The following is a 57,671-nucleotide window of genomic DNA, read 5'->3' as shown; positions in this document are numbered from 1 at the left end:
GCACGCGACCCGAGTAGCCGATCGCCCTGTCCGAGAACGTCTTTCCACATGTCCAGCTCGGCCGAGCGCCGGGCCGGCGCCTGCTCGACCAGACCGTGCACCCATCGGCGGAACGATGTGGTGGCCGGGCCGAGATGCGATTCGTCGTCGTCGGCCTGCGACCAGGCCTGCGCGAGGTCGGCCAGCAGAATGCGCCAGGACACCGCGTCGACCGCGAGGTGATGGATCACCAGCCACATCAGGTCGGGCCGGGAATCGTCGTCCTGCATCCAGACCGCCTGCACGAGAACACCATCGGCCGGATTCAGGCGATCGGCCGCCCGTTGCAGATGCCGGTCGATCTCGGCGTCGTCGCGGTGTTCGAGCCGGACCTGCGTGAGCGCGCCGTCCGCGTCGACCGCACCCCGGTCGAGTACCCGGACGAACCCGTCGACCGACTGCGCGCCGCGCAGCACCGCGCGCAGCATGTCGTGGCGATCCAGCAGAACCCGCAGTGCGCGCACGAGTCCCGAGCGATCGACCCCGTCGGGCAGTTGCACGAGTGCGGCCTGCGCGAACCGGTCGTAATGTCCGCGCGCGACCATGGCGCGCATGATCGGGGACAGCGGTATCGCCCCCACGCCGCGGCCGGGAAACTCCGCCAGTTCGGGGGTATCGGATGCCTCGGTCGCGATGGCCGCCAGGCCCGCAACGGTCTTGTGCGCGAACACGTCCTGAGTGGAGAAGGCCACGCCCAGGGACTTGGCCCGCGCCACCAGCCGGATCGACAGAATGCTGTCACCGCCCAGCGCGAAGAAGCTGTCGTCCGCCCCGACTCGCGGCACGCCGAGCACCTCGGCGAACAGCTCCGCCAGCAGCTTCTCCCGGACAGTGGCCGGTGCGCGCCCGACCGGCGCGGCCCCGAATTCGGGTGCGGGCAGGGCCCTGCGATCCAGTTTGCCGAATGCGTTCGTCGGCAGGCTCGCCAACGGGCAGATCACCGCCGGAACCATATGCGGCGGAAGGGATTCGCGCGCGAAGCGCTGCAGGTCGAGCGGATCGAGCCGGCGGCCGTCGACCGGGACCACATACGATGCCAGCACGGTCGCGCCGACGTTGTTGCGCACCGGCACCGTGACGGACAGATCCACATCCTCGTGAGTGGTGAGGGTGTCGTCGATCTCCCCCGGCTCGATCCGGTACCCCCGGATCTTGACCTGAAAGTCGCTGCGCCCCATCAGTTCCAGCGCGATCTCCGAGCCTTCCCCGCTCCAGCGCGCGATATCGCCGGTGCGATACATCCGCTCGCCGACGCGGCCGTACGGATCGGCGACGAACCGGGCGGCGGTCTCCCCGAACAGATGACTGTATCCCCGGGCCAGCCCCGGCCCGGCCAGATACAGCTCGCCCGAGGTGCCCTTGGGCACCGGTTGCAGCGTCCGGTCCAGGACCATCGCCGAGACGCCCCGGATGGGACCGCCGACGGTGTGGGACCGATCGGCCCGCAGCAGGGCGCCGATGGCGGTCACGGTCGTCTCGGTCGGCCCGTACTCGTTGTACATCGACAGCGACCGGGTCCACCGCTCGATGACATGCGGTGCGCACACATCACCACCGACCACGACGACCTTCAGGTCGGCGGCCTGACTCGGGTCCACGGTCGCCAACATCGTGGGCGTCAGCGTCAGGTGGGTCACGTGCTCGTCGGCCAGCAACTGCGTGAGCGGCTCGCCGCCGGTCACGTCGGGCGGCACGACCACCAGGGTGGAGCCGTTGGCGAAACAGGTCAGGAACTGCTCCAGCGAGGCGTCGAAGCTGGGCGAGAGCGCATAGGACACCCGGGAGGTGGTGTCGACGCCGTAGGTTGCGGCGCGGTCCGCGATGAGATTCGCCAGACCGGCATGGGTGACCTGCACGCCCTTCGGCAGGCCGGTGGAGCCGGAGGTGTAGGTCAGATAGGCGATATTGGACAGCCGCAGCGGCCGAATCCGGTCAGCGTCGGAGATCGGGCCGTCGGCGGCCTGGTCGCAGTCGAAGACGGTCGCGGGGTCGTCGAGTTTCACCAGTCGAGTCGTCTCCGGGAGCCGCTCGGCGAGCGCGTCGATGGTGATCGCCACGTTCGCACCGCTGTCGGCGACCATGTGCGCGATCCGCTTCGCCGGATAGTCCGGCGAGAGCTGCACGAACGCCGCTCCACATTTCGTGACGGCCCAGGTCGCCATGACCGATTCGACCGAGCGGCGCAGCAGGATCGCCACGACGGTGTCCGGCCCGCATCCCCGAGCGATCAGATGCCTGGCCAATTGGGAGGATTTCGCATCCAATTCGCCGTACGTCATCGATCGACCGGTCGAGGTGATCGCGGGCGCACGGTTATTTCGGCGTGCACTCTCGGTCAGAATGTCCGGCAGCAACCGGGTAGCGACCCCGCCGGGTCCCCGCACGGGCAGCAGTTCGGACCTTTCCGCGCCTTCCAGCAGCGGGAGCTTGTCGACCGGATATTCACCGCCCCCGGCGAGGAACTCCTGCAGAAACATGAGAAACCGCTTGTGGTGACCGGCGAGTTCAGCCGGAGTATACGCGCTCGGATTGCCCTGGAAATCGATATGCGTACTGTCCCGTCCCGCACCCGGATAGATATTGATGAAAAGATCGGCGGTAGGGCCGGAGGTGAGGACATTGAGACGGCCGGTGGTATTGCCCAGAACAACCTCGTTCTCGACCATCATGATATTCACGGCCGGTCCGAAGGATGCCGCTTCGTCACGCGCAATACCCATATCGTGGAAAATGTCTTCCTGCCGGTAGCGCTGCCGCCGGAGGGCACTGGTCAATTCACTTTGTGTGCCGTTGATCACATCGCCGACGGTGCGTCCGGCGACGCGAACGCGCAGCGGGACCACATTTGCCACCATCCCGCCGGAACGGCGCAGTACCGCGGAATGCCGCCCCGAAACGGGCAGGCTCAGCAACACCTCGTCGCTTCCGGTCATCCGGGCGAGGTAGGACGCGAAGGCCGCGACGATGACCGGAGTCACGCTCGTGCCCCGCTCGACCACGACCTCGTCCAGCGCACGCGCGGTGCGATCCGGCAGCGGCATGCTGATCAGGGCCGGATGGATGGTGGGCTTGTCCACGCGATCGGCCAGGCTCACCACCGGCGGCGCGGCGGCCAGATGTTCGGTCCAATAGTCGCGGTCGTTCTCGAAACGCGTCGAATCCCGGTATGCGAGATCCTGTTCGACGACTTCGCCCAGATCTCGCGCGGCCGACGGCGGGGCCTGCTCGCCGGCGATCCACGCGTTGTACAGCTCGGTGATCCGGTGCAGCATGGTCACCGCGGCGAATCCGTCGAGCGCAATGTGGTGCGCGCGTTGATACCAGAGGAAATGGTCCTCACCTACGTGATAGATCACGCTGACCATGAGGTCGTCGTGCAGCAAGTCCAGTGGCGCGGAATACTCTTCGACCATCATCCGGCGTGCCGTGGTGACCGGGTCGGCGTGCCCGCGCAGGTCCATGACCGTGACCGGCGCGCCGTGCTCCTCGTCGACGAACTGGCGTGGCTCACCGTCGACCTCGACCAGATGCAGGTGGCCGGACCCGAATTCACGGCTGGCGGTCCGGCACGCCTCGGCGAGCAGGTCGGCATCCAGCGCGCCGACGATCTCGACGTACTGGGCCACGGATATCGGTGACGACTCGGCGAGGTGCTGGGCGAACCAGATCCCCCGCTGCGCCGCGGTCAGCGGACGCACTTCAGGGGACAGCCGTCCCCCGGCGATGCCATTGTTCGATTGGGGCATATCGATCTCCACTGATCTTCCATTTTCGCAACCGACGAGAGGGTTATGTTTCCGCAACAATTCCCGTGCCGACGCGATAGATGTTTGCAATTTGATAACTGCGATACATCTCCCCGCTCATGTACTACGGCTCATCGCAGTCGACGCCCGTTCCATCGACTCACGCCGACAGCCCCGAAACCCGGACGGTTCAGTCATGCCTCCATCGTCGGACCATTCATGACCAGAACCCCAGGGACCAAGGTCACAAACGCAGGGTGTCGTTCGCCCTTCCCTTTCGGATGTGGCCAAAGAATTGCTATGTAGCCGAGACGCTCGTTGCATGATGTCGCATGGCTATATGAACGCCCATACTGCGCCCAGAACGGCAAAACCAGCTATGATGCAGCTAAATGCGCTCTGAGAATCGCGGGCACGAAAACCCGCGTGAAACCATTCAGGTCTGAACCTCACCGTGACGTAGAGAGTTTCGTCGAATGCCGGCAGCCACCGGGCCGCCGAGACCCGCGAATCCTGGGCGATCAGAACGCCTGTCCCCCGTCCGGGGCATGATGAAGGTTCCGATTCGAACCATCGAGGAGAATCACCCTATGCCCCGTATCGCTACCGCCGACCGTGTCGAACTGACCGCGCTGCTGGAGTTCCTGCGGCCTCGGCACCGTGGCGTACTGATCACCTCCCGCGCCGACGGCAGCCCGCAGATGTCACCGGTGACCTGCGGCGTCGACTCCGAGGGACGCATCGTGGTGTCGACCTATCCGGGCCGTGCCAAGACCGCCAACGCGCGGCGGGATTCCCGGGTATCGATCTGCGTACTGTCCGATGAGTGGAACGACGCGTACGTCCAGGTCGACGGACGCGCCGAGGTGCTGGACATGCCGGAGGCGCTGGACGGGCTGGTCGACTACTTCCGCTGCATCTCCGGCGAGCACCCGGACTGGGACGAGTACCGCGAGGCGATGGCCAAGCAGAACAAATCGCTGATCCGCATCCACATCGAACGCTGGGGCCCCGTCGCCACCGGCGGATTCCCGCCGTCGAAGGACGCCTGAGGCGTCAGGCCGGACCCTCGATCCGGTACTCGACGATCGGCGTGCTCAGCGAGACGCCGTTGAGATCCAGATAGAGCACCCGCTCGGTGACCGATACGCCGAGGGTGTTGCGGCGGTCGAGCGCGGCCACGGCCGAATCGATCACGGCCCGCTCGACGCCGTACACCGGAATCTGCGCCGCACGGTGAATCCGCTTGCCGGACAACGCTGTCAACAGCTTGGCCGGATCGCGATGGGTGTACACCGCCACCCGATCGGCCGCTTTGCTGCCACGATGCAGCCGATCCGCGTCGGGCGCGCCGACCTCGACCCACGCGATCGACCGGCCGCTGAGATCACGCACCAGCACCGCGGGCTCATCGCTGGAGGACACTCCGCCGTCACTGAACGCGATGCCCTCCTCGTACTCGAGGCAGTACGCCAGCACCCGCGTCACCATGAATTCCGCCGTCTCCGACGGATGCCGCGCGACCCGCAACTCGAAGTCGTCGTAGATCCCGCGGTCCACATCGGCCAGTTGGACCGTGAACGTGTACAGAGTTGCGCCGAGTGCCACAAGTCCCCGAGCCTAGCCCCCACCGTCGCGGGCGCTGCCCGACCGGGTCGCAGATGTCGCCACCGTCCTGCGTGCGCGATCCTCCGGCGGGATTGACGAACGAGCCTCTCGAAGCGAATCTCGCCGACGACCCCGTGCATAGGATTCTCGTGTGGCAGCGATCGGGTCGTCGTGCCCTGAGCGTCCGAGTACGGGGCGCATACAGCGGATTACTGCCCTCCAGGCCCCTCGGAGGGGTTACGCGCGGCTATCAGTGCGCGCCCGCAGTTGCTGGTTCCTTCGGACGAGTTGTGGGGGTGGCGGTTTCCTTCGGCGTGGTCGTCACGCTTCGGGTTTCGGTGGGAGATGCGGCAGCGGTGGTCGGTGCCGGGGTTGCCGAGGTTCGGGCGACTTCGGTTGCCTCGGGCTCGACGGTTGTCTTGGGCTCGGCGGTTGCCTTGCGCTCGGTAGTTGTCGTGGTGGGCGCGGTTGTCGTCGTGGCCGGGGTCGTTGTCGTCGTCGGGACGGCCGAAGTTGTCGTTGTCGCGGGGGTTGTCGTCGTCGCGGGGGTTGCCGTGGTCGTCGAAGCGGCCTGGGTTTCGGCGGCGGCCTTGTAGGCGGCGGCGACGTCGGTGGAGGTGGGCTTGGACGTGGTGTCGATCTGCTTTCCGGCCTGGGCCTGCTGGGCCAGGTGGGTGAGCCAGGCGGCGGCGTATTCGGCGGAGGTCAGCGGCTTGCCGTCGGCGGTGCTCGAATCACGCCAGTAGTCGAAGTGGTGTCCGGTGCCGTTCGGGCCGAGGGTGAGCTGGTACGGATCGCTCAGGATCACCGGAATCGTGTTCTGATTTGTCACGATCAGCCCGACGACCTCGTTGAGCACCTTCTGCGGCAGATAGGCCAGCGGCGCGAGCTGATCGGTCGAGATCGACTGTGCCGGAGCGGGATCCGCCTGCTGCTGGCCGGGCTTGTACGTCGGGTCGGACACCTTCAACAGCACCTGGAGCAGAGTTTCCTTACTGGCCATCCAGTTCGGCTGGGACTCGATGTACTGGAAGGCGTTGTAGCCGATACGGGCCAGCACCGTCGCGACGTCCTGTCCGGTCGCGGGGGTGAGCCCGTCGGACTGCAAGGCGTCCACGTTCAACTGCCGCCCGACGTTGGCCGCCAATTGCAGCAGCGAGATGTTCTGCGGCGCCGCGCAGGTCAGATCGCCCTCCGAGCAGAACGAGGCGACCTTGCCGTCGAGCGAACCGAAATCACCGCTGTTGCCCGGCATCGCGCCCTGACCGGAGATCGGCGTGGTGCCGTTCTGATACTTCTGATCGAAGCCGTCGGGGTTGCTGTAGGGATTCTGCGCACCGGGGAACGGACCGTCGCCCGCGGATCGACCCGAATCGGCGAGGATCACCACACCGGTCACGTTGGCCGGATCCACGATGGCGTACGAGCCGTCCTTCGCGGGCTCCTGATGTCCCACCTGCGTGGCCACCCGGCGCACCACGTCCGCCCCCTCGCTGTAGCCGACAATCGCGAATTTCGTTGCGGGACAGGCCTGTTTGATCTGCTCCATCACCTTCTCGGTATTCGCCACGCCCGCGTCCACCGCGTCCTCGTAACTGTTCATGTTCGCGGGATAGGCGATGTACACCGCGGCGTACGAGCCCGGATCGACCTTGCCGTTCGGCGCGTTGACCACCGGGTCGACCCACTGGCTGTGATAGTCGTCCGACAGCGCGGCGGGCAGTTCCTTGCCGTCCGCTCCGACCAGCAGTTTCGTCGTGCTCGCCGACGGGCTGTCGTTGCGCCCGGCGACCGAGATGGTCACCATGTCGTGACAGTCGGTGACCGACGCGATCAGCCGCGGCGCGGTCGTGCGCGGACCGGCGTCCGGCAGTACCGCGACCGCGACGGCGACCGCGGTGCCCAATATCGCGGGCGCGGCGACCGCCGCCGTAATACGATGGCGCACAACGAATTTACGTTTGCGTGCCCAGAATTCACGAGACGACATGCCCGATCCCCATTCCGAAGTGACGAGTGGAGGAACAGGCCTCCCCGAGGACCATGTGCCATACGGAACGTCGTCACGGAAGCGCCGGGCGTTACGAGGATTGGACAATCGACCGAAATCCGGATGCCCGCGGGATGCCACGATTCCTGTCGTACCCCTGTGGCATCGTGTGGTCCGCACGCACACCCCCGACCCGGTGCCGGATCGACAGCCGAGCCGGATGTCGGGCAGGATGTACGGCGCGGGACAGGCAACTGGAGGGAGCTCGAGCACATGCTGCGGTTGATCATCGGTGTTGCAGCCGGGTACATACTCGGCGCGAAGGCCGGACGGGTCCGCTACGAGCAGATCAGCAAGACCACGCGCGCCATCACCGAGAGCCCGGTCACCCGCAAGCTCGTCCAGGTCGGCCGTCAGAAGCTGTCCGACAAGCTCAGCACGCAGCCCAAGCTCGAGCCGATGGAACCGATCGACGAGCGCACCACGGTCCTGGTGCCGCACGATCAGCTGCGCGGCTGAGCGAAACCTCTCGGCCGCGCGTCAGTTGACGGCGAAGTCGCCCGAATTCCCCATGGCCTGAGCCTGCAGACTCCTGCGGTACTGCTCGAGCGCGACCAGATCGCCGAACAGGGCCATGTACGCCTCGGACTGCTCGGTCGAGGAGATCCGCTGCAGCTTCGACTTCAGCTCCGCGACCTGACGGCCCACCCACGCCTCCTGGGTGCGCGCGAGCACGCCGGTGATGAAGCGCTGGATGTCATCGATCGATTTGATCGGCAGCGGCAGTGCGGCCAGTTCGGAGACCAGCGCGCGCAACGTGAGATCGTCGGTGTGATCGGCGACCCGGGCCACCCATTCGGCGCCGCCGATTCCCGCGGCGGTTCCCCCGGCCTCGGTGATCGCGGACCGCACCGCGAGGTAGGTGGGGTGCGTGAACGCCTCGGGCTCGATCGCGTCGAACGCCGGACCGGCCAGCGCCGGATACTGCAATGCCGCGGCCAGCGCCTGACGTTGCGGCAGCAGCGTGGGATCGTTCGGATTCAGCGGCGCCGCCGGACGTTCGGCGGCGGGCTGCGCCGCCGGAGCCTCGCCACCGGACTTTCGGCCGGTAGCCGCAGACCCGTTGCCCTGGGCGCGATTGCGCCGCGCCTCGTCGCCGACCCGGCGCACCACCATCTGGATGTCGTCCCAGCCGATCCAGCCCGCCAGGCGCGTCGCATAGGCCTTGCGGGTGGCGTTGTCGGTGATCTGCGCGACCACGGGCACCGTGCGCCGCAGCGCCTCGACCTGTCCCTCCGCGGAATCCAGATCGTATTGCGCGAGATAGCCCTTCACGATGAACTCGAACAGCGGGATCCGGCGCGCGACCAGATCCTTCAACGCCGCATCGCCCGAATGCTGCCGCAGCTCGCACGGATCCTGGCCGTCGGGCGCGATGGCGATATAGGTCTGCATGGCGATCTTCTGATCGCCCGCGAACGCCTTCTGCGCGGCGGCCAGACCGGCCTCGTCACCGTCGAAGGTGTAGATGAACTCACCGCTCATCCAGGTGTCGTCCATCAGCAGGCGGCGCAGCAGCGACAGATGTTCGCCGCCGAAGGCGGTGCCGCAGGATGCCACAGCCGTCTTCACCCCGGCCATATGCATCGCCATCACATCGGTGTAGCCCTCCACGACCACCACCTGACGCCCCTTGGCGATCTCCCGCTTGGCGTGGTCGAGTCCGAACAGCACCTGAGACTTCTTGTACAGCAACGTTTCCGAGGTGTTGATGTACTTGGCGGTCATCTGGTCGTCGTCGAACAACCGCCGCGCGCCGAAACCGATCACCTCTCCGCCGAGGTTGCGGATCGGCCACAGCAGCCGCCGGTGGAACCGGTCGATCGGCCCGCGCCGCCCCGGCTTGGACAGGCCCGCCGCCTCGAGTTCCTTGACAGTGAATCCCTTGCGCAGCAGGTGTTTCGTCAGCGTGTCCCAGCCGCCGGGCGCATAGCCGCAGCCGAACTGCTGCCAGGAGGCGGCGTCGAAATGCCGATCGGTGAAGTACTTCCGCGCGGTCTCGGCCTCGGGCTCGCGCAACTGCGCGATATAGAACTCGTGCGCGGCGGCATTGGCCGCGACCAGCCGCGACCGGGTGCCGCGGTCGCGCTGCACCGAGGTCCCGCCGCCCTCGTAGTTGATCTTGTAGCCGATCCGGTCCGCCATCTGCTCGACGGCCTCGACGAATCCGACGTGCTCCATCTTCTGCAGGAAGGCGAACACATCGCCGCCCTCACCGCACCCGAAGCAGTGGAACAGCCCGTGATTGGGCCGCACATGGAACGACGGCGACTTCTCGTCGTGGAACGGGCACAACCCCTTGAGCGAATCGGCCCCCGCCCGCTTGAGCGCGACGTACTCCCCCACGACATCCTCGATCCGCACCCGCTCACGAATTGCCGCGATATCGCGATCAGGAAGTCTACCGGCCACGAGGTCCGAGTCTAGCTGGCCCGCCACCCCGGAACTTCAGCGTGCCGTTGGGGGCTGGGGTAGTCGGGCTTCGGGGCGGAGGGACTCGGCGGCACAAGCCGTCGGCAAACACCGCGAGGATGCGCTGTGTTGCCGCCTTACGTGTTGGTGTGTGCTCGATGATTGCGCGATAGGCTTCAGAGGTGGGGTGAGGGTGGACGGCACCGAGGCTGTGTCGGTTGTTCGGGTGTGGCTGTCGAACGTCAGGTGGGGCCACACCTCGGGGATTCATGTTTCGGGGTACCGATGTGGTGAATGAGTCCGAGGATTACCACAGCACGATGATCGCTCGCCCGAGTGCCCGGGTTGCCCTCGAGGCCATCAATCCGGGTGACCGGGTCGGCGATTTCGACCTGCTGACGATGATCGGGGAGGGCGCGTTCGCCCGCGTCTATCTCGCGCGGCAGCGCTCCATGCAGCGGCTGGTCGCGGTCAAGATCTCGTACAACCACGGCACCGAGCCGGAGACCCTCGCCCAATTGGACCACGAATACATCGTGCGGATATTCGACCAGCGACTGATCGCCGAGGACGAGCTCAAGCTGCTCTACATGCAGTACCTGCCGGGCGGCACGCTGCTCGATGTGCTGAACCGGCTGCGATCGACCCCGGCGCATGCCCGCAGCGGGCAGGTGCTGCTCGACGCCATCGACGGGGTACTCGAGGACAAGGGCGAGATTCGTCCCGCCGATAGCGCGGTGCGGACCCGCATCGCCGCGATGACGTGGCCGGAAACTATCGCCTGGCTCGGCCGCCGACTCGCCGACGCTCTCGGGCACGCCGCCGGGCGCGGGGTCCTGCATCGCGACATCAAGCCAGCGAACGTGCTGCTGAGCGCCGACGGTATACCCAAGCTCGCCGATTTCAATGTCAGCTTCAGTCGACAGATCCGGGGCACCAGCCCGCTGGCGTACTTCGGCGGATCGCTGGCCTACATGTCACCCGAACAGCTCGAAGCGTGCCATCCGGGGCTACCGGGGACGGCCGGCGATCTCGACACGCGAAGCGACATCTACGCGCTGGCCGTCATGCTGTGGGCGCTGCTCACCGGACGCGTCCCGTTCGCCGACGAGGAATGCGCCGGCATGTCGGAGACGTCGCTGGGCCGCATGCTCGAACTGCGACGTCGGCCCATCGATCCGCTGTACCTGTCCGACGTTCCCTCCGATTGCCCTGCGGCGCTGCGGCAGGTTCTGCTGACCTGCCTGTCACCGGACCGCGAGTCCCGCTACGGCAGCGGATCGGAATTGGCCCTGCAACTCGATCTGTGCCTCGACGCGCGGGCCCGTGACCTGGTGTATCCACCGGAGAACAGTTGGCGGGCACGGCTTTCGCGCCATCCCGTCCCGATCCTGTGGCTCATCGCATTGGCCGGCGCCGGACCGGCATTGGCCTACCTGTACGGGCAGACGTGGCAGTTCGGCAGAGGGCACCTGTCCGGGGCGACGGTCCACTCGGAGCTCATCGAAGCCTCGAACACTTTCCATCTGATCGCCTGGCCCCTGGCCATCGTGAGCTGGGCCTACCTGTGCCGGCATCTGATCGCGGTGCCACGCGGCCTGCGCGCGGGCAGACGCTACGACGAGGCGACGCTGGCCCGGGTCCGCTCGCGCACCCTTTTCTGGGCCGACTTCAACGTGATGTTCACCTTGATGTTCTGGATGATCGGCGCTGGGGTGTGGGTGACCATGCTCGGCGCGATAGGCGGTCGTCCGCCGCGGCTGTTGGCCCATGCGGCGATGCTGGTACTGGTGTGCGGCGCGATCGCGGTCTCCTACATGTTTTTCCTGCAGGCGTTCTACATCGTCCGCTGCGTCTACCCGATCTACCTGCGCTGTGGGCACACGATCAGTGGCGATGCCGTCCACCTGCGGGCACTGCGCCGGCGAAGCACCGTCTACCTCGGCATCGCCGCATCGGTGCCCCTGGTCGCCGTGCTGACCGGATTCCTCTACCTCGAGCCGGACGAGCGCGTCCGCATCACGAATTCGGTGCTGTGGTTGTGCGGGATCACCGCACTGGCGTTCGGTGCCACCTATTGGCTGTTCCGAAAACTCGACGCGGACCTGCGAGCCCTCGAATGGGTCGTCGAGAAGAGATCGGGTGTCGAGGTCGCATAGCTCGCGCACGAGGCTGTGGTGCTGTGGTTCCGCAGACGCCGGAGCCGGTCGTCGGCGGGGGCGCGGAAGGGGCGCTGGCTGGCTGACGACCGGCTCGGTCGAGTTCATGGGGGGTTGGTCAGCGGCGCCAGCCCTGGAACCAGCCCTGGTTGAAGTTGCTGAAATTGTTGACGAAGGGGTGGAAGAAGTCGGTGAAGGGCTGCCAGATGCTGTGGAACATGGTGTTTACCTCTCTGTCGGGATCATGAATCACCGTTCGGGGTGATTCATACTGCCGGGATCCAGATTCGGTGGTTCGAATTGGAGGATCGTTGGTGTGAACTGTCAGATTTCTGAGTGCCGCAGCTCATATTTTCCGGAAATACAGCCCGCGCACAGCGCAATCAAGCACCGGACCCATTTTTCGCCGCGAATATGACTGCTATCGACCTGAACATGGAGAAAGGTTTCGCGATGGGGCTCTTGATTCTGCTCGCTCTCGCGGTGGGAGCCGGATTTCTGATCGCCTCGATGACCCGGCGGTCACGGGCGGCGGGGCCGCAGCCCATGCCGTATGTGGATGCGGTTCCGGCACAGAACCGCGTGGTCATCGACGGTAACGAGTACGTCGGCTCGAACCGGCAAGGCACATCGACGCCGTACTACTACGGTGGCGGCATGGTCGGCGGACGTGCCGTGTCCCCCGGCTGGTACAGCACGCCGTGGTGGAAGACAGCCCTGGTCGCCGGTGCGGCCGGCGTGGGCGGCGCGCTGCTCGCCGATACCCTGCTGGACGGATTCGGCCACCATCACCACATGGGCGGCCCGGGATTCGGCGGCAATATGGGCGGCCCCGGATTCGGCGGATTCGGCGGCGATATGGGCGGCGGCGGATTCTTCTGAGCCCGCGCGGTTCGATTTCGAGAAATCGCCGATGAGCGACCGGGAACATCCGCGTCGCTCATCACATCGATATCGTCCCGGAAACAGCATGAGAATTGGCGGCAGAATTCACTATCCGATCGCGGTGGCGACTCGTTCGAGGCGGCTCTCGGTGTAGGAGGCGATCTGGTCGACGATGACACGGGTGCGGGACGCGTCATCGTCCGCCGCGTTCCACCAGGGCAGCAGGACCGGATCCAGGATGCGCGGGGCGTCGGCCAGCAGGTGGTCGGCGACCAGGTGGATGCGCTCGCGCTGGGCGGCCTGCCGTTTGTTGTGTTCCGGGTCGGACATCACATAGCGCAGCGCAACCGTTTTGAGCATGGCGACCTCGGCGGCCACGATGGGCGGCACCTCCAGATCCGCGGCGTAGCGGGACAGCCGACGGCCGCCCCAGGCATCCCGGGTGGCCGCCACCGCGGCGGTGGCGAAGCGGCCGACCAGATCGCTGGTGAGCCGCTTCAACGCCACCGAGGCACGCAGGGTGCCGTCGTATCCGGCCGCCTCGGCGATCACCGGCAGTTCGGACAGGCGTTGCGCCGCGGCGATCAGATCATGGATGGACAGGTCGCGATGCTGGGCGTGACCGAGTTCGGCCAGGGCGCGCTGCTCGGCCGGATCCGCCAGCGCACGCAGATCGATGCGGCCCGCGATCACCCCGTCCTCGACGTCGTGCACCGAATAGGCGACGTCGTCGGACCAGTCCATCACCTGCGATTCCAGGCTCTGCCGCCGCGGCGGCGCATCGCGGCGGACCCAGTCCAGCCGGTCCGCGTCGGCCGGGTAGACGCCGAACTTGCGGACCGAATCCGTTCTGCCCCAAGGGTATTTGATCGTCGCATCCAGCGCGGCGCGGGTCAGGTTCAGCCCGAAGCTCTCCCCGTCGGTGCCGAACACCTTCGGTTCGAGCCGGGTCAGGATGCGCAGGTTCTGCGCGTTGCCCTCGAAACCGCCGAAGGCCGAGGCGAATTCGTCCAGTGCGCGCTCACCGTTGTGACCGTAGGGCGGATGCCCGATGTCGTGTGCCAGCCCGGCCAGGTCCACCACATCCGGATCACAGCCGAGTTCCTCGGCGATACTGCGGCCGATCTGGGCGACCTCCAGCGAGTGCGTGAGCCGGGTACGCGGGGTGTCGCCGTCGCGCGGGCCCATGACCTGTGTCTTGTCCGCGAGACGGCGCAGCGCGGCCGAGTGCAGCACCCGGGCGCGGTCACGGGCGAAATCGCTGCGCCGCTCGGCGATCGGCGACCAGCTCAGTCCCGCACTCTTGGCGGACTCGGTCACCATGCGTTCATGATCCTGCGCGGTGTACGCCTGCGCGACGCCGCGCTCGGCCGATCCGCCGGGGAGGCCGCCGGTCATCACATCTCCTCGGAAATCACTGCTCCGCAGTGTATTTGAAGTCTGCGGGGAAGTGGGTCAGCTTGTACCAGAGCAAGGCCACGGTCTCGCGGGCAATGCCGTGGAACTGCGATTCGCGGGTGTAGACCGACGGACCGGTGCGGGTGGGCGCGGTCCACGCATCCAGCCCCGCATCGCGTGCCATGGTCCGGGTGCGCATCGAATGCCACGGGTCGCTGACCAGCACCACCGACGACAGATCCCGCGACCGCATGGCCCCGGCGACCGCATCGATACTCTCCAGGGTGTCCGAACCGGCCTGGACCGCCAGCACGTGATCGGCCGGAACCCCGTGATCGGTCAGATACATCTTGCCCGCCGCGGCCTCGGTGTATTCGTCCCCCGGACGTTTGCCGCCGACCGTGATCACCAGTGGCGCAATACCTTTCCCGAACAACCGGTAGGCCTGGCCCAGCCGTGCCTGGAATACCGAGGACGGCGTCCCGTCGTACTGCGCGGCGCCCAGCACCAGGATCGCATCGGCATGCGAGTAGTCGTCGATCCGCGCCACCTGCCACACCCGAATCGCCGTCCCGCCGATCAGCACCAGCGCAGCCAGCACGCTGCCCGCGATCACACGACGCAGCCAGCGCCCCGCCGAGGAGGATCGGCGCGGACGAGCAGCCGCCCGGACAGCGGGCGACGGTGCGGGACGAGTCGGGGCCCAGGACATTCCCCGAGTGTGCCAGGGTTCGATCACGCCAAGATTGCGGCTCTATTTTTTGGCCTCCGCTTCGCTCCGGCGGGTTTTCGGCGCTGTAAGACTCGCCGTTGCACGCACGAGACTCGGCCTTCGGCCATGCGCTTCGAGCGCGCAACGGCGAGCCCGCGCCGAAAACCTTTGGGGTTGGCGTTTCTTGCCTGACTGTTCCGGCGTACGGAGACGCTTTGCCGCTGGGCGCGTTGTGAGAAAGGTGCCTGGCGCTCATGTGCGGTCGGGTATTCGGTCGAGTTCGTTCTCTACCAGCCGCGTTCGCGCCATTCGGGGAGGTGCGGACGCTCCGCACCCAGGGTGGTGTCATCGCCGTGGCCGGGGTAGACGATCGTCTCGTCGGGGAAACGGTCGAACAGCTTGGTGGTGACGTCGCCGTAGAGCGAATCGAAGTCCTCTGGGGATTTGGTGCGGCCCACGCCGCCCGGAAACAGCGAATCGCCGGTGAACAGGTGCACCTGCCCGGCCCCGTCGGTCAGGACCAGCGCTACCGAACCCGGTGTGTGGCCGCGCAGATGGATCGCCTCGAGGGTGAGCTCACCGACCCGCACGGTATCGCCCTCGGCGAGCAACCGGTCGGGGGTGACCGGCAGCGGTGCGGCGTCGAGTTCGTGCGCGGCGGTGGGCGCGGACGTCCCGCCGACCACCTTCTCCAGGCCCAGCCAGTGATCGGGATGCTGATGTGTGGTGATGATCAGCTCCAGCCGGCCTGCGGCCTCCTGGCCGATCAGCTCCAGCAGGCGCTCGGGCTCGTTCGCCGCGTCGATCAGCAGACTCGCCCCGGTCGCGGTGTCCTGCACCAGATAGGCGTTGTTGTCCATCTGGCCGACGGACATCTTGACGATGCGCGCACCGGGTACCGCGCGCTGCTGCGGGTTCGACCCCTGCGAGACATGGCCGGTGTATGCGTCCAGGGTAATCACGGTTCGATCGTAACCACCGGCACCGACAGCGCGCGGATCAGCTCGCGGGCGGGACGGGCTCGCCCGAGCGCGTCGTCAGCCACTGCTGGATCTCGACCAGATTGCCCTCCGGATCGCGCAGATACGCGCACCGGATCCGATCTCCGAAAACCACCGGCCCCGCGGCGATCTCGGCTCCCCGGGCGGTGATCTCGTCGAGATATCCGGTCAGATCGTCGACGCGCAGCGACACCATCGCGGTGTCGCCCCGACCCGGCCGGAGCAGCTCGCCCAGCATCGCGTCCAGATCGCCGCGCTCGTGCAGGCACAGACTGCTGCCCAGCGCCGGTTTGAAGGCGATGTACGGCGGCGCGGGATCGGCCACCTGCGGTTCGAGTCCGACGACGGTGCGATAGAACTCCGCGGTACCCGCGAGATCGTCCACGATCAGCCGGATCTGAGTCAGATGCACGTCACGAACCTACGCCGGTCGCCCGCGCTACAACCAGCCCTGGCATTACAACCAGCCCTGCCGTTCGGCGGCCCGGATCGCCTCGGCGCGAGTGCGGGTGCCGGTCTTGCCGATGGCCGCGGACAGGTGATTGCGGACCGTGCCTTCGGACAGGTGCAGTCGGGCGGCGATCGCGCCAGCGGTGGACCCGTCGACCGCGGCGGCCAGCACCTCGCGTTCGCGAGCGGTCAGGGGTGAGGTGCCCGAGGTGAGGGTTTCGGTGGCCAGTGCGGGATCCACCACTCGCAGACCGAGATGGACCCGGCGCACCGCATCCGCCAATTCTCTTGCGGGCGTGTCCTTCACGACGAATCCGCTCGCACCCGCATCGATCGCGCGGCGCAGATATCCGGGGCGGCCGAAAGTCGTGACCATCAGGATCCGCACCTCCGGACGGCTCGCGTGCAGCTGCGCGGCCACCGAAATCCCGTCCGCCCCGGGCATTTCCACATCCAGCAGCACCACGTCGGGCGAGCTGCGCTCGACCGCTTCGAGCACCTCGTCACCACGGCCGACCTCGGCGACCACCTCGAGATCGGATTCCAGCCCGAGCAGCGCCGCGAGCGCACCTCGCACCAGGGCCTGATCGTCGGCCAGCAGCAGACGGATCACCGCGGCCACCTCCGTTCACCGCGCATCGGCAGATCTCCTTCCGGTCCTGTGGGGTGCGTACCGTGATCCGTTCGCACGGTGCTCATTCCGGGAAGTCGGCGGACACCCGCAGCCCGCCGCCGGGGGCCGCGGCGAGGGTGAGCGCACCGCCCTCCGCACGGACCCGTTCGCGCAATCCCGCCAGACCCGAACCGAATTCGGCGTTCCGACGCAGTCCGGTGCCGTCGTCGATCACCTCGATGCGCGACGGGCTCACCCGCACCGTGCAGCGCGAGGCGGCGCTGTGCCGCACGACGTTGGTCACCGCCTCGCGCAACACCCAGCCGAAGATCGGCCGGTAGTCACCGAAGTCGCCGTCGGGCAGTTCCGCCTCGATTCCAGCCGCCCCCAGGGCCGTTCGGACGTTGGCGAGCTCACCGGCCAACGAGACCTCGCGCAGTCCGCCGACCGTATCGCGCACACCGGCCAGCGCCTCGCGCGCGAGCCGTTCCACATCGGACATCTCGGCCCTCGCGCGTTCCGGATCGAGATCGATCATGCGAAGTGCCAGTTCGGTTTTCACCGTGATCACCGTCAGCGAATGCCCGAGGATGTCGTGCACGTCGCGGGCCACCCGGTTGCGGTCCTCCATGATGGCCATCTCGGCGCGCTGGCGCCGCTCCAGTTCGACCGTGCGCCGACGGCGAATTCCGATCTCTCGCCCGCCCCAGATCAGGACCGGGATGGCGGCGAGATAGAACGGAACGCCGCCGAAACGCCAGGAGGGCACCATCATCGGCACGACCAGCATGAGGATCGCGTAGGTGAAGACGAAGCGCGCGGATTCGCGCGAGGGCAGCAGGAATATGGACATCGTCGCCAGGTAGGTCAGGGTGGCGATGCCGGGACCGCCCAGCAGGAGCAACGTCGCGGCGCTCAGCACACCCAGCACACCGAGGATCAGCCAGGCCCGCCGATCCACGGTGCGGATCAGCAGCCCGCCGTCCCACCCCGGCTGCGGGAACAGCATGAACGACAACGCGACCACCGCACCGAACACGATCACGCAGACCCCCGCGATACCCGCCCGCAGGTGCTGTCCCTCACCCCAGCGCTGCGTGATCGGCGCGAACAGCCCGAACAACCACACCGTCGCCATCACCGCGCCGAACCAGCCACGGCGAACCGGGGACACATCGGGCGTGCCGACGCCCGCCAGACGATCCAGGACGCCGGATATCGGCCGCAGCACCGCGGCGAACCACGCCCTCACCGGCATCGGCAACCCTGTCCCACCCCCGCGCATCGGATCATCCATGGACGCTAACCCATCCTCGCCACACTCGGGCGAACCGCGGCCCCGGGCGTGACGGATGCGCCGGTGGTTCCCGGCCGGACCATGCTCATCGGGCGGTGTCGCGGCGGAACAGGATCGTCGAGCCGACGGTGAACGCCACCGCCCAGAACAGGACGTTCAACACGGCCAGGGCGATGTCCAGGCCGGTCGAGCCGCCGAACGGGATGCGGGCGAGGGTGGCCACGCCGTTGGTCGGGAACACCCGCGAGACGTCGCCGATCCAGCCGTGCAGCGGGAAGAACAGTCCGCCCGCGAAACCCAGGACGGCCAGCAGCAGGCCCAGGATCTGCATGATGCTGCTCGCGGGCAGCAGATAGCCCAGGAACAGTCCGAGCGCGGCGAAGATGAGCGATCCGGCCCAGACGATCAGGAAGCAGCTCACCCAGGCCAGCACCGGCAGACGTGCGCCGAGCACCGCGCCGAGGATGAACACCACTGCGGCGGAACAGAATCCGAGCAACATGGCGAGCATGATCTTGGTCGCGATGTAGAGAACCGGACGCAGCGGGGTCAGGCGCAACTGGCGGCTCCAGCCCGACGCGCGCTCCACCGCGACCGTCGCACCGCCGCTGGTGGTGCACAACATCGCGCCGTAGAGCGCCATCGACACCATCGCGTAGGCGGTCATGTTCCCGGAACCGTATACCTGACTGCGGAATCCGGATTGGGTCCCGTACGACAGGAACACCAGCGGCGGCACGATCAGCGCGATCATCATCGTGCGCCGATTGCGCAGCATGCGACGCAACTCCAGGACGAAGAATCCCCGGCTGAAGCCGCCACCGCGGCGAATTCGACCGGCGGGCAGGCCATTTCCGAGGGCGAGGGTGCTCATATCAGTGGTCTCCGGTGAGAGCGAGGAAGGCGTCCTCGAGGTTGTGGCCGGTGATCTCCAGATCGACGGCCGTGGTGGCGGTGATCAGATAACGCGCGACGGCATCGGAGTCCTTGGCGTGCACCAGGATTCGATCACCGCGCTGTTCCACCTGCTCGACGCCGGAAATGGCCAGCAGCCTGGCCTGATCGGCGTCGGGCAGGGTGGCGGACACGACGCGCCCGGCGGCGAGGTTCTTGATCGCCGACGCGCTGCCGTCGGCGACGACGGTTCCGTTGCGCACCAACACGATCCGATCGGCGTAGGCGTCGGCCTCGTCGAGATAGTGGGTGGCGAACACGACCGTGCGGCCGCCGCGGGCATCGGCGCGGATGGCGTTCCAGAACTGGCGACGCCCCTCCACGTCCATACCCGCGGTCGGCTCGTCGAGGACCAGCAGATCCGGATCCGGCAGCAGCGCCAACGCGAATCGCAGGCGCTGCTGCTGGCCGCCGGAGCATTTGCCCACCATCCGACCGGCGATGCCGTCGATGCCCGCGCGCACCAGGACCTCGGTGACCGGACGTGGATGGCTGTGCAGACTCGCGACCAGTCGCACGGTGTCCGCGACGGTCAGGTCCGGCAGCAGCCCGCCGGTCTGCAGGACCGCGGAGATCCGGCCCGCCGCGATGGCCTGATCGGGTGTGCCGCCGAAGACGCCGATCCGTCCCTCGTCGGGGCGCAGCAGGCCCAGCAGCATATCGATGGTGGTGGACTTGCCCGCGCCGTTCGGCCCGAGGAAGGCCACGACCTCACCCGGTGCGACGACCAGATCGAGCCCGTCGACCGCGCGGACCGGTCCGGCGGAGGTGCGAAATGTCTTGCGCAGTCCGCGAATCTCGATCGCCGGGACGGCGGCGGTCCGGTGCGCCGAACCGGAGGTGAGTGCCGTTGTCATGGTTCGAGTCTGCGGCGCGCGAGACCGCGGCGCCTCCGCCGTCCGTCACGACTCCCCCATGACACCTGTCATGGTTCGACCGTTCAGGGATGCAGGACGATCTTCCCGTGGGTGTGCCCGCGCTCGAGCTCGGTGTAGGCGGCGCGCACATCGGCGAGCGGATAGACCGCCGCGACGGACACCCGCAGAGTCCCCGCGACGACGAGATCGGCGAGTTCGGACAGCACGTCGATGGTGTCGGCCGCACCGTTGCCCTCGGCCTTGACCCCGTACTTGGCCACGGCGGCGAAATCGGCGATCGTGTCGATGCGATCCGGCCGCACGCCCAGTTCGATCGCCAGCTCGACGTAGTCCGGCCCGTAGAGATCGATGAACGCATCCACACCGTCGGGCGCGGCGGCCCGGATCCGGTCCGCCAGCCCTTCGCCGTAGGCCACCGGGATCACGCCCAGCGACCGCAACCACTCGTGGTTACCGACCCCGGCGATCCCGATCACCGTGACGTCCCGAGCCCGAAGCAGTTGCACCGCAAGCGAACCCACGCCACCTGCCGCACCGGACACGACTACGGTGTCACCGGTCTCCGGACTCACCGAACGTACCGCAGCGAAGGCGGTCGTCCCGGCCACGAACAGCGATCCGGCCACGTCCCACGACAATTCGGCGGGTTTGGGCCCGATCTGCTCCACCGGCACGACCACCCGCGTCGCCTGGCTCGCACGCTCGTTGGTGAAGCCGAGCACCTCGTCGCCGACCGCGACCGCGCTCACGCCCTCGCCGACCGCGACCACCCGTCCGGCGAGGTCACTGCCCTGCCCGGACGGGAACTTCGCGGGCCAGAATTCGTGCAGCGAGCCGTTGCGAATCTTGCTCTCGCCGGGGTTGATTCCCGCTGCGACCACCTGAACGACGACCTGGCCCGGACCCGCCACCGGATCCGGCACCTCGACCACGTTCAGTACGTCGGCATCCCCGTAACGATCGAACCTGACTGCCTGCGCCATGGTGCATCTCCTGTCTGCGACGTCTACGACGTAACCGAACAGCACCTCCCGGCCCGAATATTTCCGGGCCGCCGGCTCGGGTCCGATCGGACGCTCAGGCTCCGATCAGACGCTGAGCCAGATAACCCTCGACCTTGTCCAGGGCGACACGCTCCTGCGCCATCGAATCACGCTCACGCACGGTGACCGCCTGATCCTCGAGCGTGTCGAAGTCGACGGTGATACAGAACGGCGTGCCGATCTCGTCCTGCCGACGGTAACGGCGGCCGATCGCCCCGGCATCGTCGAAATCGATGTTCCAGTTCTTACGCAGTTGTGCGGCAAGGTCTTTCGCCTTCGGCGACAGATCCGCGTTGCGCGAGAGCGGAAGTACGGCCACCTTCACCGGGGCCAGACGACGATCCAGCCGCAGGACGGTGCGCTTCTCCATGACGCCCTTGGCATTGGGCGCCTCGTCCTCGGTGTAGGCATCGATCAGGAAGGCCATCAGCGAGCGGGTCAGACCGGCCGCGGGCTCGATCACGTACGGGATGTAGCGCTCGCCCGAATTCTGGTCGTAGAAGCTCAGATCGGTGCCCGAGTGCTCCGAATGCGTCTTGAGGTCGAAGTCGGTGCGGTTGGCCACGCCCTCGAGCTCACCCCACTCGCTGCCCTGGAAGTGGAAGCGGTACTCGATGTCGACCGTGCGGGTCGAGTAGTGCGAGAGCTTGTCCTTCGGGTGTTCGAACAGCCGCAGATTCTCCGGGTCGATGCCCAGGTCGGTGTACCAGGCCAGGCGCGTGTCGATCCAGTACTGGTGCCACTGCTCGTCCTCGCCGGGCTTGACGAAGAACTCCATCTCCATCTGCTCGAACTCGCGGGTGCGGAAGATGAAGTTACCCGGGGTGATCTCGTTGCGGAAGCTCTTGCCGATCTGCGCGATGCCGAACGGTGGCTTCTTGCGCGCGGTGGTCTCGATGTTCTTGTAGTTGACGAAGATGCCCTGCGCGGTCTCGGGCCGCAGGTAGTGCAGGCCCTCTTCGGACTCGATCGGGCCGAGGTAGGTCTTGAGCATCATGTTGAAGTCGCGCGGCTCGGTCCACTTGCCGACGGTGCCGCAGTCCGGGCACCCGACGAGCTCCATCGACACGCTGTCCGGGTCGTCGATCTTGTGCTTCTCGGCGTACGCCTCCTGCAGGTGGTCCTGCCGGTGCCGCTTGTGGCAGTTCAGGCATTCCACCAGCGGATCGTTGAACACGGTGACGTGGCCCGAGGCGACCCACACCTGACGCGGCAGGATGATCGAGGAGTCCAGGCCGACCACGTCGTCGCGGCCGGTGACCATGGCCCGCCACCACTGCTTCTTGATGTTCTCCTTGAGCTCCACGCCCAGCGGCCCGTAGTCCCACGCCGAGCGGGTACCTCCGTAGATCTCACCGCTCGGGTAGACCAGGCCCCGCCGCTTGGCGAGATTGGCGACGGTGTCGACCTTCGACTTGGGTGCCACGACTGGAGCTCTCCCTCTGCACTGGTGATGGGACTGATTCGCCCCAGAGTATCGGGCGCACCCGACAACGGTCCAAGCAGTATGTGTGCTCCGACGCAACGACTGATCTCGCTCACACATGGGTAACTCCCCGGGAACGCCCGAAAAGGAACTGGCTACTCGGCCCCCGCCCCGACACGCAAGCCTCCCCGCACCCAACGACACGCTGAAGTTCCGGAGAGGCGGCATTGACATGCGCACGTGTGCATACTAATAATGGCATCGGTTTCCGATAAGGAGTTGGATTCGATGACCGCCGACAGTGGTGCCCCATCGCGCGAGGGTGGTGTCCCCGCACGTCGCAGCCGCGTTGCGGTGGAAGCGCCCACCCCGATCCCGCACGACCCGTTTCCGTATCGCGCGCCGCTCGCGCCCGCAGTGCCCACGCGGCCGGTGCTGGACAGTGCCGGTGAGCTGCTGCGCGCGCTGGCCGCGCCGGTACGGATCGCCATCGTGCTGCAACTGCGTGAGTCCCCCCGCTGCGTGCACGAGCTGGTCGATACCCTGGGGGTGACGCAGCCGCTGGTGAGCCAGCATCTGCGCATTCTCAAGTCGGCGGGGGTGGTGCGCGGCGAGCGCACCGGCCGTGAAGTGATCTACGAACTGGTGGACGACCATCTCGCCCGCATCGTCGTCGATGCGGTCGCACATGCCGAGGAAGGGTGATCCGTGCCGGACAAGACGGGCACAGCAGACAAGATCGTCGGAGTTCGCAGTACCCGCCAGCGCAGCGCCATCGCGGCGCTGCTGAGTGATACCGAAGAGTTCCGGTCCGCACAGGACCTGCACGACGAATTACGGCGCCGCGGTGAGGGCATCGGCCTGACCACCGTCTACCGCACCCTGCAGTCGCTGGCCGACGCGGGCGTGGTCGACGTATTACGCACGGACACAGGCGAATCGGTGTACCGGCAGTGCTCCCAGGGGCACCACCACCACCTGGTGTGCCGACACTGCGGCCGCACCGTGGAGGTCGAGGGCCCGACCGTGGAAACCTGGGCCCAGACGGTCGCCCGCCAGCACGGCTTCACCGATATCAGCCACACCATGGAGGTCTTCGGCACCTGCTGCGAATGCGCGGCGGCCGGACGCTGATGCTGCGCGTCGGCCGGTCAGGGCACCAGCCCCTGCCTGGCCCGGCTCGCGCCGGACAGGACCAGTAGCAACATCGTCGCCAGAGCCTCGTCACCCAGGCCCGCGGCCGGGAAGGTGTAACGCAGGATGACGTCGGCCAACTTCTCGTGGCCGATCACCGTCAGCGAGCCGAATTGCAGGGCGTTGTTGCGTTCGGCGACGCGCTTGTGCAGTTGAGGCTTGAACGGTCGATCCCAGGCCAGCACCGCGGTGAGGGTGAGTACGTCCAGGCCGGGAGCCAGATTCACCGCACGCAGCGAGCACAGCGCGCCCTCGTATTCGAAACCCAGGGCCTTCTCCTCGACGCGAACGTCGACGCTGCCGTAGTGCGCCAGGCAGGCCCCGGCTCGCGCTTCGAGGTCCGAGGTGGTGTCGGTGGTGTCCTCGCTCATTTGACGCCACCGAACCGGCGGTCGCGCTTGGCGTAGTCCAGGCAGGCTGCCCACAGGTCGCGGCGGTCGAAATCCGGGAAAAGCGTGTTCTGATAGACGAATTCGGCGTAGGCCGACTGCCAGATCAGGAAATTCGAACTGCGCAGCTCACCCGAGGGCCGCAGGAACAGGTCCACGTCCGGCATATCGGGTTCGTCCAGGTACTTGCCGAAACTCGCCTCGCTGATCCGCTCCGGATCCAGTTCACCCGCGGCCGCGCGACGCGCGATCTCCCTTGCCGCATCGACGATTTCGGCGCGCCCCCCGTAGTTGACGCACATCGTCAGGGTCATCACCGTGTTGTCCTTCGTGAGCTCCTGCGCGACCTCGAGTTCCTTGATCACGCTGCGCCACAACCGCGGCCGCCGCCCGGCCCAGCGCACCCGCACACCCATCTCGTGCATCTCGTCACGACGACGGCGGATCACGTCGCGGTTGAACCCCATCAGGAAGCGCACCTCCTCGGGGCTGCGCCGCCAGTTCTCGGTCGAGAAGGCGTAGGCCGACAGCCATTTCACGCCGATCTCGATACAACCCTCGACGGTGTCCATCAGCACCGCCTCGCCGCGCTCGTGGCCCGCGGTGCGCGGCAGGCCGCGATCCTGCGCCCAGCGGCCATTGCCGTCCATCACCAGCGCCACGTGGCGGGGCACGAATTCGGCCGGGATCTCCGGTGGCCGGGCCCCCGAGGGATGCGGCGACGGCGGACGAATCGTGCGGGTGGACGGTGCGTCAGCGTTCTGGGTGCGATTACCGATCACGCCCCCATCCTGCCCGATAGCTCCCGAGGGTTCCGAACGCCTGGGGAATTTCCAGATCTCCCGCTGCGCTCGGTGCGCCGGATCGCCGCGCTCACCAGGTCCGGCTGGGGCGGCCGTTCTCCAGATGGCCGGTGAACCGGCGGGACCAGGCGGCGGGCCCGGCGCCGGTCAGGGTGAGGTCGTACCAACCGTCCGAAGCCGGGACAGCCAGGTCGTGCGTCGCGCCCGGCAGGACGGTGATGCGCACCCCATCGGCGAGGAACACGACCTCCGCCGGGGTCCTATTCCGGACGCTCACCACCAGGACGGGCTCCTGCGCCGTACCCTGCAACGCCGCCGACGCGACGACCCCGATCCCCTCGGAGCCACCGGCGGCCGAGAACCGGAATCCGTTCGGCGCGTATACCTCGACGTCGTAGTTCCCGGACCAGGCGATCTCCCGCGACGTCGCCGCGCCGCCCTCGACGACGATCTGACTCACCTGCGCACCGCCCTCGGGCCGAAAGGCGTACGCCTGGAACGCGATCGCCGCCCGCCCCTGGTTGGCCAGGTGCACCGTGAGGCTCGCCGCGCTCACCTCGGCCCACACGATCGGCTGATAGGGCAGCGCCCGCGCCTTCACCGATCCCGGATCCTGATGCGGCACCGACTGTTTCGCCGGAGGCGAGGGTGCGGGCAGCTTCGACTGCGTCCGATCCGCCTGGGTGCGCAGGGCTTTCGCATCCGGCAGCGACGGGATGCTGGTATCGGGATTCTCGAAGTCGAAGCAGCTGAGCAGATCTCCGCAGACCGCGCGCCGCCACTGCGAGATATTGGGCTCGCGCACCCCGGTCCACTGCTCGAGGAAACGCAGCACCGAGGTGTGATCGAACACCTGCGAATCGACCCATCCCCCACGGCTCCACGGCGAGACCACGATCATCGGCACCCGCGGCCCCAGCCCGATCGGCGTCAGCGCACCGTGCGGGTCGGCGGATACCGCAACACCCGTGCCGGTCTGAGTGAGCGGCAGTTGCTCCCCCGGCGTCCCGGGCGGGGCGGTCGGCGGCACCAGATGATCGAACAGTCCGTCGTTCTCGTCGAAATTGATCAGCAGCACCGTCGAGCGCCACAGCTCCGGATCCGCCCAGAGCGCCTGCAGCACCCGCTGGATGTAGGCCGCACCGTCCACCGGCCGCGCCGCGGGATGTTCGCTGTACCCCTGCGGCGCGACGATCCAGGAGACCTGCGGCAGGGAATGCGTCCGGCAGGCCGAGATGAATTGCCGCAGCACGTGATCGACACTCTTGCCGTTCTCGTCGGTGGCCAGCGGCCAGCTGCCGGTGACATTGGCCCGCTCGGCGAGCCGCCGCACCGCGGGATCGGCGGAGTTCAGCGCCTCGTGGTACGCCCGGAACAACCACAGCGGATTGTCGCCGAAATCGCCCAGGAACATCTCGTCGGTGTCACCGGCGACATCGTCGGCATAGACCTGCCAGGACACCCCCGCTTTCTCCAGCCGCTCGGGATAGGTCGTCCAGTCGAAGACCGGCCGGTAGTCGGGCGGATTGTCGGTCGCGGGCCCGCCTCGGCGTCCCTCGGGGTCGATGGTCCCGGTCCAGTGATAGAGCCGATTCGGCGTCGTCGGGCCCTGGATCGAGCAGAAGTAGTGGTCACACAGCGTGAACGCACCGGCCAGGGCGCGATGGAACGGGATGTCGGCCTCGGTGAAGTAACCCATCGTCATGGCCGATTTGGCCGCCACCCACCCGTCGTAGGCGCCGCCCGCCCAGGCTCGATGGGTCGAGGCCCAGTCGTGTTTCAGATCCGACATGTCCTGGCCGTCCACCGCACGGGTATCGATCCGGAACGGCAGCCGGTAGCCGACGCCGCTGCCGGTATCGGGCTGGGCCAGCACCGTCCCCGGATGTTTCGGCGCCGGACCCGACAGCGCGCTGCCGACGTCACGGCCCGCGAATCGCGCACCCGCCCCGCCCGCGGCGGTACGTCCGGCGGACGAGCGCAGTGCGGTGGGATCGCCGAAGCCCCGGACCCCGGCCATGGTGCCGAAGTAATGATCGAAGGAGCGGTTCTCCTGCATGAGGATCACCACGTGCCGGACGTCGGCCAGACTGCCCCGGCGCGGCGCGCCCGACGCGCGTGCCGTGCGGCCGGGCAGTGCGCCCACCCCGGCGATTCCCGCCGCACCCATCATGCCGCCCAGTACGGTGCGACGCGTTGTTCCGGACGTTCGGTTCATCCGCCTGACTCCCCACACATTCGGTGGACGAGAAGTCCTCGCCGATACTTCGGGTGGCTCCGGATGACGACAGGATCGCAAGCGAAAAGGGACTGCCGGTTACTCGCGGCCGACCGCCCCGATGAATTCGGCCCACCGGTCCGGTGAACGAGGACACCGGCTGTTCGGGCTCCCGTTTCCCGCAGGTCACAGCGGCGTGGTCGGCCACGGCCGGTGGCGCGCGCCGGATGTTCCGTCGATCTCCGGGCGCCACCGCCGAAAAGTGGCCTGCGATCTGCAAACCATTCCGACCAGTACTGCTAATCTGGCACGGTCGTCGGGTTTCGGTCGATTGTCCCGGTCCATCGGACCGCCATTACCGAAACCCGTTGTCCTGCAACGGTTATGAGGTAGATGGTCCCGACGTAGTCGCCCGCCTCGACCGTATTCTCGTTCGACCGTCTGGAGTCCCCTATGAGCATGCCTCCGCCGTCCGGCACGGCCACGCCCGGAATCTGTCCCGTCCAGCACGGATCGCCCCACGACTCGAACGAGCCCCGAATCCTGCTGGACACACCGGAATTCGCGGCGGACCCGCACAAGATGTACCGGTGGATGCGACGCGAATACGGTTCGCTGGTGCCGATCGAGTTGTCTCCGGGTGTTCCCGCGACGCTCGTCGTCGGATACCGCACGGCCCTGCGGATCCTCAACGATCCCGAGCACTTCCCGGCCGACCCGCGCCATTGGCAGGACACCGTGCCGGAGGACTGTCCGGTGCGTCCGATGATGCAGTGGTACCCCAACGCGCTGCGCAACGCCGGCACGGTGCACAGCCGCTACCGGCAGGCCTATGTGGCCGCCATCGACGGAATCGACCTGCACGCACTGCATTCCACGATCGAGCGGATCGCCATCCCGCTGATCAACACCTTCTGCGAGAAGGGTTCGGCGGATCTGCAGGCCGAGTACGCGTTCCCGCTGGTCTTCGAGGCGCTGAACCAGATGGTGGGCTGCTCGCCGGACATCGGCCAGCGCATCGCCACCGGAATGGCCGCGCTGTTCGACACCGAGAACGCCGCCTGGGGTATGCAGCACACGGCCGAGGCCATGATGGAACTCATCGCGCTGCGTCGCGCGGAACCGGGCGACGACGTCACCTCCCGTCTGGCGCACCACCCGGCCGGGCTGAACGACGAGGAGATGCTCTACAACCTGATCAGCTTCTACGGCGCGGCCATCGAACCGCAGACGAATCTGATCACCAACACCTTGCTGCTGATGCTCACCGACGACCGTTTCGGCGGCGGGTTCCTCGGCGGGGCCACCTCCACCCGCGACGCGCTGGACGAGGTGTTGTTCAACGACCCGCCGATGGCGAACTTCTCCATCACCTATCCGCGCCAGCCGATCCTGATCGACAGCACCTGGCTGCCCGCACATCAGCCGGTGGTGATCAGTCTGGCCGGATGCAACAACGATCCCGCCATCGCCGGTGGTGACCGCACCGGCAACCGGTCGCATCTGGCGTGGAGCGCCGGACCGCACGCCTGCCCGGCCCGCTCGGTGGCCTACCTGGTCGTACAGGACGCCATCGATCAACTGCTGGACGCGATTCCCGAACTACGCCTGGCTGTCCGGAAGGACGAATTATCCTGGCGGCCAGGACCTTTCCACCGGGCGATGGCAGCGTTGCCGGTCGTCTTCCCGAAGTCTCCCGCGTTGAATGTGATGTAAGGAGTCCGTTGATGGTGCACGAACCGATCGTTCTGGATACCAGCGGCGTCGATATCCAAGGCGAATCCGCCCGGATTCGCGCCCGTGGTCCGGTGACCCTGGTCGAGTTGCCCGGCGGTGTGCCGGCCTGGTCGGTGACCGATGCCACGCTGCTGCGCACCCTGCTGGCCGATTCCCGGGTGTCGAAGGATCCCCGGCGGCACTGGTCGGCATTCATCAACGGCGATATCACCGAGTCGTGGCCGCTGCTGCCGTGGGTGATCGCGGAGAACATGTTCACCGCGTACGGCACCGAGCACCGGCGGCTGCGCACCCTGGTCTCCCCCGCGTTCACCAATCGCCGCACCCAGGCCATGCGTCCGCGCATCGAGGCGATCACCCGGGATCTGCTGGACACCCTCGCCGCCACCCCGCCCGGCGAGGCCGTGGATCTGCGTGCCGGTTACGCCTACCCGGTCCCGATCCGGGTGATCAGCCAGCTGCTGGGTGTGCCCGAACATCTGGACGCCGACATCCACAAGTGTGTCGACGGATTCTTCGACGGCTCGCTCACCCCCGAGGAGTCGATGGCCAACTATCTCGAAATGGCCCGGCTCGTCGGCGAACTCGTCGCCTACCGCAAGCAGAATCCGGGCGACGACATCACCTCGGTACTGATCGACACCCAGCAGGAGGACGGGTCCCGGCTCACGGACAAGGAGCTCGTGGACACGCTGATGCTGGTCGTCAACGCGGGCCACGAGACCACGCTGAATCTGATCGATCAGTCGATCCACGCCGTGCTGACCCGGCCGCAACTGCGCGAGGACGTACTCGCCGACCGGATCTCCTGGGCCGACGTCGTCGAGGAGATGCTGCGTTACGAGGCTCCCGTCGCCCATATGCCGCTGCGTTATGCGGTGGAGGACATCGAGATCGACGGCATCTCGATTCCCAAGGGCGAAGCCATCCTCGCCTCGTATGCCGCGGCCAACCGCGATCCGAAGGTGCACGGCGACACCGCCGACGAGTTCGATCCGCTGCGCTCCACCAAGGATCAGCATCTGGCCTTCGGTCACGGCGCGCATCACTGCATCGGCGCCCCGCTGGCCCGGATGGAGGCCACGGTCGCGCTGCCCGCGCTGTTCGCGCAATTCCCGGAGATGCAATTCGCCACGGAGCCAAGCACATTGGCGAAGCTGGGTAGTTTCATCTCGAACGGGCACGTGGAGTTGCCGGTAGTCCTGCAACCTGCACGATAGGTCTGTCGCCTCCGGGGACGTCGCGTCCGCGGCGTCCCCGTTTCGGTCCCATACCCCAAATCTCACCCTCGTGGCGCGTGAGATCGGTTACCGTGAGCGTCGGTTCGTCCCAGTCTGATTCGGGAGGGCGCTGATGCTCAACCGGCGTGATCTGCTCCGTAGTGGCGCCTTGGCGGGTGCGGCTCTGGCCGTGCCGAGCCTGGCGGGCTGCGGATCGAGTTCCGACGCACTGACCTTCTTCTTCCAGGCCGCACCCGACGAGGCCACGGTGCGGATGCAGATCATCGAGGCATTCACCACGTTGTACCCGGAGATCAAGGTCCAGGTGCAGATGTCCGGGCCCGATCCGAACCAGCAGATCCTCACCTACGCCGCGGGCGGCAAATGCCCGGACGTGGTGATGCAGTGGGAATCCTATTCGCACATGGTCGAACTGGGCATCCTGGAGAACCTCGACTCCTTCCTCGATGCCGATCCGGCCTATGCGGCCCGCCTGCGCGCCGACGGCGAACCGGCGCTCTACGAGATGTTCCGCTACCGGGGCGGGCAGTACGTTCTGCCCGAGCAATGGGCGGGAATCTTCCTGTACTACAACAGGAAACTCTTCGAGGAGGCCGGCGTGCAGCCGCCGCCGGGCCGCTGGGAGGACGCCTGGACCTTCGAGGAATTCCTGGCCGCGGCCCGCGCGCTGACCAAGCGCGACTCCTCGGGGAAGGCCACGCAGTGGGGATTCGTCGACGCCTGGCCGGTCCCGCGCTACTCGGCGGCGATCTTCGGCATGAACAACGGCGGCGAGTGGTTCGTCCCGCCCACCGATCCGCAGCGCACCGGAATCGACGGCGACGAGTTCATCGAGGGCTTCCAGTTCTACGCCGACCTGTCGGGGAAATACGGTGTCGCACCGCGTTCGAGCGATTCGGAGGCGCTGCCCTCGATCGAACTGTTCTCCCAGGGCAAAGCCGCGATGGTGCTGACGGGCCACTGGCAATACAGCGCGATGCTCGCGGTGTCCGACCTGGATTTCGACGTCACCGTGCTGCCGGTCGGCCCGCACGGGCACGGTGCGAAGTCCGATATCGGCACCACCGGGCTGGCCATCTCGGCTACGAGTCCCCGCAAGGAATTGGCCTGGGAATTCGTGAAATTCGCGACCGGCCCGGAGGGGCAACAGGCCGTGGCCAAGTCCGGTCTGTTCGTTCCGGCGCTGAAATCGGCCCTGCACTCGGAGGATTTCGCCAAGGCGCACAGCAAGATCCGAAATCTGGAGGTGCTGACCGGCGGGCCGTCGAACTCGAATCCCATTCCGGTCACGCCGAATTGGGCCCGGATCGATGACGCCTACCATCGCGCGGCGGATCACATCCTGCGCGGCGCGGCTCCGGCCACCTACTTCAAGGGAGACGTGACCAGGCATATCGAAGATCTGCTCAGGAGTTCGGAATGACGGCGATCGACGAGAAACCCGCACCGCCACGACCACAATCGGCACTGACCCGCACGAAGTCCGCGGCCGGACGACGGTTCATCGTGCCGAATCTGCTCGCGGTGCTGATCTTCATGCTGATCCCGCTGCTGTTCTCGCTGTACCTGAGCTTCGAGAAGTGGGATCTGTTCCACGCCCCACGATTCGTCGGGATCTCGAACTATCGGCGGCTGTTCACCGGCGACCGGATGTTCTATGTCGCGCTGGTCAACACCGTGATCTTCACCGTCGCCACGCTGGTCCCGACGATGGTGATCAGTCTGGCCGTGGCCGCGGCGCTCAATGCCAAGGTCAAGGGGATCGGGTTCTTCCGCAGTGTGATGTTCCTGCCACTGGTGTCCTCGATCGCGGCGATGGCCGTGGTGTGGCACTACATGTTCGACGCGGACACCGGCATTCTCAACGTGATCCTGGGCTGGTTCGGCATCAGTCCGGTGCCGTGGCTGATCGATCCGCACTGGGCGATGGTCTCGCTGTGCGTGGTCAGCGTCTGGAAGAGCGTCCCGTTCGCCGCGGCGGTGCTGCTGGCCGCGATGCAGGGGGTGCCGGAGGATCTGCACGAGGCCGCGCGGATCGATGGCGCGGGCGGGTTCCGGCGCTTCCTGTCGATCACCGTGCCGCTGATCCGGCCCGCACTGGGCTTCGTCTTCGTGATCTCGATCATCAACTCGTTCCAGGCCTTCGATCAGGCGTACGTGCTGACCGGCGGCCCTCCGGGCGGTGCGGGCGGACCGGAGTCGGGCACCTACATCTTCGGAATCATGTTGTTCCAGAACGCCTTCCAATTCGACGACCTGGGCTACGCCTCGGCGCTGGCGTGGGTGCTGTTCGCGATCCTGCTGGTACTCACCTATCTGCAGCTGCGGATGGGACGAAAGGACGAGCGATGACCGGACCCGCTCCGCTGTCCCCCGGATATCAGCGCGTCATCGCCCGGCGCAGCGTGCGCGGGCTGCTGGCGTACGTCGTTCTGGTGGTGATGGCGTGGTGTGCGCTGTTCCCGATTCTGTGGGCGCTGTCCGGATCGCTGAAAAAGCAAGGGCAGCTGACCAATTCGCTGATTCCGCCGCATCCGCAGTGGTCCAACTATCACACCGTGTTCGAGTACGTGCCGTTCGGCCGGATGTTCCTGAACACGGTGATCTACGCCGGCTGCGTCACCGCGGGTCAGGTGTTCTTCTGCTCACTGGCCGGATACGCGTTCGCACGCCTGCCGTTCAGGGGCCGTGACACGCTGTTCCTGGCCTATCTGGCCACGCTGATGGTGCCGCTGACGGTCACCGTTATCCCGCAGTTCATCCTCATGCGCACCTTCGGCTGGGTGGACACGCCGTGGGCGATGATCGTGCCCGGTCTGTTCGGCAGCGCGTTCGGCACCTTCCTGATGCGGCAGTTCTTCCTGACCCTGCCCGCCGAACTCGAGGAAGCCGCGATCCTGGACGGCTGCACGATCTGGCAGACCTACTGGCGGGTCCTGCTGCCGCACGCACGTCCGGCGGTGATGGTGCTCGCGGTGCTGACCTGGGTGACGGTCTGGAACGATTTCCTGTGGCCGCTGGTGATGATCCAGCGCACCAGCATCTCCACCCTCAACCTGGGCCTGGTCTGGATGCAGGGCCAGTACACCTCGCACTGGCCGGTCCTGATGGCCGCCTCGATCCTGATGCTGCTGCCCATGATCGTCATCTACGCGTTCGCCCAGAAAGCCTTCGTCCGCGGCATCGCCACCTCGGGCCTCGCGGGGCGCTAGCAGGCGGCCCCTACTCCGCCAAACCTCGCAAGGCCTCGGCGATAGCACGTACGTCGTCGATGTACTCGGATACAGCCGCATTCACGATCGCATTCATGGACTGCCCCTCGGTGCGGGCATAGTCGCGGAGCCTGTTCTCGTTCTGCTCGGTCAGCCGGATCACACCCTGATTGGTGCCACTGTGGTACCAGCATCAGCCCGCTCGGGTGGCCGATTCCGCGGGTGTGTCGTGCGGGCGGGTGCGTTCGATCAGGGGCAGGGTGCGGAGCTGGCGTTCGAGGTGCCATTGCAGGTGGGCGGCGGTGAGACCGCTGGACTGGCGGCGGATGTTCTCGGGGACGGCTTCGATGCCGGACCATTCGCCGCGATACAGCGCGCTCATCAACTCGAGCACGCCCACCGACGGCGTGGCCGAACCGGGCGGGCGGCAGTGCACGCAGACCGCACCGCCCGCGGCGACGTGGAAGGCGCGGTGCGGGCCGGGGGTCGCGCAGCGGGCGCATTCGTCCAGGGCCGGAGCCCAGCCCGCGAAACCCATGGCGCGCAACAGGAATGCATCCAGGATCAACTCCTGCGGCCGCTGCGCGGCGGCGATCGCGCGCAACGCGCCCGCGGTCAGGGTATGCAGTCGGGGTGCGGGTGCGCGCTCCTCACCGGCCAGGCGTTCGGCCGTCTCGAGGACCGCGCACGCGGCGGTGTAGCGGCCGTAGTCGGCGACGATGGCGGAGGCGAACGCCTCCACGGTGTGTACCTGGGTGACGGTGTCGAGATTGCGTCCGGGATACAACTGCACGTCGACATAGGCGAACGGCTCGAGCCGCGCCCCGAATTTGGATCGGGTGCGACGCGCCCCCTTCGCCACCGCCCGCACCAGCCCGTGCTGACGCGTGAGCAGCGTGACGATGCGATCGGCCTCCCCCAGCTTGTGCTGGCGAACCACGATCGCCTGGTCCCGGTACAACTGCACGGTCCCATCCTCCCACGCCGCGACAACGCGGCACGCCGAGCCACGCACATCCGGCGGCATCGGCCCCCGGTCAGACCGGGCGATACACGCTCTCGCCGTAGACCTGGGCGATGCGCGGGGCGTGAATCGTGCGCAACAGCAGGGTGGTCCAACCGCGGCGGGTGCGATCGATCTCGTGGTCGTCCGCCTCGATCAACATGCGTTCGGGCCCTTGCAGTTCCATCGATATCGCCGGATGACCGAGCGGGACGTCGATCAGCGCCTCCCGGTTACCCCACACGACGAACCGCCGCCGACTCATCGCGACGGTCCCCTGCCCGATGTTCTCCCAGCTCGAGGAGGCGTAGTGCAACGGAGTCCGATAACTGCGTCGTGCCACCGATCCGTCCACGGGACCGAACACCACGATCCCCTCCCATTCCATATCCGAACGCAGTTGGGGCGGCAGCTCTTTCGAACCGAACGCCCGGGACATCCACTTCACCTCGCCGATCGTAGGTGCGTCCGGCACCGCACGCATCGGCCCTTTTGCGCCACCTGCGGAAATACCGTCCGACCGAGATCACACTGTGACTCCGGGACTCAGAAGCCGAGCTTGCCGAGCTGTTTCGGGTCGCGCTGCCAGTCCTTGGCCACCTTCACGTGCAGATGCAGATAGATGCGCGTGCCGAGGATGTGTTCGATCTGTTTGCGGGCGTTCGTGCCGACCTCCTTGAGCCGCGCGCCGCCCTTACCGATCACGATCGCCTTCTGACTCGGCCGTTCGACATAGAGCAGGGCGTGCACGTCGAGCATCTCCGAGGACGAATCATCCTGTCCCTCATACCCTTCGCGCGGCAGCACCTCTTCGATCACCACCGCCAGCGAATGCGGGAGCTCGTCGCGTACGCCCTCGAGCGCGGCCTCGCGGATCAGCTCGGCCATCAGGGTTTCCTCGGGCTCATCGGTCAACTCGCCGTCCGGATAGAACGCCGGACCCTCGGGCATCTTCGAGGCGATGACGTCGACGAGGACCTCGACCTGCTCCCCCTTCGCCGCCGATACCGGCACCACGTCGGCCTCGGGGCCGAGCAGTTCGGACACCGCGACCAACTGCTGGGCGACCTGGTCCCGCCCCACCTTGTCGATCTTGGTGACCACGCCCAGCAGCGTCGTCTTCGGAGCCATCTGCCGGATCTGGGTCAGGATCCAGCGGTCGCCGGGACCGACCTTCTCGTCGGCCGGAATGCACAGCGCGATCACGTCGACCTCGGAGTAGGTGTCGCGCACGAGGTCGTTGAGGCGCTGACCGAGCAGCGTGCGCGGCCGGTGCAGGCCCGGGGTGTCGACCAGGATCAGCTGCGCGTGCTCGCGATGCACGATGCCGCGAATGGTGTGCCGGGTGGTCTGCGGCCGCGACGAGGTGATCGCGATCTTCTGTCCCACCATCGCATTGGTGAGCGTGGACTTGCCGGTATTCGGCCGCCCCACGAAACAGACGAAGCCGGAACGGAATTCGGCATCGCTCATTGGGTTGCCTCGGCGCCCACGGTGTCGTAGACCGCGCCGTTCCGATCGGCGAAGATGATCTTCCCCGACGACGAGATCTCGCGCACCGCCGAGATTCCGGCATCGTGGAACGAAGCGCCGATCACCACCGCCGCCTCGAATCCCTCTGCGCCACTGGAGATCGCCGCGGCCACCGCGGCCTGCAGCGCGGTGAGCGTCAACGCCCGCAGCTCCACCGCGCCCGCGGCGTAGGTGCGGCCGTCGGTGTCGCGGACCGCCGCGCCGCTGCTGCCGCCGGTGCGTCCCATCGCGCCGCGCGCGAGCACCAGCAGCTTCTCGTCCTCGGGATCCAAACCACCGGCCTGCGGCGCAGTGTCACTCATTGCTGTCTCCATCCTCGTATCCGGGTTCGCGATCGTGTTTCTTCTCCGGCGCCCGCCGCACCACCACGGTGTGCACCCGCATCCGGCCCCGCCCGTCCGCGCCGCCCTCACCCCGCAGTTGCAGGCCGTGGATGACGCCCTTGGATCCGGGCAGCGGCACGCGCCCGAGCGCGTGCGCGAGCAGACCGCCGACGGTGTCGACGTCCTCCTCGTCGATCTCCATGCCGAACAGCTCGCCCAGGTCTTCGATCGAAAGCCGGGTCGAGACACGGAATTTGCCGTTGCCGAGCTGTTCCACGGGTGCGATCTCGTCGGTGTCGTACTCGTCGGCGATCTCCCCGACGATCTCCTCGAGGACGTCCTCGATGGTAACCAGACCCGCGATACCACCGTATTCGTCGACCAGCAGCGCCATATGATTACGGCGCCGCTGCATCTCGTCCAGCAGCGCGTCCAGCGGTTTGGAATCCGGGATGAACACCGCCGGTCGCATCACCTCGCGCACCGCCACCTTGCGGCTGCGATCCCCGTACGGCACAAGATCTTTCAGATAGACGACGCCGAGAATGTCATCGACGTTCTCACCGATCACCGGAATGCGCGAATGTCCAGAACGCACCGCCAGCGAGGTCGCCTGCGCCGCGGACTTGTCCGCCTCGATCCACACCATCTCGGTGCGCGGCACCATCACCGCGCGCGCCGAGGTGTCACCGAGTTCGAAGACCGACTGGATCATCCGGCGCTCGTCCGAATCCACCACACCGCTCTTCTGCGCCATGTCCACGACCTCGCGCAGTTCGACCTCGGAAGCGAAGGGGCCGTTGCGAAATCCGCGACCGGGGGTGATCGCGTTGCCGACCGCGATGAGCAGCCGGCTCAGCGGGCCCAGCAGTGCGCCGATCGCCTGCAGGGGCAGTGCGGCGGTGAGCGTTATCGAATACGCGTGCTGACGTCCGAGCGTGCGCGGCCCGACGCCGATCACCAGATAGTCCACCAGCACCATGACCACCGCGGTCACCACCAGCGCCCAGCCGGTGCCCAGCGTGTTCAGCAGCGCCGCGGCCAGCAGCACCGTCGCGGTGATCTCGCAGACCAGCCGCAACAGCACCATCAGATTCACATAGCGGGGACGTTCGGCGACGATCCGAGCCAGCCGCCGCGCCCCGCCCCGATCCGCGCGAACCAGATCCTCCACCCGCGCGGGCGATACGGTGACCAGCGCCGCATCCAGCGCCGCGAACACCCCGCCCACCGGAACCAGCGCAATCGCCAGCGGCAGCAGGATCAGTGTGTTCACGGTGCTGTCCCGGCGGCATGAGCCGGGCCCTGCGTGGTGACGCTCCGCTGCCGCCTCCGGGCCTGACCGTTCATGCTGTGCCTGTCAACGGCATGAACGGGGCCCTGCGTGGTGACGCTCCGCTGCCGCCTCCGGGCCTGACCGTTCATGCCGGGTCCAGTGGATCGCCCGCATCGCCGAAACCAGTTTTGCCCAGGAGTTTGCGGTCGCGTTCGGCGAGGTCGGCGCGGCGCTGGGCCTCGCGCAGGCTCTCGTACCATTCGGCCAGCAGGGTGTTCTGCAGGCCGAACATCTCCTTCTCCTCCTCCGGCTCGGCGTGGTCGTAGCCGAGCAGATGCAGGACGCCGTGCACGGTCAGCAGCGCGAGCTCGTGGTCCAGCGAATGCCCGGCCTTGGCCGCCTGGGCCGCGGCGAATTCGGGGCACAGCACGATGTCACCGAGCATGGACGGGCCAGGCTCGGCGCCGTCGGGGCGACCGCCCGGTTCGAGTTCGTCCATCGGGAAGGACATCACGTCGGTCGGGCCCGGCAGATCCATCCAGCGCATATGCAGATCGGCCATGGTGTTGAGATCGACCAGCACCATCGACAGCTCGGCCGCCGGATGCACGTCCATACGGCCGATCGCGAAACGTGCGACGCTGACCAGATCTTCCTCGGGAACGTCCATCCCCGATTCGTTGGCGATCTCGATACTCACGCCGCACAGCTTAAGCCACCGGCGCCCGGCGTCCGCGCACTGCGCCGCCGCTGCTCAGTCGGCCGATGCGCCTGCCGACGAACCTGGCGCGGCACGCCACCGAACCCTGCGTCTGCTGATAGGTTCGCGGCGGTGAAGACCACACGCACGGCAGGCCAGGCCGCGGTCGCGACAGTTTTCGCCCTCATGATGTGCGCGCCGGTGGCCGCGGCGGCGCCACCCGCCGCTCCGGACGCCGGTTCGCTGGCCGCGGCGGTTCGCCGCGACCTGGGCATCTCCCTTCCGGAGTATCAGCGACGTGCGGATCTGGCCCAGCAACTGGCAGTCTTCGCCGCGACCGAGCAGCGCCTGTCGCCGGGTTCGGTGCGCGGGGTCCGGCTCGGCCCGGACGGCCGGGCGATGGTCGCGGCCGTCGGTGCGGCCGCGCGGGCGGCGGCGCAGCAGGCGGGTTTCCAGCTCAGCGATGATCCGGTCGATCCTTCGAATTCGGCTGTGCCCCAGAATGATCGGCCCGGTCGACAGATTCCGGCGGCGCAGGACACACCGTCTTCCAGCACCCCGACGGGTCCGATCGCCGGAGGCGATGTCTATCTGAGCCGCACGCCACCGAGCAACCAGGCGGCCAAGTGTTCCTGGGCGTTCAACGTGACCGCTGCGGACGGTATGCCCGCGGCGCTGACCGCGGGTCACTGCAACGAGTCCGTCCTGGCCGGACGCCCGATCAGCCCGGATCAGCAGACCTTCCCGTGGCGGAACGACCATGTGACCGGTCCGGCGACCGGTTCGTTCGAGAAGTCGGTGGTGGACGGCATCCGGGACTACTCGGTCGTGCGGATCGCCCCGGCGGCGCGAAACGCGTTCCGCAACAACCTCGTTCGCGGACCGATCGGCGGACCCGCGATCCGGGTCACCGGCGTCGGCATTCCGGTTTCCGGTGCGCCGGTGTGCAAATCGGGGTCCACGACCGGATTCACCTGCGGCGTGATCACCGCCGTGGACCAGCCCGACCCGCAGCGCCCGCCGATCCGCTTCAAGCACACCGCCCTGGCCCTGCCCGGCGACAGCGGCGGCGCACTGATCTCCGGAACCCTCGCGATGGGCATCATCAGCGATGGCGGAATCTATTCCGACCCTTCACGATTCCCCACCGACCGCCCCGGCGTCCTGCCGCCGGCACCGCCGGGCTCCCCGATCACCCTGGGCCGCATCCTGCAACAGATCGGCCCACAGCCCTTCCAGCAGATCGGCCCGCTGGTCGGTGGAGTCTTGCCCTACGTTCCGCAGATCGCCATGATCGCCCAATCCGTCGCCGACGTCCTGGACCAGAACCCGGGCCTGCACCTGCGCACCAGCTGAACGCGCCCGACCTACGGCCCGAACAGCTTCGGGCCGTAGCGAATTCGCATCCGACAGAACGGACCTCGAAGCGAAGCCGACTCGGCTCCGGCGTCCGCCGGTCGTGCCCGGCTCAGCGCCGCGAACGCTCCGCGGCGCGCCGCTGCGCCCGGTTGCCCGGGTAATGCGGGGCCGCCACTGCCGGACGGTCGGCCTCGTAACGCTCGTAGGCGTCGACGATGTCCGCGACCAGGCGGTGTCGCACCACGTCGCTCGAGGTGAGCTGGGCGAAGTGGATGTCCTCGACATCGGTGAGTATGTCGCTGACCACGCGCAGGCCGGATCGGGTGCCGCCGGGCAGGTCGACCTGCGTGACGTCGCCGGTGACCACGATCTTGGAACCGAAGCCGAGCCTGGTCAGGAACATCTTCATCTGTTCGGGCGTGGTGTTCTGCGCCTCGTCCAGGATGATGAACGAATCGTTGAGCGTGCGACCGCGCATATAGGCCAGCGGCGCGACCTCGATGACTCCCGACTGCATGAGCTTCGGGATCGACTCCGGGTCCATCATGTCGTGCAGCGAGTCGTACAGCGGGCGCAGATACGGGTCGATCTTCTCGTTCAGCGTGCCGGGCAGGAAGCCGAGCCGCTCACCGGCCTCGACCGCGGGCCGGGTCAGGATGATGCGGCTGATCTGCTTGTTCTGCAGCGCCTGCACCGCCTTGGCGACCGCCAGATACGTCTTACCGGTACCGGCGGGGCCGATGCCGAACACGACGGTGTGCTCGTCGATGGCGTCGACGTAGCGCTTCTGGTTCAGGGTCTTGGGGCGGATGGTCTTGCCGCGGCGGGACAGGATGTCCAGGCTCAGCACCTCGGCCGGAGAGTCCGAGGACCCCTCGGTGAGCATCGCGTAGGTGTGCCGCACGGCCTCGGGCGTGACCACCCGATTGCGCCCGGTCAGCGCTACGAGCTGTTCGATCACCCGCTCGGCCAGGGCGACGTCGGCGGCCCGGCCGGTGAGCGTCACGGCATTGCCGCGGACATGGATGTCGGCATCTAGCAGGCGTTCGAGTTCACGCAGGTTCTCGTCGGCCGAACCGAGGAAGCCGAAGACGGATTCTGGGGCGAGTTCGATGCTGGAGCGCGCGGTCCGCGCAGCCGGTCCGGTACCGTTGCCGCCGCCCCCGGCGGTGGGAGTAGTCGGGTCGCCTATTTCACCTGGTGTTCTCAAAAGTGCCTATGGCCTGCTTTCCGGTCTAGAACATCACTGGTTGTGATGAAAGTTTACAGCCGAGCACCGACACAGCCCAGTGAATAGACCACGGCCAGCAGGTCACGAGCCCGTGGCCGACGACGCCGCGGCGACCGGCCCGGCCTGCGCTGATGCGAGCGGCTCATCCGGCGCGCTGCGCCCAGCCCACGGCGAAGTCGCGAAACACCCGTACCGCATCCGAGGGCGCGGCCGACGCCGACCAGATCAGTCCCACCGCCCGCGCCGCGCCGGGATCGGCCAGCGGCACCAGCACCGGACCGGATTGCGCCCCGGCCCCGGCGCCGCGCACGACATCCCCCAGCGGCAGCAGCGCGACGCCCAATCCGGCGGCCACCAACCCGCCGACGGTGACCAGATCGCTCGATTCCAGCACGATCCGTGGCCGGAAATCCGCTGCGGCACAGAGATCTTCGAGAATCGCACGCATACCGTGACCGGTGCGCATGGCGACGAATTCCGCATCGGCGACCTCGGCCAGCCGCACCTGCCGACGCCCGGCCAGCCGGTGATCCGCCGGAACCGCCAGCGCCAGGCGCTGCCGCAGCAGCTCCCGCCACCCCAGACCGGTCGCGGCGGGTTTCGGCGAGACGATGCCCAGGTCGGCACTGCCATCCAGTACCCGGTCGGTGACGACCTCGGCGGCATCCTGGCTGAGCGTGAAGGTGACCGCCCCGGAGCGCCGCCGGAATCCGGCGATCAATTCCGGGACCAGGCGGCCCCCGAACGAGTGCAGGAAGCTCAGCCGCACCACGCCGTGCGCCGGATTGGCCAGATCGGCCAGTTCGCGGGCCGCGGCATCCAGTTCGGCCTGCGCCCGGCGCGCACGTTCGTAGTACACCTGGCCGAAATCGTTGAGCGACAGTCGTTTTCCGTGCCGGTCGAAGAGTTCGACGCCCAGTCGTCGCTCGAGCCGGGCGAGCATCCGCGACAGCGTGGGCTGCGACATCTGCAGGCGGTCGGCCGCCGCACCGACGTGCTCGAGTACCGATGCCTCGACCTCCATCGATGCCGTCGCCGGGCCGATCGAGACGGATCGAGACGATCGCCCGAATGCGCTCGGCGATGCCACCGCACGCCACGAACGCCGCATCACGATCGCGCTGTTCGCCGCGGGCCTGACCACCTTCGCCTCGATGTACAGCACGCAGGCGCTGCTGCCCAGTCTGTCGGCGGCGTTCGCGGCGACTCCGGCCCACGCGGCGCTGTCGGTCTCCCTGACCACCGGTCTGCTGGCGCTCGCGATCATCCCGGCGGGCGTGCTGTCCAGCCGGTTGGGGCGGACCCGGGTGATGATCGGCTCGGCGCTGACCGCGAGCGTGATCGGCCTGCTGCTCCCGTTCAGCCCGACGCTGGAGGTCCTGTTGGCCGGCCGCGCGCTGCAGGGCGTGGCCCTGGCCGGAGTTCCCGCGGTCGCCATGGCGTATCTCGCCGAGGAGATCGGTGCGGCCGGACTGGGTACCGCGATGGGCGTCTACATCTCCGGTACGACACTGGGCGGCCTTGCGGGACGGTTGATTCCGTCGTTCACCCTCGAAGCCGAGTCGTGGCGCTGGGCCGCGGCCGCGGTCGGCGTGGCGGCGACGATCTGCGCGATATGGTTCGCCCGGACGCTGCCCGCGTCCCGCGGATTCACCTCGCAACCGCTCGGATTACGTTCTCTGGCTGCCGATTTCGCCGGTCACCTGCGAAATACCCGGCTGCTGGCCCTGTTCGGGCTCGCCTTCGTCCTGATGGGCGGATTCGTCTCGATCTACAACTTCCTGGGCTATCGACTGATCGGCGGGAAGTTCGGATTGTCCGCCGCCACAGCGGGTCTGGTCTTCCTGCTCTACCTGGCGGGAACCGTGAGCTCGACCGCCGCGGGCAGACTCGCCGATCGCCTGGGCCGCCCCCGGGTCCTGGTCGTCTCGGTGCTGACGATGGGGATCGGCACCCTGATCACCCTGCCCGACCACCTGACCACCGGCCTGATCGGCGTACTACTCTGCACCGCAGGATTTTTCGGCGCGCATTCGGTGGCCAGCGCCTGGGTCGGCAGCACCGCCACCGGCAATCGCGGCAACGCGTCCTCGCTGTACATGTTCAACTACTATCTCGGCAGCTCGATCGTCGGCGGCGCAGCGGGCCTGGCCTACGGGTGGCACGGCTGGGCCGGGGTGACGCTGTACGTCGTCGTCCTGATCCTCGTAGCGGGCGCGCTGACCACCGGCCTGGTCGCGACCGCACGCCGGTCAGCAGTGTGAAATGCCCGCCCGGAACAGGGCGGGCGCTTCATCGCGGTCCGGCGATGTCAGACGGACATCGCCGGGTCTCCGGCCTTCGCGGCTTCGCGGGCCAGGATCCGCGCGCGCTGCTCCTCGAAACGGATGACGTCGCGGCCGAGTTTGTCCATGTACTCCGCGAGGTTCTCGCGGCTGCGCTCGCCACGGGCGGTGAAATCGTTGCGGCCGAAGATGTTCCAGGCCCGCAGGACCGGGTTGAGCACTTCGTCGAGGTGCTGGCGCAGGTCGTAGATGCCGTGTTTGACCATCAGTACGCCGTTGCGACGCCAGTTCGGCATTCCCTCGCCCGGCATCTTGAAGTGCATGATCACCTTGGCGATCGCCGCCATGCTCTGGTCGGGGGCAAGGTCCAGGGCCGTGGCGCACAGATTGCGATAGAAGACCATGTGCAGGTTCTCGTCGGCGGCGATTCGGGTGAGCATGTTCTCGGCGATCGGGTCGTCGCACACCCGGCCGGTCGTGCGATGGCTGACCCGGGTGGCCAGTTCCTGAACGGTGACATAGGCGACCTGGTCGAGCACACCGCCGAATTCGGCGGGCGCGTGCACGCCGCGGGTCATGTGCACCATCCGGTCGTTCTCCAGCGCCACCGGATCGACGCCGCGGGTAACCACGAGATAGTCACGCATCGCGATCGCGTGGCGGTTCTCCTCGGCGGTCCAGCGGCCGACCCAGGTGCCCCACGCGCCGTCACTCGAGAAATTCTCGGAGATGGTCCGGTGATAGGAGGGCAGATTGTCCTCGGTGAGCAGATTGGTGATCATGGCAACCTTGGCCACTTCGGACAATCGCGACTGTCCAGGCTCCCAGTCGATTCCGTCCATGGCGGCGAAGTTGCGGCCCTCGTCCCACGGAACGTAATCGTGCGGATACCAGTCCTTGGCGATGCCCAGATGCCGATCCAGGTTCTGCGCAACTGCGGGCTCCAACTCGCGGAGCATCTCCAGCTGCGTCAAATCCCTTGCCATACAATCCCTTTCGACGTCACGATCAACAGTTTAACGATCTGCCCCGGGTTTTCATTGCCAGTCGAGGGAAGCCCCCTCGCAAAGATCGACGTAACAGCCGTCGGCGGTCGAGACACTCGTCAGCAGTCTGGAAATCGGCGTCACGAACGCGGACAAAAGCTTAGGGCGAGCATCGAGCCGATGTCCAGCTAACTGTCCGCATCGAGCTGCGAAACAACTACTCGGCATGCCGCAGCTCCCGAGCCGCGGCACTCTCGCCAGGGATGTTCGCGAGTTCCCGAGCGCAGTGCGGCCAGTGGGGCGAGGGCGAACGCCGCGACGGCTGCGGCGATCACCGGCAAGAATCCCACCAGGCCCAGGGAAGAGGTCAGGCTGCCGAGCCCCGCACCGAGGCCGATGCCGAGGTTGAGCACGGTGATCAAGATGCTGCCCGCGGTGTTGCGGAACCGCTCCGAGGCCACCCGCATGACGCGAGCCTGCAGGACGACGGGCAGCACCCCGATCAGCACACCCCACAACGTGACCAGGATGACGTAAACGATTGGGCCACTGGATAATCCCATTCCCGCAGTGACTACGGCCAGCGCGAGCGCGGTCACCGGCAGGGCTCCGGTGGGCCAGCGATCACCGATCCGGCCCGCGACGAGAACTCCGGCGAAACCACCGATCCCGCTGGCGAGCAACACTCCCGGCATCGCTGAACCACCGATCCCGGCAGCGGCGCTGACGGGCACGACGAAGGTGAATACGGCGTAATACCCTATGAGAGAGAAGAATCCGCCGCCCGCCACCAGCAGCACCGACCTGGCCGACCGGTCCCATCGTTCGGGCTCGGGCCGGGACTCGCCGTCGCCGACCGGCGGCACCAGGATTCCGATCACCGCGACGCAGAGAACGCACAGTGCGGCGAGCGCGGCGAAGGTCACCCGCCAGCCGATCTGATGCGCCACCTGGGTTCCCAGGGGCACACCGACCAGACCCGCGATGGTAGGTCCGGCCAGCACGATCGACAGGGCGCGCCCGACCCGCTCGGGCGGAACCAGCGAAGCGCCGTAGGCGACCACCACGGCCCAGAACAAGCCGTGTGCGCCCGCGGCGACCATCCGCGCGATCAGCGCGACCGCATACGTCGGCGCCAGCGCCGTGGCGAGGTTCGCTGCCGCCATGACGCCGAGGCTCGCGAGCACCACCGACTTGCGCGACCAGCGCATCGTCAAGCGCACCAACGGAATTCCGGTCAGTGCGATGGTGCCCGCCCACCCGGTCACGAGCAGCCCGGCCGTCGACACGTCGACCGAGAGGGACGAACTCATGGAATCCAGGACTCCGGCAGGCATCATCTCGGCGCTGACCGTCGTGAAACTCGCCCCGGCGAGCGCCACCAGAGGTGTCAGGAAGTCTTTCGATCTGTTCACATCCGAGAACGTAAACTTTGACATCGGTGTCAAAGTCAAGAGGAAGTTCGAGCCCACCATGAAGATCGGCGAACTCGCGGAGCACACCGGAATCTCCACCCGGATGCTGCGCTACTACGAATCCCAGGACCTGCTGCGATCCGAGCGAGGCTCGAACGGCTACCGCTACTTCCAGCGCAGCGATATCGAACGCGCCCGAACCATCTCCAGCCTCATCCGATCGGGCCTGCCGACCAGACTGATCCGCGTCGTCCTGTCCGCGCAGGACCGCCCCGACGATTGGACCGAGGCATGCGACAGCGAATTCGCCGCACTCCTACGAGCGGAACTGACCACCCTCGAAGACAAGATCGCCTGCCTGACCCGAAGCCGAGACACCGTCAACGCCTACCTCGACCGCGCCGCGGGGTGAGCGTCATCGCATGACTCCGTCCTGAGCGCATTCACCCTCGCCGAGGAAGCCGGATGTTAACCCCGGGTTAGATCCGAGGCGGGTTCGCTGTGGTGGTGGGACGGGACCGACGACCCTTCGGTGACCCGCGGAGACGTGAGCGCGGGCTTATCGAGGAGGCATGGATGGCCACGACTGGTGCGCCGACGGCGCGCAATGTCTGGACGGCGTTGATCGGTGGTTCGATCGGGAACCTGATCGAGTGGTACGACTGGTTCGTTTATTCGACTTTTTCCGTGTACTTCGCCTCGGCGTTCTTCCCGAAGGGCAATCCGACGGCCCAATTGCTCAATACCGCAGGCATTTTCGCGGTCGGGTTCTTCATGCGACCGGTCGGCGGCTGGCTGCTCGGGCGGCTCGGCGACCGGAAGGGGCGGAAGGCGGCGCTGACCACCAGCGTGACGATGATGACGGCCAGTGCCCTGCTGATCGCCGTCGCACCCACCTATGCGCAGGTCGGCTACTTCGGCGCGCTGGTGCTGCTGCTGGCGCGGCTGTTGCAGGGGTTGTCGATCGGCGGCGAATACGCGGCCAGCGCCGCCTATCTGAGCGAGGCGTCCAAACCCGGCAAGCGAGGCTTCTTCTCCAGCTTCCAGATGGTGTTCATGAAGGTCGGGCAGTTGTTCGGGCTCGCGATGCAGATCATCCTGCAGCACTCGATGTCGGACCACACCCTGCACTCCTGGGGCTGGCGCATCCCGTTCGTCTTCGGCGCTTTCGCCGCGGCCGGTATCTACTACATGCGGCGCAAGATGCTGGAGACCGAGGCGTTCGACCAGGACGACACGGCCGGGCGCGAGCGCGGCACGCTGCGCGCCCTGTTCACCTACAAGCGGGAATTCCTGCTGGTGGTGGGATTCAGCATGGGCGGCACGCTGTGCGACTACATGTATTCCACCTACATGACGAAGTACCTGTCCAACACCGCCGGGCTCAGCAAGGACACCGCGGCCCTGGTGAGTTTCTGCGCCATCGTGGTGTTCATCTTCCTGCAGCCGCTGGCCGGGGCGCTGTCGGACCGGATCGGACGTCGCCCGCTGCTGATCTTCTTCGGCGTGACCTCGACACTGGGCACCGTGCCGCTGATGACCGCGCTGCGAAGTGTGCACGGTTTCGGGGACGCGCTGGTGCTGATGGTGGTCGGCCTGGTGATCATCACCGGATACACCTCGATCAGCGGTGTGGTGAAGACCGAATTGTTCCCCACCGCCGTGCGCACCCTCGGTGTCGCGCTGCCCTATGCGATCGCCAACGCACTGTTCGGCGGCAGCGCCGAATACGTGGGGCTGTGGTTCAAGCACGCCGGGATCGAATCGGCGTTCTTCTGGTACGCCTCGGGATGCTGTGCGATCTCGCTGGTCGTCTACATTGCGATGCGGGAGACCCGGAACGTGGCATTTTTCCATCGGGACCGGATATCGGAGCAGGTCGACGCGTAGTCTGTCGCGACGATGAGAGTGCTGCTGGTCGAGGACGACGATCGGTTCGCCGACGCCTTGACCACCGCACTGTCCGGCCGCGGTCATCGGGTCGAGCGGGTGAGCCGCGCCGACGAGGGATTGCGCCGCAAGAGCGGAGTGGACTTCGTCCTGCTCGACCTCGGCCTGCCCGACGGCGACGGCCTGGACATGCTGCGGCGGCTGCGCCAGGTCTCGGCGGTGCCGGTGATCGTGCTGACCGCGCGCGCCGAGGAGACCACGGTGCTGCGCGCACTGTGGGGCGGCGCCGACGACTACCTGGTGAAGCCGTTCCGGATCATGGAACTGCTGGCCCGCATGGAGGTGGTGCGGCGTCGGCTGCCCCGCCCCGGAACACCCACGGCCGGTGCGGATTTCGTCGTTGCCGGGGATGTCCGGATCGAATTCCCCACGCGCACGGTCACTGTCGCCGATGAAGCGGTGACGCTGACCAGTCGCGAATTCGATGTGCTGGCTCTGCTCGCCCGCACCCCGGGTGTGGTGCGCAGCCGGGCCGAGATCCTCGACGCGGTGTGGGGTGATGCGTTCCTCGCCGCATCCCGCTCACTGGATGTGCACATTCGTGGCATCCGCGCGAAAACCGGTCGCCCCGAACTGATCCGGACCCTGCGCGGCGCCGGATACCGCTTGGACCCCGGCGAGACGACCACGCCCTGATGCGTCGCCGGATCCTGGCCACCCACCTCACCCTGATCGCGGGATTGCTTCTGGCCCTGGCGATTCCACTCGGCTGGGCATTCGCGCTGGAGCGCACCAACCAGCTGCTGCTGGACCGGCGCGCCGACGCCACCAGATTCGCGCTGCTGGCCGAACAGGCCGTACAGGACGGCGACACCTCCCAGCTGCACACCGAGATCGCCCGCTACGCCGACCTCTACGACGCGACGGTGCAGGTCCGCTCGAACACCGGCGTGGTGCTGACCGCCGCGGGCACCTCGCTGCCCGCCGGCGCCGAGGAGGTCGCGCGCGGCGCCCGGCTGGGCCGGACCACCGAGAATCTCACCATGATCACGCCGTTCGGCCCGGTCCGAGCGGTGATCGCGGAACCGGTCGGCCGCGACGCACAGGTGCTGGGCACCGTGCTGCTGGTGACGCCCACGACCGCGGCGCGGCACGCGGTCGCGGCGGTCTGGCTCGCGCTGACCACCGCGGCACTGCTCGCCTTCCTGCTCGCCACCGTGGCCGCGCGGTGGCTGGCCCGCTGGATACTGCGACCGGTGGCCGAACTGGATTCGGCCACCGCGGCGATCACCGCGGGCCGCCTGTCCGCCCGCGCGCCGGTCCTCGGCCCACCCGAATTGCGCCAGCTGGAGCAACGTTTCAACGCGATGGCCGACGCCGTGACCGACGCACTGGATCGGCAGCGAGCCTTCGTCTCGGACGCCTCCCACGAACTGCGGACACCGCTGGCCGTGCTGTCGCTGCGACTGGAGAATCTGCGCCCGCACCTGATCGGTTCCGGCACAACGGCTTACGAGCAGGCGCTCGAGGAGATGGATCGGATGACGACGCTACTCGACGATCTGCTCGCCCTGGCCCGCATCGAATCGGGAACCGTCCTCGCGGAACCCGTCGATCTGGTCGGCGAACTGGAACCGCGCCTGCGAACCTGGCAGGAGGTCGCGGCCGCCGCCACGATCACCCTGCTGACCGAGTTGCCGCCACAGCTGCGCGCGGTCTGCCCACCGGAGACCGCCGACCAGAGCACCGACCGCCGACTCATCTTCACCGCGCACTCCTTCGACCCGTCCGATTCTGCATGATTCGCGATTCGGCCCCATCCCACACCCGATCGGGGCAAGATCCCTCTCACGGTGCCGGTGGTCTCCCCCTCGGCCTGATCACCGGCACCGACCGGCAGCGCCGATCGCGGCCCGCAAACTGAGAGCGAACCGGAAAGCATTGGCGGGAGCACCACCGGGTACTCCACAATTGGAGCGCACCGCATCGGATGCGGGGCAAGAACGGGGGTGAGAGCAATGCCGGTTCAACCAGCCGATTGGCTGATCAGCAGCGATATCGTGGACGAAGTGGCCTTCCGGGTCGACCTCCCGGGCGACGACCAGGGGAAATGGATCGTATCGTTCCTCCCGACCGAGTTCCGGCTGACCGAGAAGCAGGCGCTGACCTGCATGGAATTGGCCGAGATGGTTCTGCTCGCACTGGAATCGCCGGTCGATTCACTCGACCTGGAATTCGCCCGGATCCGGGCGACCGAGCTGGGACTGAGCCTGGAGGACCTGATGTGGTTGCTCGCGGCCCGTTCGACCCTCCTGCACGACGGGTCCGCACCGCAGGCCTCGGGATCCTCCGCACCGGCCTAGACGCACCGCACCGGCCGCAGGGCCGGTGCGGTGTGCGAGCCACTCACTTCACACAGGGGACGCCGCTGCCGTTCATGCTGGACAGGTCGGTCGGCGCCGGCGCCTTCGCGCCGAGGTTCGTCGCCGAGACCGGCGGCGGAGGCGGTGTCGTCGAGGTGGGAGTTTCGGAGGAACCATCGCCGATCGCGCCCACCAGCTTGGTCAGGGAGTCGCTCCCGGCCAGCTCCGTTCCCACGGTCAGCTGAATCGACTGCGAACTGATCGACGACGACTTGGTCGCGGTCAGACCCAACTGCCCGGCCAGCGCCGTGGCCGCCTGCTCCGCACCCGAACCGTAGAGCAGTGTGCTGGAGCTGCGCGCGGTACCGGTGATCGCCTCGCCCTGTGTGAACCCCCGGTCGGCGAGCGCCTTCTCCAGGCTGCCGCCCAAGCCGTTCTTGCCCGAACTGTTCACCACGTTCAGCACGATCCCCGCGGCCGAACCGATCGCGGTGGTGGTCGGCGGTGCGGTGGTCGTGGCGGCGGCCCCGGGCTTGGGCGGGTTCAGCAGATTCTTCACATACGCGTGGATCTTGTCCGTATCGACGATGTTGATGGCCTCGCCGTTGCTCGGATCGTTGCCGAAATCGTCGACCGGCAGCGTGAACAACGTCAGCCCGCCGGACATCAGCGAGGACGCCTGCGCGGCGAACTTGCCCAGATCCAGACCGCTGTCCACGGCCATGTTCTGCTGCGCGACGCCGAGCAGATTCATCAACTTGCCGGGGCTCGACATCGTTCCACTACTCTGCAGCTTGCTCGCCAGCGACACGATGAACGCCTGCTGCCGACGGGTCCGGTCCAGATCGGTGAAGTTCAGCGACTCGTCCGGGTCACGACGCTGCCGCACGAAAGCCATTGCCTGCGAAGCGTTGATCTGCTGTGGGCCCTTCACGAAATCCGCGCCGGAGAACTTGTCCTGCGTCCGCTCGTTCAGGCACACCGTGATCGGCTGCACCGCCTGGGCCACCTGGAAGAAGGCCGCGAGCGTGACCTCCACGAAGTGATCGATCGGCACGTCGCCGAGGAATTTGGTGACCGTACTGGCCTCGGCCTTGCGCCCCGCGTCACGCGCCTTGGCATCCAGTGCTTCCGGGCTCTTGATGGTGCCCTCGTACTTCTGCTTCGCCGCGAAGTAGGCGCGGCCGTACGCCTCCTTGATCTTGCCCTTGCAGATGTCACCGCCGCAGGAGGCCGGATCCAGGGTGACGTAGTCGTCGCGGGGAATCGAGATGGCCGTGGATTTGGAGCCGTCACCCGGAATGTGGATCAGCATCAACACATTCGAGTTCATGCCGACGACGCTGTCGTCACCGGCGTGCAGGGCGTTGTACATGTCCTGCGGCAGCGGATTGCCGTGTTCGTCCAGGCGGCTGTCCAGGCCCATGACGAGGATGTTCTGTTCCTGGCCCACCGATTTGGGGCCGTCGCTGATCGCGTCGGAGGTCGTGACCCCCTTGATCGCGTGGTCGTAGACCCGCCACGCCGCACCCGTGCCGACCAGAACCAGAGTGGAGACCAAGGCGATGAGCGTGCGTCCGGCCACCGCCGCCTTGCGGTTACGCCGACGCCGCATCGGAGGACGCGCAGGCCGACGCGGCCACGCCGACGCGGCCGACTGCGTTGCCTCCGACTGTGTTCCCTCTGCCGAGCGGCTGCCACCGGTCTGCTTTCCGGCATGTGACCGATCGCCGCGCGACGTAGGAGCCTCCGGCTCACGCGACGACCGCGGTTGGGTGCCGTGCGGCAACCGCTCGGTACTCGGACCGTCGGGATCTCGCCGCCGACGCTCCCCTTCATAGGTCATACGGACCGAATATAGGCTGCGATATCGCGGCTGGCGAAATACGCGGGCCACCGGCCCGAGGCCGGACTCACCGCACCCGAGAAGCGGCCGGTTCCGGAGGGATCAACCCCTCCGCTCTGTGAGCGGAATCACTTGACGCAGGGGATACCACTGCCCTTCATGCTCGACATGTCGGTCGGCGCCGGGGAGTTCGTGCCGATGTTCGTCGCCGACACCGGCGGTGGCGGCGGAGTCGTGGAGGTGGGGGTTTCGCTGGAGTCATCGCTCGACGTGCCCGCCATGCTGGTGATCGAGCTGCTGGCGGCCAGTTCCGTGCCGACGGTCAGCTGAATCGACTGCGCATTGATCGCCGACGACTTGGTCGCGGTCAGACCCAACTGCCCGGCCAGCGCCGTGGCCGCCTGCTCGGCACCGGAGCCGTACAGCAGCGTGCTGGAGCTGCGCGTGTAGCCCGTGCTCGCCACCCCCTGCGTGAAACCACGACCGGCGAGCGCCTTTCCCAGGCTGCCGCCCAGACCGTTCTTGCCCGAGCTGTTCACCACGTTCGCCGTCACCCCGGTCGCGGACGGGATGTTCGTGGTCGCCGGGCTCGCGCTGGCGCTGGTGGAGGCCGCGCCGGGCTTGGGCGGGTACAACAGATTCTTCACGTACGAGTGGATCAGATCCAGGTCGACGATGCTGGTGTCCTCGCCGTCGATGACCTTGAAGTCCTTGACCGGCAGGGTGTACAGCGTCAGTCCGCCACCCATCAGCGACGACGCCTGCCCGGCGAACTTACCCAGATCCAGACCGCTGTCCACGGCCATGTTCTGCTGGGCGACCTTGAGCAGACCCATCAGGGTGGTCGGACTGGACAGCGTTCCGCTGGTCTTCAACTTGGCCACCAGCGAGACGACGAATGCCTGCTGCCGACGGGTGCGGTCCATATCGGTGAAGTTCAGCGACTCGTCCGGATCACGACGCTGCCGCACGAAAGCCATTGCCTGCGAAGCATTGATCTGCTGCTGACCCTTGACGAATCTCGCGCCGGAGAACGTGTCGTGAGTGTTCTCGTTCAGGCACACCGTGATCGGCTGCACCTGCTCGGCGATCTCGAAGAAGGCCGCCATGGTGATCTCTACGAAGTGGTCGATCGGGACGTCACCCAGGAATTTGCTCACCGTTTTGAGCTCGGCCTTGCGACCGGCGTCCCGCGCCTTGGTCTCCGCGTCCGGATCTCCTTGGGCCTGCTTGCCCAGCACCGCGCCGTAGGTGCGGCCGTACGCCTCCTTGATCTTGCCCTTGCAGAGATCACCGTCGCACGCGGCCGGATCCAGGGTCACATAGTCGTCACGCGGGATGGAGATCGCCGTGGACTTGGAGCCGTCACCCGGAATGTGGATCAGCATCAACACATTCGAGTTCATGCCGCCGTTGTCGTTGTCACCTGCGTGCAGGGCGTTGTACATGGCCTGCGGCAGCGGATTGCCGTGCTCGTCCTTACGACTGTCCAGACCCATGAGCAGGATGTTCTGGTCCTTGCCAACGGATTTGGGGCCGTCGCTGATGGCGTTGGAGGTGATCACGCCCTTGACCGCGTGATCGTAGATCCGCCACGCCGCACCGGTGCCGACCAGCACCAGCACCGACACCAGCGCGATCAGGGTGCGGCCCACGACCACGGCCTTGGGGGTGCGCTGACGACGCGCCGGGCGGCGGGTGTGCCGACGCGGCCGCAGCAGCGTCGTGGCCGCGTCCGGATCCGGCTGTGCCTCTTCGGTCTTCGACTCGTCCGACTGTGACGCGCGCAACTCGGATTCGCGTGCCTGCGAACGGCTCTCCCGAGCCGGCGGCGCGGTCCGTGCTCTGTCGGCCCGCGATGCGCGCGCCTTCGCCACGCGCGACAGGCGCGGCTGAGTGCCATGCGGCAACCGCTCGGTACTCGGACCGTCCGGCTCCTTCCGCCGATGGCCCCCTTCAGAACTCATACGGACCGAATATAGGGTCGGCGCCCGAAGTTCGCCAGGCGAACGACTTCGGACGTGGAATTGATCACCGGCAACGGGTGCGGGACATGACGACGCGATCGAAGCGCTTGCGCGCCAACACAAGAAATGATTGCTCTACCACCTGGAAGTCAGTGCACCCAGCGCACCCAGCGCGACCGCGGCCGCGGTCGAGGTACGCAGCACGGTCGGACCGAGCAGTGCGATATCCGCGCCCGCATCGGCGAGCGCGGTGAGTTCGGCATCGTCCAGGCCGCCTTCGGGCCCGACGATGAGGACGATCCGCGATGCGGAGGCCAACGGCAGGGAAACGAAACGGGCCGTGCCCGATTCGTGCAGCGCGACAACGATCCCGTTGTCCGCCTTGGTTTCCCGCACGAGCGCCAGCACATCGGACGTACGATACAGCTCGGCGATCTCCGGGATGAAGGCCCGGCGGGACTGCCGCGCCGCCGAGCGGGCCGCGGCGCGCCATTTGTCGACGCCCTTGCGCGCCTTGCCTTCCCAGTTCGCGACGCATCGCGCGGCCTGCCACGGTATGAGGACGTCGGCACCCGCCTCGGTCATCAGTTCCACCGCCAGCTCCGAGCGATCGGATTTGGGCAGCGCCTGCACCACCGTGACCGGCGGCGCGGCCGGCGCCGCGAGAATCCGGTCGAGTACCCGCAGTTCGAGTCGATCCTTCTGCGCCGCAACGACTTCCGACGACGCGAGCACGCCGGCGCCGTCGGACAGCGTGATCGGCTCGCCGACCCGGATGCGTCGCACGGTCGCGGCATGGCGCCCTTCGGGCCCGGCCAGGATCGCGATAGCACCCGGCTCGGGAATCTCGTCGAGATAGAAAACCGTTGCCGCCACTGTGATTCCGTCGAAGTCAGCGACCGCTGAACGAGGCGCGCAGGCGCGCGAACAGACCGCTGTTGTGCTCGGATTGGGCCGAAAGCACCTCGGTGCGTTCACCGTTGCGCATGGCCTTGTACTTGCGCAGCAGATCGGACTGCTTGGCATCGAGCTTGGTGGGCACCACGATGTCCAGGTGCGCGATCATGTCGCCGCGGGCGCTCGAACGCAGCTTGGGCATACCGTGCGCGCGCAACACCGAAACCTCGCCCGGCTGTGTTCCGGCCGGAATGGTCAGCTCGGTCGGGCCGTCGAGAATCGTGTCGACCACCACGGTCGCGCCCAGCGCCGCATCGACCATCGGCACGCGGATGGTGCAATGCAGATCGTCACCGTCGCGGACGAACATGTCGTGTGGCTGTTCGACGATCTCCACGTACAGATCTCCGGCCGGGCCGCCGCCGGGGCCGACCTCACCCTGCGCGGCCAGCCGCACGCGCATGCCGTTGGCCACGCCCGCGGGGATCGGCGCGGCGATCTCCCGGCGCGAGCGCACCCGGCCGTCGCCGCCGCACTTGCGGCACGGATCGGGAATGGTCTCCCCCGCGCCGCGGCAGGTCGGGCACGGCCGGGAGGTCATCACCTGGCCGAGGAACGAGCGTTGCACGGTCTGCACCTCACCGGCGCCGCCACAGGTCTCACAGCGGACCGGCTTGGAGTTGCCGTTGGTGCCCGCGCCCTGGCACAGGTCGCACAGCACGGCGGTGTCGACGGTGAGGTGCTTGGTGACCCCGACCGCGCATTCGGCCAGTGACAACCGGGTACGCAGCAGCGAATCCGCGCCGGGCTGCACGCGTCCGCGCGGACGACGCGGACCCGAGGCGTTCATTCCGCCGAAGAATGCCTCGAACACATCGCCCAGACCGCCGAATCCGGCAGCACCGGAGAACCCGCCGGGACCGCCGCCGGACTCGAGCGGATCGCCGCCCATGTCCACGATGCGGCGCTTCTCGGCATCGCTGAGCACCTCGTAGGCCGCCGACACGTCGCGAAACCGCTCCTGGGCGTCCGCATCGGGGTTGACGTCGGGGTGCAGCTCACGCGCCAGCTTGCGATAGGCGCGCTTGATCTCCTGGTCGGACGCGTTGCGTCCGACACCGAGCAATCCGTAGTAGTCCCGTGCCACTTGCGTCTCTAGTCCTGTTCCGAATCCGTTTGCTTCACGATCTCATCGCGCACTGCACGCGGCGCACTCACCTGTCGGCGAGCACCTCGCCGATATATCGGGCGACTGCCGCGACCGAGGCGATCGTCCCCGGATAGTCCATGCGAGTCGGGCCCAGCACACCCATGCCCCCGAGCACGGTACCCGGCATACCGTACCCGGTCGAAACCACCGAGGTTCCGCGTATCTGCTCAAGCTGCGTTTCCTCGCCGATCTGCACCGTCACGGTGCCCGGATGTTGCGCGGCGGCCAGCAGCTTGAGCACGATGACCTGCTCCTCCAGGGCCTCGAGCACCGCGCGCAGCGAACCCGGGAACCCGAAGTCGTTGGCGTTGCGGGTGAGATTGGCGGTGCCGCCGAGCACCAGCCGCTCCTCGGGATGCTCCACCAGGGTCTCGACCAATACCGTCGACACCCGGACCAGGACGTCACGCAGGCGGGCCGGGGAATTCTCCGGCAGGCCCGCGACCGACGCGGAGGCCGCCGCGAGGCGTTTGCCGTCCATGGCCTTGCCCAGCATGGCGCGCAAGGCGGTCAGATCCTCGTCGCCGATCACCCCGCCCAGTTCGACCAGGCGCTGATCGACGCGTCCGCTGTCGGTGATGACCACCAGCAGCAATCGGGCCGGATTGAGTGCGACGACCTCGATGTGCCGGACGATGGAGGCCGAGACGGTCGGATACTGCACCATCGCGACCTGGCGGGTCAGCTGGGCCAGCAGGCGCACCCCGCGACGCAGCACGTCGTCCAGATCGACGCCGCCGTCCAGGAAATCCATGATCGCGCGTCGCTCGGCCGGGGAGAGCGGCTTGACTTCCGCGATGTTGTCGACGAACTGGCGATAGCCCTTGTCGGTGGGAATGCGGCCGGAGCTGGTGTGCGGCTGGGTGATGTAACCCTCGGCTTCGAGCACCGCCATATCGTTGCGCACCGTCGCACTGGAGACGCCCAGATTGTGCTTGTCGACCAGTGTTTTCGACCCGATCGGCTCCTTGGTCGCGATGTAGTCCGCGACGATCGCGCGCAGGACCTCGAGCCGCCGCTTCTCGGTGCTCGACATCGGGCCCACCTCCTCGTTCACCATCGGGCCGCCCGGTGTCTGCGAGCAGCATCGACCACGCGGATCCCAGGTTGATCCGCCCCCAGTTTAGTTCCTGAAAGCCGAATCCCCCGTGTGGCGTGGCACAACCGGAGTTCCGGCGACGGCGGCGGCGCCCGGACGAGCCGGTTCAGCCCAGCAGCGTGCGCACGACTCCGTCGGCCAGCAGGCGCCCGCGGTCGGTGAGAACGATCACCCGATCCCGCAGTACGACCGATCCTTCGGCGACGAGTCCGTCGATCGCCGCGCGCCCGTCGGCATCCAGATCCGCCACCGGCAGCCCGGAGCGCAATCGCACGGCGAGCATGATCCGTTCGGTGTACCGCTCGGCATCGGTGAGCTCCTCCCACCCGTCGGCGGGCAGGGTCGCCGACGCGGCGATCCGTTCCGCATAACGGCCCGGATGCTTCACATTCCACCAGCGCACGCCGCCCACGTGGCTGTGCGCACCCGGTCCCGCGCCGAGCCAGTCGCCGCCGTCCCAGTAGCCGAGATTGTGCCGGCAACGACCGGAATCGCTTGCGGCCCAGTTGGATACCTCGTACCACCGCAGACCCGCCGCGGACAGGCGCGCGTCGATGCGTTCGTAGCGGGAGGCGAGCACATCCTCGTCGGGGGCGGGCAGTTCACCGCGACGGACCTTGCGGGCCATCGCCGTACCGTCCTCGACGATCAGCGAGTACGCCGAGACGTGGTCGACTCCGGCCGCGAGCACCGCGTCGAGACTGGCATCCAGATCGGCATCCGATTCGCCGGGGGTGCCGTAGATCAGATCCAGGTTGACGTGGTCGAAACCGGCCTCGCGCGCCTCGCGGGCCGCGGCGACCGGGCGGCCGGGCGTGTGCGT

General features: G+C 67.3%; 52 protein-coding genes (2 of these 52 only partly in view). 18 read left to right on the top strand and 34 right to left on the bottom strand.

The features are described 5' to 3' along the window. On the bottom strand, window positions 1–3,785 hold the 5' end (the start) of the coding sequence (locus tag K7711_RS18370; protein ID WP_222970623.1) for a non-ribosomal peptide synthetase. The gene continues 14,275 nt to the left of window position 1, outside the view; only the first 3,785 of its 18,060 coding nucleotides appear in the window; it begins with the start codon at window positions 3,783–3,785; its stop codon lies off the left edge, out of view. Window positions 3,786–4,375: 590 nt separating this feature from the next. On the opposite strand from K7711_RS18370, the gene K7711_RS18365 reads away from it, so the two are divergent. Further along, window positions 4,376–4,837 (top strand): PPOX class F420-dependent oxidoreductase, encoded by a 462-nt coding sequence (locus K7711_RS18365; RefSeq protein ID WP_222970622.1) that lies wholly within the window; start codon window positions 4,376–4,378, stop codon window positions 4,835–4,837. A 4-nt stretch (window positions 4,838–4,841) separates the two neighbouring features. Here the strand turns inward: K7711_RS18365 and K7711_RS18360 are convergent, their stop codons facing one another. Both K7711_RS18360 and K7711_RS18355 read right to left on the bottom strand, forming a co-directional pair. Then, the gene (locus K7711_RS18360) at window positions 4,842–5,393 is read right to left on the bottom strand and encodes a YaeQ family protein (protein WP_222970621.1); all 552 of its coding nucleotides are present in this window, start codon (window positions 5,391–5,393) and stop codon (window positions 4,842–4,844) included. A 250-nt stretch (window positions 5,394–5,643) separates the two neighbouring features. Further along, window positions 5,644–7,383 carry a cutinase family protein gene (locus K7711_RS18355; protein WP_222970620.1) on the bottom strand — a complete coding sequence of 580 codons (1,740 nt, stop codon included), beginning with the start codon at window positions 7,381–7,383 and terminating at the stop codon, window positions 5,644–5,646. Between the two features lie 273 nt (window positions 7,384–7,656). Here K7711_RS18355 and K7711_RS18350 point away from each other — a divergent pair, with 273 nt between their 5' ends. After that, the gene (locus tag K7711_RS18350) at window positions 7,657–7,902 is read left to right on the top strand and encodes a hypothetical protein (protein WP_040820519.1); all 246 of its coding nucleotides are present in this window, start codon (window positions 7,657–7,659) and stop codon (window positions 7,900–7,902) included. 21 nt (window positions 7,903–7,923) lie between these two features. On the opposite strand, the gene dnaG is transcribed toward K7711_RS18350, so the two are convergent. Next, on the bottom strand, window positions 7,924–9,855 hold the full coding sequence (gene dnaG, locus K7711_RS18345) for a DNA primase (protein WP_222970619.1): 1,932 nt from the start codon (window positions 9,853–9,855) through the stop codon (window positions 7,924–7,926). Window positions 9,856–10,145: 290 nt separating this feature from the next. Here dnaG and K7711_RS18340 point away from each other — a divergent pair, with 290 nt between their 5' ends. Both K7711_RS18340 and K7711_RS48940 read left to right on the top strand, forming a co-directional pair. Further along, on the top strand, window positions 10,146–12,014 hold the full coding sequence (locus tag K7711_RS18340; RefSeq protein ID WP_308014812.1) for a serine/threonine-protein kinase: 1,869 nt from the start codon (window positions 10,146–10,148) through the stop codon (window positions 12,012–12,014). Between the two features lie 453 nt (window positions 12,015–12,467). Next, a complete protein-coding gene (locus K7711_RS48940) occupies window positions 12,468–12,896 on the top strand; it encodes a hypothetical protein (protein ID WP_222970617.1) in 429 nt (142 codons plus the stop codon). Window positions 12,897–13,007: 111 nt separating this feature from the next. Here K7711_RS48940 and K7711_RS18330 read toward each other — a convergent pair whose 3' ends face one another. From K7711_RS18330 to K7711_RS18285, 10 genes are all read right to left on the bottom strand, one after another. Then, entirely contained in the window at window positions 13,008–14,297 is a 1,290-nt protein-coding gene (locus K7711_RS18330) for a deoxyguanosinetriphosphate triphosphohydrolase (protein WP_222970616.1), read from the bottom strand. A gap of 16 nt (window positions 14,298–14,313) precedes the next feature. Then, a complete protein-coding gene (locus K7711_RS18325; RefSeq protein WP_222970615.1) occupies window positions 14,314–15,009 on the bottom strand; it encodes a YdcF family protein in 696 nt (231 codons plus the stop codon). Between the two features lie 287 nt (window positions 15,010–15,296). Next, window positions 15,297–15,971, bottom strand: coding sequence for an MBL fold metallo-hydrolase (locus K7711_RS18320; protein WP_308014811.1), 675 nt, complete (start codon window positions 15,969–15,971; stop codon window positions 15,297–15,299). A 37-nt stretch (window positions 15,972–16,008) separates the two neighbouring features. Continuing rightward, window positions 16,009–16,422: a VOC family protein gene (locus K7711_RS18315; RefSeq protein ID WP_222970614.1), complete on the bottom strand. Its 414-nt coding sequence runs from the start codon at window positions 16,420–16,422 to the stop codon at window positions 16,009–16,011. 45 nt (window positions 16,423–16,467) lie between these two features. Continuing rightward, complete coding sequence (locus K7711_RS18310; protein ID WP_040820762.1) at window positions 16,468–17,073, bottom strand: response regulator transcription factor; 606 nt, start codon at window positions 17,071–17,073, stop codon at window positions 16,468–16,470. Window positions 17,074–17,155: 82 nt separating this feature from the next. Beyond that, window positions 17,156–18,370 (bottom strand): sensor histidine kinase, encoded by a 1,215-nt coding sequence (locus K7711_RS18305; protein WP_235747367.1) that lies wholly within the window; start codon window positions 18,368–18,370, stop codon window positions 17,156–17,158. 85 nt (window positions 18,371–18,455) lie between these two features. Then, window positions 18,456–19,244 carry an ABC transporter permease gene (locus tag K7711_RS18300; protein WP_222970613.1) on the bottom strand — a complete coding sequence of 263 codons (789 nt, stop codon included), beginning with the start codon at window positions 19,242–19,244 and terminating at the stop codon, window positions 18,456–18,458. 1 nt (window position 19,245) lies between these two features. After that, entirely contained in the window at window positions 19,246–20,181 is a 936-nt protein-coding gene (locus K7711_RS18295; RefSeq protein WP_222970612.1) for an ABC transporter ATP-binding protein, read from the bottom strand. 83 nt (window positions 20,182–20,264) lie between these two features. Further along, entirely contained in the window at window positions 20,265–21,185 is a 921-nt protein-coding gene (locus K7711_RS18290; protein WP_222970611.1) for an NADP-dependent oxidoreductase, read from the bottom strand. Window positions 21,186–21,279: 94 nt separating this feature from the next. Then, entirely contained in the window at window positions 21,280–22,671 is a 1,392-nt protein-coding gene (locus tag K7711_RS18285; RefSeq protein ID WP_222970610.1) for a glycine--tRNA ligase, read from the bottom strand. A gap of 288 nt (window positions 22,672–22,959) precedes the next feature. On the opposite strand from K7711_RS18285, the gene K7711_RS18280 reads away from it, so the two are divergent. Beyond that, complete coding sequence (locus tag K7711_RS18280) at window positions 22,960–23,376, top strand: ArsR/SmtB family transcription factor (RefSeq protein WP_235747366.1); 417 nt, start codon at window positions 22,960–22,962, stop codon at window positions 23,374–23,376. Between the two features lie 3 nt (window positions 23,377–23,379). Further along, window positions 23,380–23,805 carry a Fur family transcriptional regulator gene (locus tag K7711_RS18275; protein WP_308014810.1) on the top strand — a complete coding sequence of 142 codons (426 nt, stop codon included), beginning with the start codon at window positions 23,380–23,382 and terminating at the stop codon, window positions 23,803–23,805. Window positions 23,806–23,822: 17 nt separating this feature from the next. Here the strand turns inward: K7711_RS18275 and K7711_RS18270 are convergent, their stop codons facing one another. The 3 genes from K7711_RS18270 to K7711_RS18260 all read right to left on the bottom strand — a co-directional run bounded on the left by K7711_RS18270 (window position 23,823) and on the right by K7711_RS18260 (window position 27,275). Next, window positions 23,823–24,236, bottom strand: a complete 414-nt coding sequence (locus K7711_RS18270) for a hypothetical protein (protein WP_222970609.1) — start codon at window positions 24,234–24,236, stop codon at window positions 23,823–23,825. Then, the gene (locus K7711_RS18265) at window positions 24,233–25,036 is read right to left on the bottom strand and encodes an isoprenyl transferase (RefSeq protein ID WP_222970608.1); all 804 of its coding nucleotides are present in this window, start codon (window positions 25,034–25,036) and stop codon (window positions 24,233–24,235) included. Before K7711_RS18265 ends, K7711_RS18270 begins: the two co-directional genes overlap by 4 nt. Before the next feature lie 91 nt (window positions 25,037–25,127). Continuing rightward, complete coding sequence (locus K7711_RS18260) at window positions 25,128–27,275, bottom strand: phosphocholine-specific phospholipase C (RefSeq protein WP_222970607.1); 2,148 nt, start codon at window positions 27,273–27,275, stop codon at window positions 25,128–25,130. 453 nt (window positions 27,276–27,728) lie between these two features. Here K7711_RS18260 and K7711_RS18255 point away from each other — a divergent pair, with 453 nt between their 5' ends. From K7711_RS18255 to K7711_RS18235, 5 genes are all read left to right on the top strand, one after another. After that, entirely contained in the window at window positions 27,729–28,991 is a 1,263-nt protein-coding gene (locus K7711_RS18255; protein WP_222970606.1) for a cytochrome P450, read from the top strand. A gap of 11 nt (window positions 28,992–29,002) precedes the next feature. Then, window positions 29,003–30,232, top strand: a complete 1,230-nt coding sequence (locus tag K7711_RS18250) for a cytochrome P450 family protein (protein WP_222970605.1) — start codon at window positions 29,003–29,005, stop codon at window positions 30,230–30,232. 133 nt (window positions 30,233–30,365) lie between these two features. Then, window positions 30,366–31,676, top strand: coding sequence for an ABC transporter substrate-binding protein (locus tag K7711_RS18245; protein WP_222970604.1), 1,311 nt, complete (start codon window positions 30,366–30,368; stop codon window positions 31,674–31,676). Then, window positions 31,673–32,605 (top strand): carbohydrate ABC transporter permease, encoded by a 933-nt coding sequence (locus K7711_RS18240; RefSeq protein ID WP_222970603.1) that lies wholly within the window; start codon window positions 31,673–31,675, stop codon window positions 32,603–32,605. Before K7711_RS18245 ends, K7711_RS18240 begins: the two co-directional genes overlap by 4 nt. Beyond that, window positions 32,602–33,465, top strand: coding sequence for a carbohydrate ABC transporter permease (locus K7711_RS18235; RefSeq protein ID WP_222970602.1), 864 nt, complete (start codon window positions 32,602–32,604; stop codon window positions 33,463–33,465). Before K7711_RS18240 ends, K7711_RS18235 begins: the two co-directional genes overlap by 4 nt. Before the next feature lie 10 nt (window positions 33,466–33,475). On the opposite strand, the gene K7711_RS18230 is transcribed toward K7711_RS18235, so the two are convergent. The 7 genes from K7711_RS18230 to ybeY form a co-directional block, all read right to left on the bottom strand. Then, window positions 33,476–33,628 (bottom strand): YlcI/YnfO family protein, encoded by a 153-nt coding sequence (locus K7711_RS18230; RefSeq protein ID WP_222970601.1) that lies wholly within the window; start codon window positions 33,626–33,628, stop codon window positions 33,476–33,478. Window positions 33,629–33,658: 30 nt separating this feature from the next. After that, window positions 33,659–34,432 carry a DNA repair protein RecO gene (gene recO, locus K7711_RS18225; RefSeq protein ID WP_040820755.1) on the bottom strand — a complete coding sequence of 258 codons (774 nt, stop codon included), beginning with the start codon at window positions 34,430–34,432 and terminating at the stop codon, window positions 33,659–33,661. Window positions 34,433–34,502: 70 nt separating this feature from the next. Next, the gene (locus K7711_RS18220; protein ID WP_222970600.1) at window positions 34,503–34,916 is read right to left on the bottom strand and encodes a hypothetical protein; all 414 of its coding nucleotides are present in this window, start codon (window positions 34,914–34,916) and stop codon (window positions 34,503–34,505) included. A 98-nt stretch (window positions 34,917–35,014) separates the two neighbouring features. Then, window positions 35,015–35,941 (bottom strand): GTPase Era, encoded by a 927-nt coding sequence (era, locus tag K7711_RS18215; RefSeq protein ID WP_222970599.1) that lies wholly within the window; start codon window positions 35,939–35,941, stop codon window positions 35,015–35,017. After that, window positions 35,938–36,303, bottom strand: coding sequence for a cytidine deaminase-like protein (locus K7711_RS18210; protein WP_040820481.1), 366 nt, complete (start codon window positions 36,301–36,303; stop codon window positions 35,938–35,940). Before K7711_RS18210 ends, era begins: the two co-directional genes overlap by 4 nt. Next, window positions 36,296–37,600, bottom strand: coding sequence for a hemolysin family protein (locus K7711_RS18205; RefSeq protein ID WP_222970598.1), 1,305 nt, complete (start codon window positions 37,598–37,600; stop codon window positions 36,296–36,298). Before K7711_RS18205 ends, K7711_RS18210 begins: the two co-directional genes overlap by 8 nt. A gap of 145 nt (window positions 37,601–37,745) precedes the next feature. Beyond that, entirely contained in the window at window positions 37,746–38,300 is a 555-nt protein-coding gene (gene ybeY, locus K7711_RS18200; RefSeq protein ID WP_040820476.1) for an rRNA maturation RNase YbeY, read from the bottom strand. 132 nt (window positions 38,301–38,432) lie between these two features. Here ybeY and K7711_RS18195 point away from each other — a divergent pair, with 132 nt between their 5' ends. After that, window positions 38,433–39,656 carry a S1 family peptidase gene (locus K7711_RS18195; protein ID WP_222970597.1) on the top strand — a complete coding sequence of 408 codons (1,224 nt, stop codon included), beginning with the start codon at window positions 38,433–38,435 and terminating at the stop codon, window positions 39,654–39,656. A gap of 112 nt (window positions 39,657–39,768) precedes the next feature. Here K7711_RS18195 and K7711_RS18190 read toward each other — a convergent pair whose 3' ends face one another. Together K7711_RS18190 and K7711_RS18185 are read right to left on the bottom strand one after the other, a co-directional pair. Further along, window positions 39,769–40,851, bottom strand: coding sequence for a PhoH family protein (locus K7711_RS18190; RefSeq protein ID WP_051192911.1), 1,083 nt, complete (start codon window positions 40,849–40,851; stop codon window positions 39,769–39,771). Window positions 40,852–41,032: 181 nt separating this feature from the next. Continuing rightward, window positions 41,033–41,914, bottom strand: a complete 882-nt coding sequence (locus K7711_RS18185) for a LysR family transcriptional regulator (protein ID WP_222970894.1) — start codon at window positions 41,912–41,914, stop codon at window positions 41,033–41,035. On the opposite strand from K7711_RS18185, the gene K7711_RS18180 reads away from it, so the two are divergent. Further along, entirely contained in the window at window positions 41,844–43,154 is a 1,311-nt protein-coding gene (locus tag K7711_RS18180) for an MFS transporter (protein ID WP_372460156.1), read from the top strand. The genes K7711_RS18185 and K7711_RS18180 overlap by 71 nt on opposite strands. A gap of 47 nt (window positions 43,155–43,201) precedes the next feature. Here K7711_RS18180 and K7711_RS18175 read toward each other — a convergent pair whose 3' ends face one another. Together K7711_RS18175 and K7711_RS18170 are read right to left on the bottom strand one after the other, a co-directional pair. Beyond that, window positions 43,202–44,161 carry an acyl-ACP desaturase gene (locus K7711_RS18175; protein ID WP_222970595.1) on the bottom strand — a complete coding sequence of 320 codons (960 nt, stop codon included), beginning with the start codon at window positions 44,159–44,161 and terminating at the stop codon, window positions 43,202–43,204. Window positions 44,162–44,349: 188 nt separating this feature from the next. After that, on the bottom strand, window positions 44,350–45,576 hold the full coding sequence (locus K7711_RS18170) for an MFS transporter (protein ID WP_222970594.1): 1,227 nt from the start codon (window positions 45,574–45,576) through the stop codon (window positions 44,350–44,352). A 58-nt stretch (window positions 45,577–45,634) separates the two neighbouring features. On the opposite strand from K7711_RS18170, the gene K7711_RS18165 reads away from it, so the two are divergent. The 5 genes from K7711_RS18165 (at window position 45,635) to K7711_RS18145 (ending at window position 49,829) form a co-directional block, all read left to right on the top strand. Beyond that, entirely contained in the window at window positions 45,635–45,988 is a 354-nt protein-coding gene (locus K7711_RS18165) for a MerR family transcriptional regulator (RefSeq protein WP_222970593.1), read from the top strand. A 164-nt stretch (window positions 45,989–46,152) separates the two neighbouring features. Then, window positions 46,153–47,466: an MFS transporter gene (locus K7711_RS18160; protein WP_222970592.1), complete on the top strand. Its 1,314-nt coding sequence runs from the start codon at window positions 46,153–46,155 to the stop codon at window positions 47,464–47,466. A 12-nt stretch (window positions 47,467–47,478) separates the two neighbouring features. Further along, window positions 47,479–48,162 (top strand): response regulator transcription factor, encoded by a 684-nt coding sequence (locus K7711_RS18155; protein ID WP_222970591.1) that lies wholly within the window; start codon window positions 47,479–47,481, stop codon window positions 48,160–48,162. Beyond that, window positions 48,162–49,268, top strand: coding sequence for a sensor histidine kinase (locus K7711_RS18150; RefSeq protein ID WP_222970590.1), 1,107 nt, complete (start codon window positions 48,162–48,164; stop codon window positions 49,266–49,268). Before K7711_RS18155 ends, K7711_RS18150 begins: the two co-directional genes overlap by 1 nt. A 216-nt stretch (window positions 49,269–49,484) precedes the next feature. Further along, the gene (locus K7711_RS18145; RefSeq protein ID WP_222970589.1) at window positions 49,485–49,829 is read left to right on the top strand and encodes an enolase-like domain-containing protein; all 345 of its coding nucleotides are present in this window, start codon (window positions 49,485–49,487) and stop codon (window positions 49,827–49,829) included. Between the two features lie 43 nt (window positions 49,830–49,872). On the opposite strand, the gene K7711_RS18140 is transcribed toward K7711_RS18145, so the two are convergent. From K7711_RS18140 to hemW, 6 genes are all read right to left on the bottom strand, one after another. Then, window positions 49,873–51,444 carry an LCP family protein gene (locus K7711_RS18140; protein ID WP_222970588.1) on the bottom strand — a complete coding sequence of 524 codons (1,572 nt, stop codon included), beginning with the start codon at window positions 51,442–51,444 and terminating at the stop codon, window positions 49,873–49,875. A gap of 359 nt (window positions 51,445–51,803) precedes the next feature. Next, window positions 51,804–53,642 (bottom strand): LCP family protein, encoded by a 1,839-nt coding sequence (locus K7711_RS18135; RefSeq protein ID WP_222970587.1) that lies wholly within the window; start codon window positions 53,640–53,642, stop codon window positions 51,804–51,806. A gap of 135 nt (window positions 53,643–53,777) precedes the next feature. After that, on the bottom strand, window positions 53,778–54,518 hold the full coding sequence (locus K7711_RS18130) for a 16S rRNA (uracil(1498)-N(3))-methyltransferase (protein ID WP_222970586.1): 741 nt from the start codon (window positions 54,516–54,518) through the stop codon (window positions 53,778–53,780). A gap of 16 nt (window positions 54,519–54,534) precedes the next feature. Beyond that, complete coding sequence (gene dnaJ, locus K7711_RS18125) at window positions 54,535–55,686, bottom strand: molecular chaperone DnaJ (RefSeq protein WP_222970585.1); 1,152 nt, start codon at window positions 55,684–55,686, stop codon at window positions 54,535–54,537. Window positions 55,687–55,753: 67 nt separating this feature from the next. Next, window positions 55,754–56,785: a heat-inducible transcriptional repressor HrcA gene (gene hrcA, locus K7711_RS18120; RefSeq protein WP_222970584.1), complete on the bottom strand. Its 1,032-nt coding sequence runs from the start codon at window positions 56,783–56,785 to the stop codon at window positions 55,754–55,756. Between the two features lie 169 nt (window positions 56,786–56,954). Further along, window positions 56,955–57,671 carry the 3' portion of a radical SAM family heme chaperone HemW gene (gene hemW, locus K7711_RS18115; protein WP_372460155.1) on the bottom strand. 486 nt of this gene lie beyond the right edge of the window, so the window shows 717 of its 1,203 coding nt (coding positions 487–1,203); the start codon falls outside the window, past its right edge; its stop codon occupies window positions 56,955–56,957.

The sequence above is a fragment of the Nocardia coffeae genome, from assembly GCF_019890715.1.
In the GTDB taxonomy this organism is placed as follows: domain Bacteria; phylum Actinomycetota; class Actinomycetes; order Mycobacteriales; family Mycobacteriaceae; genus Nocardia; species Nocardia jiangxiensis.
The sequence above is the reverse complement of the archived record's forward strand: the minus strand, read 5'-3'. Positions and strand labels throughout refer to the sequence as shown.

Excerpts from the sequence above, each read along its gene's own strand:
- K7711_RS18365 (WP_222970622.1), top strand. The coding sequence starts at position 4,376 with ATGCCCCGTATCGCTACCGCCGACCGTGTCGAACTGACCGCGCTGCTG.
- K7711_RS18355 (WP_222970620.1), bottom strand. The coding sequence starts at position 7,383 with ATGTCGTCTCGTGAATTCTGGGCACGCAAACGTAAATTCGTTGTGCGC.
- K7711_RS18350 (WP_040820519.1), top strand. The coding sequence starts at position 7,657 with ATGCTGCGGTTGATCATCGGTGTTGCAGCCGGGTACATACTCGGCGCG.
- K7711_RS48940 (WP_222970617.1), top strand. The coding sequence starts at position 12,468 with ATGGGGCTCTTGATTCTGCTCGCTCTCGCGGTGGGAGCCGGATTTCTG.
- K7711_RS18330 (WP_222970616.1), bottom strand. The coding sequence starts at position 14,297 with ATGACCGGCGGCCTCCCCGGCGGATCGGCCGAGCGCGGCGTCGCGCAG.
- K7711_RS18325 (WP_222970615.1), bottom strand. The coding sequence starts at position 15,009 with ATGTCCTGGGCCCCGACTCGTCCCGCACCGTCGCCCGCTGTCCGGGCG.
- K7711_RS18305 (WP_235747367.1), bottom strand. The coding sequence starts at position 18,370 with ATGGATGATCCGATGCGCGGGGGTGGGACAGGGTTGCCGATGCCGGTG.
- K7711_RS18300 (WP_222970613.1), bottom strand. The coding sequence starts at position 19,244 with ATGAGCACCCTCGCCCTCGGAAATGGCCTGCCCGCCGGTCGAATTCGC.
- K7711_RS18295 (WP_222970612.1), bottom strand. The coding sequence starts at position 20,181 with ATGACAACGGCACTCACCTCCGGTTCGGCGCACCGGACCGCCGCCGTC.
- K7711_RS18290 (WP_222970611.1), bottom strand. The coding sequence starts at position 21,185 with ATGGCGCAGGCAGTCAGGTTCGATCGTTACGGGGATGCCGACGTACTG.
- K7711_RS18280 (WP_235747366.1), top strand. The coding sequence starts at position 22,960 with ATGACCGCCGACAGTGGTGCCCCATCGCGCGAGGGTGGTGTCCCCGCA.
- K7711_RS18270 (WP_222970609.1), bottom strand. The coding sequence starts at position 24,236 with ATGAGCGAGGACACCACCGACACCACCTCGGACCTCGAAGCGCGAGCC.
- K7711_RS18260 (WP_222970607.1), bottom strand. The coding sequence starts at position 27,275 with ATGAACCGAACGTCCGGAACAACGCGTCGCACCGTACTGGGCGGCATG.
- K7711_RS18255 (WP_222970606.1), top strand. The coding sequence starts at position 27,729 with ATGAGCATGCCTCCGCCGTCCGGCACGGCCACGCCCGGAATCTGTCCC.
- K7711_RS18250 (WP_222970605.1), top strand. The coding sequence starts at position 29,003 with ATGGTGCACGAACCGATCGTTCTGGATACCAGCGGCGTCGATATCCAA.
- K7711_RS18245 (WP_222970604.1), top strand. The coding sequence starts at position 30,366 with ATGCTCAACCGGCGTGATCTGCTCCGTAGTGGCGCCTTGGCGGGTGCG.
- K7711_RS18240 (WP_222970603.1), top strand. The coding sequence starts at position 31,673 with ATGACGGCGATCGACGAGAAACCCGCACCGCCACGACCACAATCGGCA.
- K7711_RS18235 (WP_222970602.1), top strand. The coding sequence starts at position 32,602 with ATGACCGGACCCGCTCCGCTGTCCCCCGGATATCAGCGCGTCATCGCC.
- era (WP_222970599.1), bottom strand. The coding sequence starts at position 35,941 with ATGAGCGATGCCGAATTCCGTTCCGGCTTCGTCTGTTTCGTGGGGCGG.
- K7711_RS18210 (WP_040820481.1), bottom strand. The coding sequence starts at position 36,303 with ATGAGTGACACTGCGCCGCAGGCCGGTGGTTTGGATCCCGAGGACGAG.
- K7711_RS18185 (WP_222970894.1), bottom strand. The coding sequence starts at position 41,914 with ATGGAGGTCGAGGCATCGGTACTCGAGCACGTCGGTGCGGCGGCCGAC.
- K7711_RS18175 (WP_222970595.1), bottom strand. The coding sequence starts at position 44,161 with ATGGCAAGGGATTTGACGCAGCTGGAGATGCTCCGCGAGTTGGAGCCC.
- K7711_RS18165 (WP_222970593.1), top strand. The coding sequence starts at position 45,635 with ATGAAGATCGGCGAACTCGCGGAGCACACCGGAATCTCCACCCGGATG.
- K7711_RS18160 (WP_222970592.1), top strand. The coding sequence starts at position 46,153 with ATGGCCACGACTGGTGCGCCGACGGCGCGCAATGTCTGGACGGCGTTG.
- K7711_RS18155 (WP_222970591.1), top strand. The coding sequence starts at position 47,479 with ATGAGAGTGCTGCTGGTCGAGGACGACGATCGGTTCGCCGACGCCTTG.
- K7711_RS18150 (WP_222970590.1), top strand. The coding sequence starts at position 48,162 with ATGCGTCGCCGGATCCTGGCCACCCACCTCACCCTGATCGCGGGATTG.
- K7711_RS18145 (WP_222970589.1), top strand. The coding sequence starts at position 49,485 with ATGCCGGTTCAACCAGCCGATTGGCTGATCAGCAGCGATATCGTGGAC.
- K7711_RS18140 (WP_222970588.1), bottom strand. The coding sequence starts at position 51,444 with ATGCGGCGTCGGCGTAACCGCAAGGCGGCGGTGGCCGGACGCACGCTC.
- K7711_RS18135 (WP_222970587.1), bottom strand. The coding sequence starts at position 53,642 with ATGAGTTCTGAAGGGGGCCATCGGCGGAAGGAGCCGGACGGTCCGAGT.
- hrcA (WP_222970584.1), bottom strand. The coding sequence starts at position 56,785 with ATGTCGAGCACCGAGAAGCGGCGGCTCGAGGTCCTGCGCGCGATCGTC.